The following is a 57,671-nucleotide window of genomic DNA, read 5'->3' on the forward strand; positions in this document are numbered from 1 at the left end:
AGGAGCAAGCCCTTTGCGCTCGACCTGAAGCTGCGTTACCCACTTACTGACCGTTGATTTACCTACGTTCATGGCTTTGGCTGCCGCTTCTTGTGTATAGCCCTGGTCAATGACTAATTGGGCAGTTTCGAGCTTAATCGCTGCGCTATATCGTGCACGTTTACTTTTATTCATTTTGTCACCTAAATTCGCTATGAATGAGATCATAACATTTCTTATTAGGTGGCCAAATTCAGTGTGCCACTACACATTAGGCTGTTAACGAATATCAGCTTAGTGAGGGGCTTTGACTGAATGATGAAGTTTAGATGACATACAGATGACAAAAAGTGGATTAGCCTAGACTGAACTTGTCAAGATTCACATCAGGATGCAATTAGAACCGACAGGTTGATTTAACTCACTTCTGCCCCAAAGCAAGATAACTTTGTTGTCAGTTTGCAGCATGAATTGTCATTGTTTCCCCTGTGACTCGCCGCCCTTGCATTTAACAAGAAGCGTCCCTGAGGGCTCGACGACGGCATCCATGCCGCCAACGGTCACAGTTGCAACAATGCCAATCTTAATTAACACTTCTGCTGTTCGTTTAGCTAAAAAGCTATTGCCCCAAAGCTTCTCAGAACCAGCGATGGGAACATCTGCCCAGTACACCAATAGACCAAGTTAATCTAATCCGTACTTTGGTTCTTTATACGGAATCTTTCCGTAGTTCGACCCTGTAACTATATGTTGATTCACAAAAAAAGTTGATACCTGTTGAGTTTCATAATGAATGGCAGCAACATACACAGAACTCAAAGATGGAAAAAGTCCATCTATAAAGCGTTAGCAATCTTTACAAATAATGGAATTATGAATGGGAAAGTACCATAACGACCAACCGATACAGGGTGGACCCAACGATCCTGATTTACTAAATAGACTCGACTTTGCAAACCATTTAGCAAATGTACTTCTATTGAATCATGATGATGATTGTTTAACTGTTTCTTTGGAGGGTGAATGGGGTTATGGAAAAACGTCAGTAATCAACCTTGTCAAAGGCGCTTTAAATGAAAAAGAATCTGCTCCAATTATTATTGAGTATAACCCTTGGTTGGCCGGTAAGCCGGAATCGTTAATTCAAGATTTCTTACTTCAATTTTCATCACAGCTAAATATTAAAGACAGTTCTGAAGTAGCCTTAAAAGCAGCCAAGGAGCTAATTGCATATTCAAGCCTTTTTAGTGTCGCGAAGCTCGTTCCTGGTGCAGAGCCTTGGGCATCAATTGTTGAAAAAGTATTTTCTAAGTTTGGAGATTCAAGTAAGAAGATTGCAGAGCTGAAGAAGCTTGATTTGCTCGGGAAAAAGAGAAATGTTGTATCTGCAATACAAGAGATTAAAACACCAATAATTGTTGTGATAGATGATATTGATAGGTTGACCCCAGCTGAAACATTTCAAGTGTTACGTCTTGTTAAGGCCGTAGCAGACTTTTCTGGAACATCGTTTCTGTTAGCTTTTGATTCAAATTATCTTGTCTCTGTTTTAGATAAAAATGGCATAGTTAATGCTTCCGAATATATCAACAAGGTAATACAGCTCAGGGTTCCTCTACCTGTAATTTCTGAACGAGGTATGAACGAACTGGCAAATGTTGAGCTGGAAAACTTAAGCGATAAAAACGTAACTGATAGTTTTGAGAGTGACCAAGATAGATTGAGTTGGATTTATCATAATTATTTCAAATACCTAATCAAAAACCCAAGAGAGCTAAAAAGGTTTTTTAATCACTTGAGGTTTGTTCTGGAACAGATTCAAGGGCAAGTTTGTTTTTCAGACCTTTTCTCTTTATCAATAATTGCCACTAAAGCAAATTCTGTGTACGAGCATATTAAGAAATCGCCAGAAGCATACATCGGCAGAAGATTTTCAAATGACGGTCTTATGATGGATAAGCCTGAAGAATTGGTAAAATCATTTAAAAATGAACGAGATTGTATTCTGGATGTATTTAACGAAATGGATCGTAAACTACTAAAGGGGCTTCTTGGTGACACCTTTCCGCTTCTGGCTTCGGGAGGGTATTCTCATTATGGAGTTTCTGATGCTGATTCCGCAGGTCGGGTGTCTGCACCTCAAAGGCTTCATGTTGCATTTCACTACACAACACCAATTGGTTACCTTTCAGACCAAGATATTCTTGAGTTTATCTCTGGACAAATTAACAGAAAAGAATTTCTTGAAAGTGTGATTGCTGAAGACGCCGAAGGTCGATTTTTTGAAATGATGACGAATTATGCAAAGGCATGCACTGATAATGGTTCTGATATTCTGGCTAGTATTTATGATGAATTTCTTAATTCTGACAAGCTAATATTGGAACATGAAAGTAATTTGGGCTTTATGTCCAAGGATCTATATCGCCAAATGAATTGGCTGACAAATAAGGTTATCTCTGAGAGCCGCAATAAATATACATTGATCAAATATTTGATTGGCAGAGAACAAAGTACCCCTATAGCAGCCGATATTCTTTATAAAATTAGAGGCCAAGTGCATGGGAAAAGTCATGATGAGCAATGGGTCACTATCCAACAGCTAGAAGAGCTTGAAAGTGACTATCAAGAGGTTGCAATTAAGGCTCTTACTGAAAGAGCACACATCAAAAACCATCTTGAGTCACATATTTTCTACGAATTGAAAAGATCCTCAAAAGAAAGGACTTCTGATTTCATGTTAAAAGTCTTGAACAATGAAAATGGCACAATTAGAGTGGCTGAAATAATTGGAAACTCAGGTAGTGATTCAGCTAACGGGCCTTACGTTCAGATTGATGAAGATACCTTTAGTGATGTTATAGATTTAGAGGCTCTTAGAGAGCAAGCTAAGAAAATAGATATTGGAAACCAACCAATTCATATTCAGGCAATATTAAAAAGTATTCTTGATGGAAAAAAATACTATTTAAAAGATGGAGAGCTAGGTGAGCGATGGTAGCCATAATTGCTAACAAGGCGCTGTTGTCGGACTGGTTTTCCGCTGCACTCCAAACCAGCCGAAAAGCGCGGCGTTAAACCCATAGAAATATTAATCCGTACCCAATGAGTTAGAGTAAAAAATCTAACAAGGTTTTGTCCAAAAGTGAGTTGTGTGGTGTCGAGTGGAGATTGTACGATTAAGTCACGCTATATAATCAAATCAGCCAGTTCGTGTATGAGTTAGTGCAAAAAGGGGAGTCAGTTAATCTGACTCCCCTTTTTTAGAACGCTTGTTGGACTTACATTAAAACCTACGTTAGGCCCAAATTAGCGTAATGTTAGAACAATAAATGTGCTACACCTGCAATCACTGGCAAAGTCACTAAGGTACGTAGAATAAACACCACGAAAAGCTCAACGAAGTTGACGGGAATTTTACTGCCGATAAGCAGTGCACCGACTTCACTCATATAGATCAACTGAGTCACAGATAAGGCTGCAATTACAAAGCGGGTCATATCTGATTCAATTGAGCTGGCAAGGATTGACGGAATAAACATATCCGCAAAACCGACCACGATTGTTTTAGAGGCTTCAGTGGCTTCTGGAATATGCAGTAATTCGAGTAATGGAATAAACGGCATCCCCAGATAGTTAAAGATGGGCGTGTGCTCGGCAATAATCAGTGCCAGCGTACCAATGGCCATTACCACAGGGATAATGCCAAATACCATATCGACAACGTTTTTAATGCCTTCATTTAAGACCGCTTTTATGCCACCGGCACTGGCGGCTTTTTCTAAGGCTTTATCAAAGCCCCAAGATAAGGCGCCATGTCCTGCAGGGATCAGCTCATCATCTGGCATGCGTGGGGTATCATCTATGTAGTTGTCTTTCTTCCACGATAATGGTGGCAACTTAGGCACAATCACAGCGGCGGCAAAACCCGCGAGGCACACAGTCAAATAAAAGGGCACAAACATATGCTCTAACTTAACTTGTGAGATCACCACTAAGCTGAAGGTAATCGATACCGCCGAGAAGGTTGTACCAATAACTGCGGCTTCTCTCTGGGTATAAAAACGGGCTTCGTATTGTTTGCTGGTCAGCAAAATACCGACACTGCCATCACCTAACCATGAGGCCATACAATCGATAGCGCTACGACCCGGTAGATTGAACACGGGACGCATGACTTTCGTTAAGAGTGTGCCAAAGAGTTCGAGTAGGCCGAAGTTCAGCAGCAGCGGCAGTAACATACCCGCAAAGATAAATACTGAGAACAACACAGGTAATAAGTCGTTTAAGACTAATGCGCCAGTGCTCGAGGAGTTGATGATCTCTGGACCTAAACCTAAGTAAGTCAGTACGATAAACACTGCACCTAAGATCCGAGTCGTCAACCACATAGGGCTGACATTCAATAAACCATTAAGGAAGTGATTTTGCGTAACGAATGTGGGCTTAAACACTTTTGACAGTAAAGAGGCCAGCGCCGTAGTCACAACAATAATAGTCACTATGAGGGTTAGCACACCGCTCAATGCGCCTTGCAGTGCTTTAGATATGATAGCGATAGGAATTGTGATCGCATCGTTGTAGCTGATAGGGGTCATAAATAACAACAGACCAATCAGCGAAGGGACGATAAAGGTGAGTATCGTCTTAATGTTTCGGTTTTTATTTTCAGTAGCCAATGTTGTACACCTTAAAGTACGAGTCGTACATGGTAAATTTGAATAAATAGCCGCACGTAACAAGCTGTCGACGCTAATTAAGGTGCATTTAAATTCAACTCAAAAACGAGAATGGGGAAGATTACTCGCTTAGCTTCTCTATGTAAAACGATTCGCTAGTTAGTTTGATATAAGCAGCAAAACAGCATAGTTATTTTACTTCAGTTGTCGATAAATTAAGAGTGGCTATATTGGCTCACATTACTGTAAAAGCATTATTAAACATAGTATTACCATCACTTACATTAGGTGGGTTAACGACTGGTTAATTACTTGTTTACTGATGTGTGTGAAACTATCTAGATGTTATTTCTGCACAAAAAAACATCAGTAACTTTAGCCCTACCGCCATGTTGGCTGGTTTTCTGTTCTATTTGAAAGTGCAATAGAGATAACTCTGGCTATATAGCGTTGACGAGAACCTGTTGTGCATATCGCGGTAATGTTAAGGAGTCTTGGGCACTAGGACACATTTTTATGCGATAAGCCTTTAAATCGACTTATCTCTAAAAGTGACCTTCTCCACTATCTTGATGCTTTTGTGATTGACTAAAAAGTCGCAAATAACGATGAAAGTAAAAATATTATTCATAAAGCGGATACCCGCCGCTTTAAATCTTCTCATTTCCATGTAAGTTAGTATTACTCCCATCCAGCTCTAGTATTCATGATCGCAAAAGTACAGAAGGTTACGATTAAAGGCGGCTCAACACTGGCCATTAAGTTTGGTTTTTTGGGGATCTTTGGGCTTTTAATTGGCATTGTTATTACTGTTTTGGGGTTCGATGATTCTGAATTCCATCGCTTCAATTTTTTGAATCATACCCTAAGTGAATTAGGGACTTATGGTCATTCGTCTTTCGCTGTCATTCTTAACGGTGGATTGTTTTTTGGCAGTTTAAGCCTCGTTTTCTATTGTTTGTCTTCTTTGCAGCAGGTGACTTCTTGCTGGGGATACCCTTTCTTTATCAGTTTGGCTCTCACTTTTCTGGCTTTAGCGAGCGTGGGATTATTTCCGGTGAACGTGTATCACTTGCATGTTCTTGGGCTGAAATGGTTTTTCTATCTGGGGAGTTTGAGTGCGCTCTTCTATTTAGCCTTGGTTTGTTTCGGCAAGTCTAACTTTGGCCGTTGGACTGGGTTGTTGGCGTTAATCGTCTTATGTAGCATGTTGACGTTTCTGTATGCGCCACAGCTCAATTTAGGTTTGACCGAAGGCGATAGACCGTTTTATCAGGAGATGGTATTGCAACTGCCGCGTCCTACTTTGTGGTGGCCAGCCCTACTAGAATGGATTGGACTGGGAAGTTTATTGTGTTGGACAAGTGTGCTGCTTTTTAGCCAGTTAAGCTTCAGCCAAGATCCCAAAATCATTGGCTGAGTTATCTTTGAATTTAGACTTATCTTCAGCTCTAGGCTATGGATTCACATGCACAGCAAGGCCCGCTTCACCAAACCAATAACCGTTGCACTGGGTTATATCAAGGTTGCTATTCATTGAGAAATCCTGAGTATTTTTAGTCGCTTGAATCGTATCAACCAAAGTATTGGCTTTAGTGATGCAGTCAAGACTACTGGGTGATACTCGAAACACATCGACCCCCATCTGTGTCATTGCCGCTATTTCACTGCGTAAATCTAAACAGCTAGCGGATTGGGTTTGAATTCCATTGAGCCTGAGTAAAGGTTGCTGCTCTTGGGTTTGCGCGAGTAGTCCTTTACTGTATTCACGGCATACCGTTTCGCAATGATCTTTCGTGAGCTGTTTGTGTCTAGCGGTAAAGCAGCGCGCTGAATGGGCGAGAGGTAAATAGCCGTGGCCGAGCACTTCCACCTCAAATGATGGCTGCTCTTGAATTACTTGTTGTAACCAAGCTTTAGATAGCTCCACTGGCATCACAAATCTTTGCATTCCAAACCGCTGCAAGATGTCTAAACTGGCGCGATTGTAGTTATTGATACTCGCGCCGCAGACAAAGGGCAACTTACGCTCTTTGGCAAGATACACTGCCGCCATATCGTTTGCTTCGACGATAAATTCACCGTTATCGACCTGGCGTTTGAGCTCAGTATATTCAGATGGCGCTTCTATTAAGGCCAGCGTTGAAAGCACGACTTCTTTACCCGCCTGCTTGAGCATTTGCGCCAGCTCTAGATAATCGCCCCACTTGAGTTCGCGTCTGCGGCTACAAACCGCCTCACCTAAATACACTAAGGGAATTTGACTGGCGGCGACTTGCTGGTAAAAGTCAGCGACTTGCTGTTTCTGCCAGCAATACAACAGTGGTCCTAGGGAAATCTTCATAAGGTGTCCTTTGTCAATCTTGCTCTCTATTTACCTTTTATTGCCAATCGCGCTCGTAGGCGCCAAGCGTAGTGATCTGACCCTCGGATACTTTCGCTAGGGCTTGTTCCCAATGGGGGTGATTTTGGCTTTGTGAGTACAGCGCTGGATTATTTAGATAGGTGTCTATGGCTTGACGCCATACTCGAGTGACTTGTTCAACATAGGCGGGGCTGCGTTGACGTCCTTCGATTTTCAGCGACACTATGCCAGCTTTGGCTAGCTCTGGAAGTAAGCTTAAGGTATTCAAACTGGTTGGTGATTCGAGTAAATATTGCGGCGAATCTTGATCTGCTGTGATGTAACGGCCTTTGCATACCACGGGATAACCCATTTGTTCGTCGAGGGCCGATTTATCAATTAACACATCGTTGAGCCGGGTTAATCTGTTCTGTCCTTCTTCTTGCCAGCGTACGTGTTTTGCCGGTGAACAAGATCCACCTGTGTTGGGCGATTCGCCCGTTACATAGGATGACAGCTGGCAACGCCCTTCGGCCATAATGCACAGACTACCAAAGGCGAATACTTCCAAATCCACTGGGCTGACTTTAGCAAGATCCCGTACTTGTTTCATGGATAACACCCGTGGCAATACTACTCGGGCGATGTTAAAGGCTTCCTTATAAAAGCTCAGCGCACCCAGATTGGTTGCACTGGCCTGCACCGATAAATGCAGTGGCAGGTTTGGATAGTGCCTATGGGCATAATCGAGTAAAGAAAGATCGGCGACAATTAATGCATCCATACCCAGTTTTGCCGCTAAATCGATAGCCTGATACCAACGATGCTCTTCACCGGGCTTTGGAAAAGTATTTAAGGTCAAAAAGATTTTTTTGCCGTGCTTTTGCGTCAGCTCAGTGGCTTCTTGCAATTTTGTGGGGGTGAAGTTTAATCCTGCAAACGAGCGCGCGTTGGTGTCGTCTTTTAACCCTAGATACACAGCGTCGGCTCCGGCATGTAATGCCGACTTTAGCGAGGCCAGATTTCCTGCTGGACACAACAGCTCCATAGTGATGCTCCCGATAAAATGATAGCCGCTGAGTGTAGGTAAGATTGAATGGCGATGAATTGATTTAAAACAGGTTTAAGATCATAAAATCCCGATAAACTGGGATATATCATGTTTTATTCTTGTAGGGTTCCCGCTATGTCCGCTGTTTTTTTCGCAAAATTTGCTCAGCAACTTTTAGAGTTCACCCCAAAAGCCATCGGCTTTCCCCTTGCTAAGATGCCGTTTAGCCTCAAAGCAAAAGCCATCAGCCAATTGCTTGAACTCTTACTTGCCGAGCAAGCTGCTGAAGATGAGCTTGGATTTTTGACGGATAAATGGGTCGCGATTCGAGTGGAAGATATAAACTTAGCCTTCGAAGTTAGTTTTAATGGAAAATGGCAAGTCAGAGAGCTCATCGATGCGCAGGTGACCTTCAGTGCCAACTCTGCTGAGCTAGTGTTAGTGGCGGCGGCGAAGGAAGATCCCGACACGCTATTCTTCCAGCGTAAGCTGAGTATTCAAGGTGATACTGAATTAGGGCTCGAAGTGAAAAACCTGCTGCTAAGTATCGAATTTGCCAGTATGCCAGCCCCAATTCGTCTTAGTGTTGAAAAGCTTGCCGCTGTGATTGAGCGTCTGCAAATTGAAGCGAAACCGACAATTATTCTCGCCAAATCCCCAAGCTTTTAACGTTATTTAGTGAGACTACACACTGCTAATTCCATAAAGAAGCCCGCTAAGTTGTTATCTTAGTGGGCTTATTTTTATTTAAACTTTATTGTATGGTTTGGTCAATGAGTTAGTAGCTTGCACTCAGTTGTAGTCCCGAGTAGATCGAATAAGCGCGTAACATCACATGGTAAGTTCCCGCTTGAGTCACGGTAATCGAACAGCTTTCATTGTTTCCGTTTTTATAGGGACGGCAATCATAGCTGGTGGTCGTTGGGGTAGTGCCTGCTTTAACATACAGGTCTACATCTCCAGTTCCGCCACTGGTGGCAATGTTGAGTTGGCTATTGGCTGGAACCACTATCTTATACAGTTTCTCTGTTGCCGTTGCCCCGCTTAAATTCGTGACAGGTACGCCATTGGTTAAGCAGTTTGCATCGGTGCAGTTTCCGCCACCATTCAGGTTATAGCTGGCTGTCAACTGGGCATTGGCGTAATTATTATAGCCTTGCACCATCACATACCACCGACCCGCCGTAGGTGTGGTGAAGTTACAGCTCTCGTTGTTGCCATTTTGATAGGGGCGGCATTGGTAGCTAGTTGTCGTCGGTTTTTGCCCTTGGCTGACATAAATATCCGCATCACCAGAACCACCCGCTAGATTGATCCCTAAACTTGCCGCATTGACTGGGACATCTATGTAGTAATACGTCGCAGAACCTGTGGCACCACTGATTGCGACACCCACATTATTTTGCAGCGGTGTTTCATCGACGGGACAATTATTGCCACAGCCACCATCATCGCCTGCGAGTGAAAAGAGTAATTTATTGGGTGAACCTGTTTTCGCGTCTGTAACTTTATTTGACGTGGCGCGCGTCGTAAGTAAGTTTGTCACCTGTGCGGGAGAGAGATTTGGATTTTCATCTAAGTATAATGCGGCAACGCCTGCCACATGTGGGGCTGCCATTGAGGTACCACTTATGGTATTAGTCGCTGAATTCGAGTTATACCAAGCGGACGTAATGCTCGAACCAGGCGCATAGATATCAAGGCAAGTCCCGAAGTTAGAAAAACTCGAGCGGGAATCGTTACTGGTGGTTGAACCAACTGTGATGGCGTTTACCGCACGGGCGGGTGAGTAGTTACAAGCGCTGCTGTTGTCGTTACCCGCCGCCACTACGAAAGTGACCCCTGCGGCAACTGCGGCATTGACTGCATCATCAGTTGCTTGGGAGGCGCCGCCTCCTAAACTCATGTTTGCGACGGCCGGGCCGGAAGCATTGTTTTTCACCCAGTTTATCCCTGCAATCACGCCAGAGTTACTGCCTGAACCTGAACAGTTGAGTACTCTGACGCCCACAAGATTGACGTTTTTAGCCACACCGTAAGTAGCACCGCCAACAGTTCCTGCCACATGGGTACCATGGCCGTTACAGTCAGTTGCATCGTAATCATTATCCACAAAATCATAGCCACTGCTGGCGCGACCACCAAACTCATTGTGAGTATTAAGCACGCCAGTATCGATCACAAAGGCGGTGACACCAGAGCCGTCGAAATCCGTGTGATAGTTACTATCCAATGGCAAGTTTCGTTGATCGATTCTGTCTATGCCCCAGGTCGGACTCGGTTGATTGGCATTGGCTTCAACCATAGGCGTTACTGACATGATTTGATCTTGTTCTATGTATTTCACATTTGGATCTTTACGCAGTGCTTTAATCTGTTGGGCGCTGGCCTTGATGAGTACACCATTGAGCACATTGCCAAAGTTTTTCATCACAGTGACATCATATTGGTTGACTAAACTCTCGGCTTGTTTCGTCGCGAATTCAGCTATGGTGTTGTTATTACTTAGATTAAGAACGCTTGGGGTATTGAATACAACAATGTAAGTATCTTTGATGGCTTTAGATTGTGGGACACTTACCATACTCGCTTGGTATTCATTAGCGTTAACAGGGAAGTAAGCAAGTCCAGTTGCGACCGCGACTGCAATTAAATGTTTCTTATGCATGTTGAACTCCATTTTCTTTTTATGTCTCCACGGACTTCGAGACATAATTTAATGTAGAAGGTATTTTCAACCTGCCCAGTTCTGTGCTTAAGGTATATCTAATTTACAAGGTTAAAATGTAACACTTGATTTACAATTTGACCGCAAGTGACTTTTTACTTAGCTAAAGAGTGAGGTGTACAAATAAGCGTCAAAATAATAACTATTAGTCTATTAAAACAACCTAGTCTGTAAAAGTGGTGATTTATCAAGCGACATTTTGTCCGAATCACAAACTGTGAAGCAGTGATAAATTCCGTCTGCTACTTTTTTGACATTCACCGCTGAAAAGAAGTCAGTCTAAAGTAGTGTTTTGACTAATGCTGAAATAAAGGCTTGGATTTAAGCGATTTAAAGGTTTTTCATACTGTTAAATGCATCTTTATTGTGATTTTTTATGCGGGTTGTTTTGCGCAGGTTATTGCAGGTATTAGAGCAGATTTGACCGAGAGGCATTATAGCCACTCGGTCAGGTGACGTGATTAAGCTTTTTGCGTTAACACGGCAAATTTCACTAACAATTCGTCGTTAGATTCGACACGGTTTGGATCTGGGTCGATGCAATCAATGGGGCAGACAGACACGCAAGTCGGTTTGTCGTAGTGACCCACACATTCGGTGCAACGGTCTGGATCGATTTCATAGATCTCTTCGCCCATAGTGATGGCCTGATTAGGACATTCAGGTTCACACATGTCGCAATTGATGCAGCTATCGTCGATCAGTAGTGCCATGGTCTTAACCTAGTTCATGCGGGTTGCGAGTATCCTGACCTTGGGGCAAGTTACGCAGCAAAATACCGTGGCTCAAATCGACTTCTTTCGGCACGGGCAGATATACAGTGTGCCCCGAACCTAAACCGGCTTCAACCGCTTCAGCTTTGCGATTTTCGAGTTGTTCAATCGTCAAACTGATATTGCCCTGCGGCGTCATCAGTTCAACACTGTCGCCAACGGAGAACTTGTTTTTTACTTCAATTTCGGCCAATCCTGCAAGATTACGTTTTCCCGTCAATTCACCTACAAATTGTTGGGTGTCACTAACTGAGTAGCCATAGTCATAATTTTGGTATTCATCATGCACATGGCGACGTAAAAAGCCTTCGGTATAACCACGGTGGGCTAGGCCTTCTAATTGATTCATTAGACTGCGGTCGAAATCTTTACCCGATGAAGCATCTTCAATCGCGCGGCGATACAGTTGTGCTGTACGGGCAACGTAATAGAAGGACTTAGTGCGGCCTTCAATTTTGAGCGAGTCTATGCCCATTTTAGTCAGGCGCTCAACGTGCTGAATGGCCCGTAAGTCTTTAGAGTTCATGATATAAGTGCCGTGCTCATCTTCGAAGGCGGGCATGTATTCGCCTGGGCGATTGGCTTCCTGTAGTAGGTAAATTTGATCTGTGGGAGCGCCTGCACCTAAGGTCGTTGGCGTTTCAATTTGCACCGCATTTGGCATGGCAATGATGTCACCGCTGTCATTTTGCTGCGCTTCGTGTACATCGTATTTCCAGCGACAAGCATTAGTGCAGGTGCCTTGGTTAGGATCGCGTTTGTTGATATAACCCGAGAGTAAACAACGGCCTGAATACGCCATACACAGGGCGCCATGCACAAACACTTCAAGCTCGATATCGGGGCAGCGCTGACGAATTTCTTCGATTTCATCTAAGGACAATTCGCGTGACAGGATCACGCGTTTGATGCCTTGGGTTTGCCAAAACTTTACCGAGGCCCAGTTGATGGCATTCGCTTGCACGGATAAATGCACCACTTGATCAGGAAACGCTTCACGCACCATCATGATTAAACCTGGATCGGACATGATCAGTGCGTCAGGCTTCATCGCCACTACGGGTTCCATGTCCTTGATATAGGTTTTTAGCTTGGCATTGTGGGGCGCGATATTGCTCACCACATACAGCTTTTTACCGAGTGCATGGGCTTCTTTAATCCCAGTGGCAAGGTTTTCCATTTTAAAGTCATTGTTACGTACCCTTAGACTATATCTTGGCTGACCGGCATACACTGCATCTGCGCCATAAGCAAAGGCGTAGCGCATGTTCTTTAAGGTTCCAGCTGGAGACAGCAGCTCAGGTTTAAACATAATCACTCTCAAATGGGTTAATAAATGACGCGGTGCGCGGGGGCGGCATTTTACACAATGAAAGTAGGGGTATGCAAATTGCCTTAGTTAACTTTAGCAGTACTTCACATTTTACGAATATAGTGAGTTTGGCTTAGATCAACTGGAGCGGAATATTTCAACTTGAGTGATGATTGAGGTCGATGATCAAGACAGATAAATAAGGCAAAATTGATAACGCAATCATACAAATTATTAACGTCTGTAGTTTTTTCTACGCATCTAATGACAGCCAACTGATATACTCCAACAATCCAATGTTCATGTTTACAGATTGATGGGAGCTAAGATGTCTACCGAACATCTACTGTTAGTCAGTTTATTAAAAAAACTAAAAGATGATGCCTTAGTGCTACCGACCTTGCCTGAAGTGGCGATGCGGGTGCAAGAAGTGGTCGGACGCTCCGATGCGAGCCTTAAACAAGTGGCAGAAGTGATCGGCCAAGATGCAGCGATTTCTGCGCGTATTATAAAGGTCGCCAACAGCGCGCTATATAGCCGAGGCGTGCCAGCTGAAAGTATCAACAGTGCGGTTTCTCGTATTGGGTTAATCCAGATTAAAAGCATTGCCACTTCGGTGGCGATGGAGCAATTATTCATTTCCACCAATGAAATGGTGTGGGAAGTCATGGACGAAGTGTGGCGTACCTCAATCGATGTAACCGCTGCGTCTTGTGCCATGCTGCAGATGTACAATAAGCGCCATTCAACCAGTCGGTTAAATTTTGATACCTTAACCTTAGCTGGACTCGTGCATAACATTGGCGCCTTACCTGTATTAACAGAAGCGGAGGCGCATCCCCATTTATTCACTAGCATTGATCAATTACGCGCGCTCGTACGTAAAATGCAAGGGCCTTTGGGTCGTGCTGTTTTGAAAAGTTGGGATTTCTCTACCGAAGTGATGGAAGTGGTTGAGCGTTGGGCTGATTTACCTTATCTACCCGATCATGTCACCTATCTCGACTTTATTCGTGCAGCGGCCTTTTATACCGGTGAATTGCGAGCGGGCACTGAACTAGAGCAACGTCTCGGTGTATTTGTCGCCCGTGGATTACCTGTGACGACCGATGATTTAGCCAGTGATGAGTTTATGGAAAAATTCCATTCAATTAGAGAAAGTTACCAATAATCGTTAGGCCTAAATGGAATTCAAATGGCGCTGATATCTTTTATCGTGTCATTTGAGAACAAGCTTACGTGGTATGGCAGAGGCCAAGGTATGTTCGTAATCGGGTTAGTTGTCGCTTCTCTCGCTTTATTGATATTTTCATTGTATATCCTGCAGTCAAAGTACAGATCTTTACGGTCGCAGCAAAAATTTCTAGCACAGCTTTGTACCCAGCTAGAGCTGCAAAAGGTTGAACGCCAAGCTTTAGACATTGGCATTGTCCCCCAAGCGTTTGCTCCTCTCTACCATACTTTAAATGAATTATTGAAGGCGTTACCGGCAAGTGTGGGTAAGGATAAGCTAACAGGACTTGTTAATCGTGTCGGCTTGAAACGTACTCTTACCGGCATGATGCCGCTGACTCAAGGGACATTAGTGCTAATTGATATTTATCGATTTCGCTATGTGAATGATCTCTTTGGTTTTGTGTTTGGCGATATCCTGCTGAAGCAATTTGCCGAACGCTTAAACAGCTTAAGTTTATCCCCGAGATTAATCGCACGCCTCAATGGTGATGAATTCTGTTTATATTACGAGCAAGCGTTGACTGAGGAGCAATTAGTCCACTTAAGAGGGCGGTTGCAAGTGCCTTTTAGCATTAAGAACACACCTGTCAGCGTTAAGCTTCAAATCGGTTGTCTGCATTTACAAGAACACCATGCAGACACGAGTCAGATGCTACGTCGAGTCGATTTGGCGCTGAAGAAAGCCCGCCATTCTCGTAGCGCGATTGCATACTATGCCCAAAATGATGATATTCGTCAGTTAAGAGAACTGAAAATTATCGATAGCTTGCCTAAAGGTTTGCAACGTAATCAAGTATATATGGTGTATCAAGCTAAACAGGATATTGCCACGGGTCGATGTTTTCAGGTTGAAGCCTTAATGCGTTGGGAGCATGACGAACTCGGGATTATTTCTCCTGGAGAATTTATTCCCTTAGCTGAATATGCTGGCATGATTGATTTAGTCAGCCAATGGGCACTCGATCAGGTTTTAGCACAGCAGGCAAAATGGCGCGCGGCGGGGATACAATTGTGTGTTGCAGTTAACCTGTCGACACGGGACCTTGACAGTGAAACCTTACCCCAAGAAATTGCTGCAAGATTAGCCTATTACCAGCTCCCACCCGAATCCTTGATGATCGAAATTACTGAAAGCACTTTAATGGCGGATTTAACTAAGGCGGTCGAGACGTTAGGAAAGATACGTGCCTTAGGGGTTAGACTTGCAATTGATGATTTTGGTACGGGTCATTCTTCCTTAGCTTATTTAAAGCATTTACCCGTTAATGAAGTCAAAATTGATAAAGCCTTTTTAAAGGATCTGGAGCAGGATAAACCATCGGAATACATCCTCGAAGCCAGTATTAATATTGCCAAAAAACTCGGTTATGAGGTAACTGTTGAAGGAATTGAAACGCTTGAGATTAGAGATAGGTTAGTGGCTATGGGGGTTGATACTATACAAGGTATGTATTACGCGAAGCCCATGAGTGCCGCCGAACTCGAAATGAACTGGGCCCAACTACATAATACAATCTAAACCTTGTGCTCATTAAATTAAGCGCTCGTTAAATCAAATGCTCGTTAAATCAAATGCTCGTCAAATCAAGAGTACTAAGGCTTGCAGTCGAGCCTTAATACTGTCCAGTTATCGATATTTGAGTTGTACTCCTTGAGTGATTTTTGTTGCCTTTGCTGATGTCAAAATAATCTCAGGAAATCGCGCGTACTTGTATGTAAGAGTATTAGCTTTGTTCGCTTGATGTGAAACCAAGACTTAATATGGCGATTAACTCTGCCGGCATAGGCGCTAATTGACGGGCTTGATTCATACACACCATTTCTATGGTTGCAGTGACAGCAGGTTTTTTGCCCTGAGGGCGCCAAATTTCCTGTAGCCACACAGTGCGATACTTGCTCTCAAAGTAAAATTTAGTCCGTACATCGATAATATCGGCAAATTCCACCCCCTCATGGCACAACATATCGCTACGATACACAGCAAAACCCAGTTGGTTTTGTTGCCATAATGCACTTAAACGCTCAGCACCAATCACATGCTCACGGGCTCGCTCGAAGTATTTCAAAAAGTTGGGGTGATACACCACGCCAGAAAAATCAGTATCTTCATAGTAGATTTGCACTGGGAAAGAAAAGGTCGGGCTAAATTGCGGCATGGGGTACGGCTATTCTAGATAGTTTTATTGCGCAATAGTTTAGCGGCTTATCTCTTAAAACAAAACCTCTAATGCGGAGAGACAAAAGCGCTGTTAAGGGAAATGTGCAGGCTACTTTAGGTCGGCAACGGCGATGCTTAATCTGGACATGATTGACAATGTGACGACTGAAATAGTTATTAGATTCGATTATGTGACGTTTTTCTGCTTATAGATAAAATGCTTGTTACCCAAAAAATATCACGCTAATCAGGCAGTAAAATCACACTATCGTGCCTAATTCATTAATCCCTTCCTATACTGATAACTGCAATCCCTTTCTTACGTTGATTTGCTAGGTTGAGAGCTTTATATGAGCGAAATTAAAAAATCAGAAATATTGACAGAGAGTGGCACAAATGAACTCGAAATTATTGAGTTTCATCTACATAAGACACTTCCCAATGGTGGCCATAAAGTGTGCCATTACGGTATTAATGTCGCCAAAGTGAGAGAAGTAATTAGGGTGCCAGAAACGTCAGATTATCCCAATGCCCAGCGGCACATGGTTGGGGTGTTCTCGCTGCGAGAAAAGTTGATCCCTTTGGTCGATCTAGCCGGTTGGCTCGGAATATCGACACCTGAGGATTTAACCCACAAAGTGGTCATAGTGACTGATTTTAATAAGATGATTAATGGGTTCTTAATCGATAGTGTTCGTAGCATCCATAGAGTGTCGTGGGAGCAAGTTGAATCGCCGAGTCAATTTTTAGAAGCGGGTGAAAATGATTGTGTCGTTGCCGTAGTGCGCCGTGATGGCATGCTCATTATGATATTGGATTTTGAGAAGATTATTGCCGATATCAATCCTGAACTGAGTATGGATAAGTACGATGTCACGCTCGATAGAAGTGTACTGATCAATGATAAAATGCTGGCGAAACGTGAAGCGAAAACGATTTTAATTGTCGATGATTCCGCTTTTATTCGTAAGATGATCGAAAATACCCTTCGTAGCGCAGGTTACAACATTATCACAGCCAAAGATGGTGGTGATGCCCTTGAAATGCTGATGGAATTTGAGAATCTTGCTGACCAAGATAATGCTTCTATTTCTGATTTTGTCAGCGCCATTATTACGGATGTTGAGATGCCTCGCATGGATGGCATGCATTTGGTGAAACGCTTAAGAGAATCCAAGGCGTATCGACAAATGCCAATTGTGATGTTTTCCTCTTTAATGAGTGAAGATAACCGCGCAAAGGCGATGGCATTAGGTGCTAACGATACCATTACTAAACCAGAAATTGGTCGTATGGTCGGTATGATAGATAAATACGTATTCGAAGAGTAATGCTATTTCATTTAGCGGCGATATTTGAATATGGGGTATTCGAGTCATCGCTATCAACGTCTTGAGTGATTCTTCAATGACAAACCATATCAAAGTAAAAAGCCATATTCACCGAGGCGAATATGGCTTTTTTGTAGGGTAAACGTTGTTTACTAGCGAATGATCATTTGATCGCGCTCTGGTCCAACAGAAACCATGCTAACGCGTACACCCATTAGGGCTTCAATACGTTCAACATATTGTTGTGCGGCGACTGGCAGGCTTTCGAAGGTGCGACAACCAGTAATATCTTCGCTCCAGCTTGGCATTTGCTCATACACTGGGCTTAACGCAGCAGTTTGTGGCCAAATTGGGTTCTCAGTGTGTTCACCAGCATAGGCAACACAGATTTTCAGATCTTTCATGCCAGAAAGACAATCAATCTTAGTCAGGGCAATTTCGGTTGCCGCTTGTAGCTCAACACCATTACGGGTGGCAACAGCGTCGAAGTAACCCATGTCACGTGGACGGCCTGTCGTTGCACCAAACTCGTTGGCATTTTCGCGGAAGGCGTCTTGCTCTTCCATTGCGGTCACTAACGTACCTGTGCCGACTGATGAGCTAAAGGCTTTCGCGACAGCAATTACGCGCTCTGGACGCAGAGCTGGTAAACCGCTGCCGATACCCGCGTAAGCCGCAGTCACGTTTGAAGATGTGGTATAAGGATATTCGCCGTAGACTAAGTCGCGGCCAGCACCTAATTGCGCTTCAAACAGTAAGCTCGCATCTTGTTTTTGTAATGCTTTTAATGGCTCTGTCACGTTACAAATAAACGGACGCCAAGGTGCCGTCACTTCTAATAACCATGCGGTCATTTCGGCGGCGGTTTGATTAAAATCGCAACTTGGATAAAGTGCTTTTAACTGCGGTAATTTCCAGTCGAGCATAAATTGAATGCGCTCTTGCAGCACTTCAGGTTGGTTTAACCAGCCGACTAAAATACCTTTTTTCATCACGCGATCGCCATAGGCTGGTGCAATCCCTTGACGGGTTGAACCATAGGCGAGGTCGCCAAGACGTTGTTCTTCTAAGGTATCTTCTAATGCATGTAGAGGTAAGCACAAGGTAGCACGGTCAGAAATGCATAATTTGACTTCAATGCCAGCCGCTTGCACTTCAGCAATTTCTACACTGAGTTTTTCAGGGCTGATCACCATACCAGGGCCTAAAACTGCAACGCAGTTAGGGTTGAAAATGCCACTTGGTAATTGGTGTAATTTAAAGGTGCCATAGTCGTTGACGACGGTATGGCCAGCGTTGTTACCACCTTGAAAGCGAATACTGGCAGCGGCATCCGCGGCTAAATAATCTACGATGCGGCCTTTGCCTTCATCACCCCAATTTGCACCCACAACCACGATCGACGGCATAACAACATCTCCTCATTGATTAAGACGCTATGCTAGACCCGTCATTTGAATAAGAGAAATTAATTATGGTTATCATCCCAATAAGAATTTCATATATCATTGGCTATCATTAACTCTAATACTTTGCAAAAGGTGACGTTATGCTCGATATCCATTGGTTAAAGACCTTCGTGACTTTGGCTGAATACAAGCATTTTGGGAAAGCGGCCACAGCGCTGCACATGACGCAGCCCAATGTTAGCTTGCATATTAAGCAGTTAGAGCAAAGCACTCGAGTCAAGTTGATTGACCGTAATCCCTTTCGATTAACGCAAGCGGGATTTCGCCTGTTAGAGAGCAGTCAGAAGACGTTAATGGAGCTGCAAATTTGTCAGGCGGATCTCAATGCGATTAATGACCTTAGTCAAGGCACATTGACCATTGCCGCCAGCGACATTATCTCGCGGTTATTGTTGATCCAGCCGTTTCAGCTTTTTAAGGCGGAGTTTCCGGGAATAGATTTCTCACTGCTCAACACTACCTCATCACAAGCCTCTGAATTGGTGAAAAATGCCGAGGCCGATTTAGGGTTTGTGATTGCGCAGAAGGAAAGTCAGCCACTGCATTTTACTGAGCTACAACAGATTAAATGGTGTGCAATCGGAGATAATTTACAGCAATGGCAGCAGGCAAAACCCTCTGTGGATACGCCCTTAGCCGAGCAACCGACGTTGATTTTATTAGGACACGATACGCGAACCCGCGAATTGTTAGATCCCGCATTACCGTCGCTGAACTTATCGAATTACAGAATAATGGAAGTCGGCAGTGTTGACGCGCAAATTGATTGGGCAGAGGCGGGATTTGGTGTGGCTATCGTACCGGAGTTTTCGGTTTACACTAAGGCGAATCTCACCACTAAAGTCACTCCTCTACCGCAATTCCCTACTACGAGTTTAGGTTATATTGTGCGCCAGAATCAGATCCTGTCGAAGGCTATTAAGCAGCTGTTATATTGGGTGAATCAAGAGATCATTCGCTCGCAGCGGTAATCTATCATTCGCTCGTAGTAATAGGCGATTAGTCAGCTACTAAGAGCAGTTTGTCGTATTGGCCTGTGGCTTTTAGCTGTGATAAGCCAGCGTCGAGTTGGGTCGCTAAGGTTTGTGCTTGCGGATTTCCTTTCGAGAAGGCCAAAAAAATATCGCTGCTGTGGTTAGCAAATGCAGGAATAATCTCATCATCTACCCCCATTTTTTTCAGGTTTTCCTTCGCGACTAAGTCGAACATCAAGGCGGCATCTATGCGACCAATCAATAATAAATTGATGAGCTGTTGTTGGTTGGCGACGGTGACGATATTGAGCTGTTGCTGTTTAACTAATGTGGGAAATTCATCGCCATATTCATAGCTTTTAATCACGCCGATAACGGTGCCTTTAGGTAGCGCCCATTTATTGTCTGCAAGAATAGGTTTTTGTTTCTTTTGATAAAAAGAAGCCGTGGCGATAAATAATGGGGTGTTTCCAAAGATGAAGCGTTGCTCAGTACTGTTTTCGCGGGTGACGTTAAACACCCCATCAACTGCACCTTTTTCCGCCATCATCAAGGCGCGAGAATAGGGCACGACTAAGCTATTCACTTCAATATGCGACTGTTTAAAGGCGGCTTGGATTAAACGATGGGAAATGCCTTGGCCGAATTGATTGGCAAAGGGCGGCCAACTGTCTTCTGCGGCTAAGGTTATCGCCTGAGGCTGTGATTCTGCGGGCACTGCATTGCTTTCTTGGGCGAATGCCATGTTGCAAATAATGGATACGAGCAGTAAAACGATGCTAAGTATCAATGCTGATGGCAAATTTAATGCCTGCTGCATCCTGAGCCTCACTCGGTTCCCTACACGCATTTTGCTTCCATCTCCCTGCTTAATATATGGCTTTTATAGCATAAAGAATTATATCTAGACTAATGATTTGAATATTAATTATTGATAGCGAGTACTTTTGTGATGTTTATAGGATCTTTCAACAGCCTCAGTTCACTGTGTGCGGGTCTATTACTTTTGTTTACTGTGTTTAAGTGGTTTTTTGCGCTGGGCAACGAATATTCTGGCTTAGCTTTTCTGCTGATTAGAAGAAATTGAAACGGATAAGTTTCAATGCTGTCATCAAACGAACCGCTAACGTGCTTAGTGAGGTTCGTTTGATGCTGATGTGTGTTGATGTTAGCAATGCTATTTGACCTTAGTGGCTGGCATAGTAAACCAAGTCTTGTAGGGCTGATACTTGTCATAGCACCAATGGAATAGGGTGCTGTAGAAGAAGAAAAAGATCAAAAAAACCGCTTCTAAGCCCATGGCTGCCAACCAACCTATCTGTAGAAACCAGGCGATGGTCGGTATGCTAATGAAAATAAGTCCCCCTTCAAATCCAAAGGTATGCAGTATTCTGGTTTTCAAAGTACGTTGCTCTCGATTTGCCCCAAATACCCTGTCGAATCCTAGGTTGTAGAAGTAGTTCCATACCACGGTATAAAGACTCAAAGCGATACCAACTATGACGAGTTCACTGGTTCCCTTGCCTGATATAAGGGTAGAAACGGGGATAATAATAGCGAGTGCAATCGCTTCAAAGAGTAAGGCGTTAAAGATACGTTCTGTCGTTTTCATGGCTATTTCCCATTCATTTAATGTGACTATGGCCATAATTTTATCTAGTATAGGGATAAGTTATAGTTAGATAGTATCGGTAAAAGCGATATGTTTAGTCTCGAACAACTCGAAGCCTTTATGGAAACCGTAGAATCGGGTTCATTTTCGAATGCTGCAAGGCAACTTAAGAAAGCACAATCCGTGATTAGCCAGCATGTGATGAATCTTGAAATTGACTGTGGGGTTGAGTTATTTGACCGTTCGGGTCGTTATCCAGTATTAACGGCCGAAGGCAGTAAATTACTGCCCTACGCAAGAGCGACGATTCTTCAACATCGTAGGCTCAAACATACCGCCTTATCACTCTTCAGCAGTCAATCTTCAGAAGTGTGCCTTGCGATGGATGAAGGCATTCCGATACAGAGAATATCTGAAATTATTCGGTTGTTAGAAGGTGATTTCCCTAATATCGAACTCGAGTTTCTCAGTGCCTCAAGCATAGATATTATCGACATGGTGCATTCGGGAAGAGCATCTACAGGATTGATTTTTAGTGAATTATCTATGCCAAGTAGTATAGATTTTGAGAGCATTGGGGTGATTCAATTCGATCTTTATGTGGCGAGTTCGCATCCCTTAGCAAAATCAGTTGCACCGAACATGGACTCATTGCGATTGTATCGACAATTACTCATCCGCTCACGGAATACTAAAACCAGTAGTTTTCAGCAGGCGTTCAGTCCTGATGTTTGGTATGCCGATAACTATTACGTGTTATTGGAGCTCGCATTACAGGGCCATGGTTGGTGTCTATTGCCCGAGCATATGGCGTCCAATTTAGTTTCATCGGGTAACTTAACTCGCATCCCCATAGAATTTGAGCAGATAGGCTGGCATGCAAACGTCGATGTGATCCAGCATCAAGATAAAAGCAGCCTGCCATTATTGAAACGACTCAGACAACTGTTTAGAGAACTCTTGGTTGGACAGAAATAAATGGTTGGACAGAAATAAAGCAAAGCATAAATAAAACCCCAGTTAAGTGAGTACTCTACTGGGGTTTAGTTTTTGTGGATCAGGATTGGTGAATCAGGATTAATTATTACGCGGAAAGTTAGCCAGCACTAGTTCGGCCACTTTGCGCAGTTCATTCGGGCAAATTCCACTGGTCGCTTGTACGGCCATACCTTGTAATACAGTGCCTATATAACGGGCAAGCAGCAAGGGATCGGCATCAGCGGGCAAATCACCTTCATCTTTGGCGCGTTGCAATCTTTCGCACAGAGCGATTTCACCATCGCGGCGACGATTAATCAAAGTGTCTTTAATCGCTTGTCCTGCTTCACTACAGGTGAGTGCCCCTTGAACAATCAAACATCCCTGTGGATGGCTTTTATCCACCAAAGAGCTTGCCGCACCGAGCAGCATTGACTCGATAACCTGATAGGCGGTTTTTTGTTCCAGTGCCGGGTAGAAAAACGCACAGGGGCGCTGTTCATACAATTCTATCGCTTTGAGAAATAACTGTTCTTTATTACCGAAAGCGGCATAAAGGCTAGGTTTATTAATGCCCATAGCTTGGGTGAGATCGGTTAACGATGTACCTTCAAAACCTTTGAGCCAGAAGACTTCTAAGGCTTTTGCTAATGCATCGTCAGTGTCAAAAGCTCGTGGGCGACCAACACAGGGCGTCTGGGTGACGGTTGACATCATTAGGCTCCTCAATTCTCAATTGCCCCTAGGATAGACATGGGTTTAGTCCCTGTCCAGCCACACTTGCCACCGATGACGGACTTAGGGGGATATGTCTACTTAGTCATTCAAGTTGTCACCTAAGTTCAGCATGTTATCTGCGTTAGTCAGTATTTGCTTCAATATTCATCAAAATGCTTTGCCGTTCAAACTCGTAGCTTTTTGCCTCCGGACGCATTGTATGCCTAGGGTAAGTGCACACTTTTAATTAAATACCGTTCGGTACATAAATTTGTTGACAGCATCATTTTACGCTATATATTACCGTCCAGTACAGAATATTTTTTACCAGTCGGTATTTAATTGGTTTGGTTTGTAACACAGCTGCATGTGTGTGGTTCGAACAGCGTGAAATGCCCGCCACTTTGAGGATAGTAATATGATGAGTAACAAACCTTTACGAATAATGATGTTAACGGCAGTGGCTGCTTTCGTCCTTTCAGCTTGTGGTGAGCAAACAGCGCAGCAGGGACCTGCACCGAGTGCGCCTAAGGTGGATGTAGCTCAGGTATTACATGAGCGAGTCACCGAATGGGATGAGTTTACCGGTCGTTTACAGGCGCCAGAAAGTGTCACCCTTATCCCGCGGGTGTCGGGCTATATCGACTCCGTAAATTTTAAAGAAGGCGCCTTAGTGAAAAAAGGCGAGGTGTTATTTCGCATCGATCCAAGCGTGTTTGAAGTGGAAGTGGCACGGTTAAAAGCAGATCTTGCTAGCGCACTCTCTGCAGAGCAACTGGCCACTAATGATTTTGAACGGGCACATAAGTTATTTGACCAAAAGGCGGTCTCGGCCGAATTACTCGATACCCGTGAGTCGAACAAACGTCAGACTGCAGCCGCAGTCGCTTCGGTGAAAGCAGCACTCATGCGCGCCGAGCTTGATTTAGCTTATACCCAAGTACAAGCGCCGATTGATGGCCGAGTATCCTACGCCAACGTCACTGCGGGTAACTATGTCACCGCAGGGCAGAGTGTGCTGACCAGCTTAGTCTCTACCGCCAGCATGTATGCCTATTTCGATGTGGACGAGCAAACCTACCTTAAATACGTGAAGTTGACTGCGCAGAACAAACGTAACGATCCCCGTGCTGGCGATAATCCTGTGTACATGGCTTTAGCCAATGAGCGCGATTATCACCATATTGGCATGGTCGACTTTGTGGATAATGCGATGGATAAGCAGACGGGTACTATTCGAGTGAGGGCCACTTTTAACAATGAAGACAATAATCTATTGCCAGGCTTGTTTGCGCGTCTTCGTACTGCGGGCAGTGGCGTCTATGAGGGGATCTTGATTGACGATAAAGCGGTTGGCACAGATCTCAATAATAAGTTTGTGCTGGTCGTCGGTCATGATGGCACGGTCGAATATCGCGGCGTGACCTTAGGCGAAAAAGTCCAAGGACTGCGCATCGTGACCCAAGGCTTGATGGCCGATGACAAGATCGTCATTAATGGTATGCAACGCGTACGTCCTAAGATGCAAATTGAGCCAAACATAGTGGACATGGTCGACAGCGACAAGCTCGAGGCGCTACGCCAAGCCCAGTTAATACTCGATAAAAACCAAGAGCATTTGACTGCGCAAGCGGTCGAAACGGCGAGCCGCGGTTAAGGAATAACACACTATGTTGTCGCAATTTTTCATTAAAAGACCGATATTTGCAGCCGTACTGTCATTGCTGTTTCTTATCACGGGGGCGATTGCCGTTTGGCAGTTGCCTATTACCGAATATCCAGAGGTAGTGCCACCTACGGTAGTGGTCACCGCTAATTATCCTGGCGCAAATCCTAAAGTGATTGCTGAGACAGTGGCTTCACCACTCGAGCAGGAAATTAACGGCGTCGAAGACATGTTATATATGTCATCGCAGGCGACGTCCGATGGACGCATGACCTTGACCATCACCTTTGCGATTGGCACGGATGTGGATAAGGCTCAAACCCAAGTGCAGAGCCGTGTCGATCGCGCTATGCCCCGTCTGCCGCAGGAAGTGCAACGCTTAGGTATTGTTACTGAAAAATCATCGCCGGATCTCACCATGGTGGTGCATTTGTTATCGCCGGATAACCGTTACGACATGTTGTATCTGTCTAACTATGCGGCGTTAAACGTTAAAGACGAGCTCGCACGGATTAACGGTGTGGGCGCGGTACGTTTGTTTGGCGCCGGCGAATACAGCCTGCGAATTTGGCTCGACCCGAATAAAGTCTCGGCTCTGGGTTTATCGCCAGCGGACATTATTGCCGCCGTACGTGAGCAAAACCAACAGGCAGCAGCGGGCAGTTTAGGCGCGCAGCCCAGTGGCAGTGCTGACTTTCAACTTTTGATTAACGTTAAAGGTCGTTTAACTGAACTGTCTGAATTTGAAGATATCATTATCAAAGTTGGTCAGAATGCTGAGGTGATCCGCCTTAAAGATGTCGCGCGGGTCGAACTCGGGGCAACGAGTTATGCGCTGCGCTCTTTACTCGATAATAAGGATGCGGTCGCTATTCCTGTATTCCAAGCATCGGGCTCTAATGCGATTCAGATTTCCGACGATGTGCGCGCCAAAATGGCTGAGCTGTCTAAAGGATTCCCTGAAGGACTCGAATACGAAATCGTTTACGACCCAACAGTGTTCGTGCGTGGCTCGATTGAAGCTGTGGTAAAAACCTTGCTTGAAGCCGTGTTGCTGGTGGTGTTAGTGGTGGTACTGTTCCTGCAAACTTGGCGCGCATCGATTATTCCGCTGGTGGCCGTGCCTGTGTCTTTGGTCGGTACCTTTGCCTTTATGCATCTGCTCGGTTTCTCGTTAAATGCCTTGTCGCTATTCGGGCTGGTGCTCGCCATCGGGATTGTGGTTGACGATGCCATCGTCGTGGTCGAAAACGTCGAGCGTAATATTGCCGCAGGATTAAGCCCTGTTGCGGCAACACAAAAGGCGATGAAGGAAGTGACTGGCCCGATTGTGGCAACCACCTTAGTGCTGGCGGCGGTGTTTATTCCAACGGCCTTTATGAGCGGTTTAACCGGGCAGTTCTATAAACAGTTTGCCTTGACTATTACTATCTCGACCTTTATCTCGGCGATTAACTCACTCACTTTGAGTCCGGCATTATCGGCGCTGTTACTCAAGAGCCATGATGCACCTAAGGACGGCTTAACGCGTCTAATGGATAAGTTGTTTGGTGCTTGGTTATTTGTGCCTTTTAATCGTTTATTTAACCGTGCATCCGATGGTTATGGCTGGTTAGTGCGTAAGGTGATCCGTTTTGGCGGCATTATCGGCCTAGTGTATTTAGGCATGGTGGCGTTAACGGGAGTGCAATTTGCCAATACACCAACGGGTTATGTGCCCGGCCAAGATAAACAGTATTTAGTGGCCTTTGCCCAGTTGCCCGATGCGGCATCCCTTGAACGTACGGATAGTGTGATCAAGAAGATGTCTGAGATTGCGCTAAATCACCCCGGAGTCGCGCACTCAATTGCCTTCCCTGGCCTTAGCATCAACGGTTTTACCAATAGTCCTAACTCAGGCGTGGTGTTTGTTGCGCTCGATGATTTTGACTCGCGTACCAGTCCTGAACTGTCGGCGAATGCCATTGCCGGCCAATTAAATCAGCAATTTGCTGCTATTCAGGATGCGTTTATTGCCATCTTCCCGCCGCCACCTGTGCAAGGCCTCGGCACTATAGGAGGGTTCCGTCTGCAAATTCAAGACAGAGCTAACCTTGGTTATGAGGCCTTGTATCAGGTGACCCAACAAGTGATGTACAAGGCGTGGGCCGATCCTCAGTTAGCTGGCGTTTTCTCTAGCTATCAAGTGAACGTGCCACAACTTGAACTGGATATTGATCGGACTAAAGCGAAACAGCAGGCAGTGTCGCTCGATCAAATTTTCCAGACATTACAAACCTATATGGGCTCGACCTATGTCAACGACTTCAATCGTTTCGGTCGAACCTATCAGGTGAATATGCAAGCCGACGAGGCGTTCCGTCAAAGTCCGCAGCAGATAAGTCAGCTAAAGGTGCCGAATCTGAATGGTGACATGATCCCGCTAGGTTCGTTCATCAACGTCAGCCAAAGTTCAGGCCCAGACAGAGTGATGCACTATAACGGTTTCACGACCGCTGAAATCAACGGTGGTCCAGCGCTCGGAGTGAGTACAGGCCAAGCGCAGGCGGCGATTGAGAAAATTTTGGCTGAAACGTTACCTAATGGTATGACTTATGAGTGGACCGAGCTGACCTATCAGCAAATTCTCGCGGGCAATACGGGTCTTTTGGTTTTCCCGCTGGTGATCATCTTAGTGTTTATGGTGCTAGCCGCCCAGTACGAGAGCTTAAGCTTGCCATTGGCGATTATCTTAATCATCCCAATGACCTTACTTTCAGCCCTCAGTGGTGTGCTGATTTACGGTGGGGATAATAATATCTTCACCCAAATTGGCCTGATAGTGCTGGTGGGGCTGGCGACTAAGAACGCTATTTTGATTGTCGAGTTTGCAAAGGAGAAACAAGACCATGGTATGGCACCTATGGAGGCGATATTAGAGGCAGCAAGATTACGTTTACGTCCTATCTTGATGACATCTATCGCCTTTATCATGGGAGTGGTGCCTATGGTGTTCTCCACTGGCGCGGGCGCCGAGATGCGCCAAGCCATGGGCGTGGCAGTATTCGCCGGTATGATTGGGGTGACTGTATTTGGTCTTATCCTAACGCCGCTGTTTTACTATGCCTTAGCAAAGAGAGGCGGTAAAAAAGCCGATGAGCATAAAGAGATAACAATCGGTTAAGCTTGTTTTCTAGTTGAAAAATACATGAAAGGTCTACATTGAGTAGGCCTTTTTTGTTTATTCACAGCGAGAGCGATTAGATTTGACTATCTTTAGCTGGAGTTAATTAACATTAGGTCAATTGATGCTTAGTGATGGTATTGCTCGCTAGGTTAAAACTAAAACCAGAAATGAGGAATATCGTTGGTATTTTCTGGATCATCAATAAGAAACAATGAATAACTATTACCAGACCATTCTGTTAGCTTATAACTTATTGCCACTTGAGTGCGTCATTATCACAGTATGATTAGAATGGTTACTGTTTTACGACTTTTCTATATAATTTGATGATTATTCAATGTATTAGTAATGTACAATGCTAGATGAATCTAGATCGTTTTTTTACGCAGAACTCAGCTAAGGTACTTGTTGACCTTGCATCACTATGCCCGAGGTAACGGATGATCCTATATCGCGTTTTATATGCGTTAGTACTTTGCGTTTTGATCTATTTCACGCCTCAAGTCATGGCTGCTGAACTCAATATTAATGTAGTAGATCTGCAACAACAGGCCATTGCCGATACTGTCGTGGAGCTGATCCCTGCAGTGATGCCCGATAATGCGATACCTGTCGAACATTATGAAATGTCGCAAAAAAATCGAACCTTTATCCCCTTTGTACTGGCGGTGCCTAAAGGTGCAAAGGTGGATTTCCCCAACTTAGATCGTACTCGCCACCATGTATATTCTTTTTCAGAAGCTAAACCTTTCGAACTTAAACTGTATGTGGGTCAAGCCGAAGCGCCGATTCAGTTCGATAAACCCGGCTTAGTTGCACTTGGCTGTAATATTCACGATTATATGCAGGCATTTATCTATGTGGCAGATAGCCCTATTGTCGCAGTGACGGACGAGAAAGGTGAGATCCAGTTTAAGGGACTTATCGCTGGTCAATATAAAGTTAAGCGCTGGCATCCATGGCAGAAGGCGGCATCAGAGCCAACGGATTTACTGATAGTTAATGGTCCTAATCAACTCAGTCTGTCCTTAGACATTGAGCGTCAAGCTAAACCGTCGGCTCCGCCGTCGGGATTTGGTCACTACGATTCTGAAGGTAAGCCATTACATGCTAAATAGTTTTCGCGCTCGGCTGATTTTAGTTTTCTTTATTGTGCTGACGTTAGTGCAATTTGCCACGGCATTTTCCGTGTTGACAGCGACCGAAAAAGATAACTTTTTACAGCAACAGAAAAGCCTCGATATTGGCGCGAATGTGTTTCTCGAAGTGTTATCGAATCGCGGTATTCAGCTCAGTCAAAGTTTGTCCGTACTCAGTGCCGATTTTGGTTTTAAGCGCGCGATTGCTACTGGTGAGCAAGAAACCATTGAGTCAGTGTTATCTAATCACGGCTCTCGTATTGGTGCCGATGCCGCTGTATTGTTATCACCTAAAGGGGAGCTCTTGACCTCGAGTTTGCCCGGACTCACTCAGGATGATATTCAATCCTTATTTAATATGACCACCAGCAATCATAATGCTTTAGCTATCCTTAATTTTGATCATGCTAGCTATCAGTTTGTGCTGCAGCCGGTGAAGGCGCCGACCTTAATCGCTTGGGTTGGCATGGGTTTTTTATTGGATGAGAAGGTCGCCCAACAAGCTAAAGCCATTACGGGCATCGATGTGAGTTTTGTCAATCAGGCAACGGGCCGCACTGAAATTGCTTCAACCTTATCAGATAATGAAAAGTTAAGCGTAATTGAGCAGGCGAGCTTATTGCCTAGCTTGCTGAAAATGCCTAGTGAAAGTATTCCCGTAGATCATCTGTCTATGGGCATCAAACTTTATGATCACAACGGCAGCCAATTAGCGCTACTACACCAATCAAACCTCAAGTGGCAGCAAAGTTATCAGCAACTACGCAATAATATGTTGCTGATCTTTGCTTTGACCTTAGCGCTGGCGATTGCGATTGCGATTTGGTTGTCGGGCAGTTTGACTGAACCTGTGCATCAACTAGTGAATTATGCCCGCAAAATCGGTCAAGGTAAGCAGCCTGCCAATATTCAAGGTGCGCCAGCAGAGCTTAGGGTGTTGGCCAAGAGTTTATCCTTAATGCGCGATGATATTGAAGCGCGGGAAAAGGATTTAGTCTACCAATCTCGCCACGATAGCTTGACAGGTTTACTCAATCGTTTTGCGGCAAAACAGCATTTGGCGGATCTTAACGATAAATTATCCGGTGCTATGGTGTTGTTAGATATTAAACATTTCCGCCATATCAACGATATTATTGGTTTTGCCAACGCCGATACTTTATTACTGCTTTTTGCTCGTCGCCTAGAGCAATTAGCACCGACACCGGATTTGCTGGCACGATTAGACGGTGACTCATTTTTACTTCTGTATAGTCAAGGTATTCGCCCCGAACATTTACTGAAGTCATTGGATATGCTGGAGTCTCCCTTTCCAATCCAAGGCTCAAATATTTCTCTTACCGTGCGTGCGGGATTACTTGAAATCGATGGTAATGGTGCTGATATCGATGTGTTAGTGCGCCGCGCCGAAATTGCTCTCAATCAAGCCTGTCTCGAAGAGCAACGTATTGTCAGTTATCGTCAAGGCGCCGATGAAAAGTATCAGCGTGAGCTGACGATTATCCGTGATTTGCCTATAGGTTTAGCGCAAAACCAATTGTATTTAGTGTTCCAACCTAAAGTGGATTTACGCCTAAACCAGTGCACTGGTGCCGAGGCATTGATCCGTTGGCAACATCCTACGCTAGGGTTTATTCCGCCCGATGAATTTATCCAACTGGCTGAAAATTCAGGCAACATTGATATTGTTAGCCAGTGGGTATTGAAGCAGGCAATTCAGCAATTAGTGACATGGCAGCGGCGGGGTATAGTGCTAAAACTGGCTATTAACCTGTCGGCCCATGATTTAGTCGATACTCGCTTACCGAATCAAATCGCCATTTTACTGAAAGATAATAATCTGCCAAGCGGTGCACTCTGTATCGAAGTCACTGAAGGCGCCGTGATGAAAGATGCACTGACAGTGGTGAGTGTATTACAGCGATTCCGTGACATGGGCGTGTCTGTTGCCATTGATGATTTTGGTACAGGTCATTCATCATTAGCCTATTTGAAAATTTTACCTGTTAATGAAGTGAAAATTGATCGCAGCTTTATCAAAGACATGCTCACGGATAGCCAAGATGTGATGATAGTCGATACGAGTATTAAATTGATCCACGGCTTAGGTTTTACCGTAGTAGCCGAAGGCGTTGAAGAACAAGAAGGTGTTGAGATATTGCGTAATCTCGATTGCGATATCATTCAAGGTTACGTGTTTTCGAAACCCTTAAAAGCGGCTGAATTTGATCTGTGGTTCGAGGCGTTTAACCATCCAAATACTTCTGATGCATAAGCGCGTTTACTCAAGTCAATATGCAAAGACGTTAGACTAACGGTTCATCGTCGAAAGAATTAGAGCGGAGCATCCAGTGAACATTTCCATAAATGCATTGAAGTTGAATTCATTAACTTGGAATTATGTTAAGGCTTTGTTTTGCCTATTTTTACTATTGGGCACTGTTCCTACGTTTGCTGAAGGTAGCCGTGTGGTCGGGACTGGCGGCGGGACGATGATTGAAGGCAGTGCTGGCGGTGGCATAGTGCCATGGGCCGTGATCAACGGTTATGGTAGTAGCGGTGAATGGTCGGCAACGGCGATGGCGACGGGTGTCTATGTCGATGATTTTACGCTGAAAGTGATCGGTGCTTCTTTGAGTTTTGATAATCGATTCGAGCTGAGCGTTGCGCGGCAAACCTTTGATTTGGATACTATGGGCGGCGAGTTAGGCCAAGATATCTTCGGCGTAAAATACAAGCTTGCCGGAGAGCTGCTTTATACGGCTATGCCGCAAATTACCTTAGGTGCCCAGTATAAAAGAGTCGATGACTTTACGATTCCTCAGGCGGTTGGGGCGCGGGATGATTGGGGTTTAGATGTGTATGTTGCTGCCAGCAAAGTATTTTTTGATGCGATAGCGGGACGAAATGTATTACTCAATGGGACCGTGCGCGCGACCAAAGCGAATCAAACGGGTTTATTGGGTTTTGGTACTCAAGCTAATCATGATTACCAGTTTGTGCTCGAAGCCTCTGCCGCGGTATTGCTGACGGATAATGTGGCACTGGGTATCGAATATCGCCAGAAACCCGATGAGTTAGCTTTTGCCCAGGAGGATGATTGGCAAGATGTGTTTTTAGCGTGGTTTATCAATAAGCATTTTTCCGTGGTGACGGCCTATGCGAATTTGGGCAGCATTGCAGGGTTTGAAGAGCAACGGGGTTGGTACCTGTCGGTGGAGGGGGCGTTATGAGGCGTTTACGGATGAAGCTATTACCTTTCGTCGTAGTATTTTTTTTCACTGGCTGTGCGGTGCCAACGACCGAAACCTCAGCATCACAAACTAACTCGAGTCATCAAACCGCAAGCCATCAAACCTTATACCAAGATTTAGGTGGTAACGCAGGCGTATCGGCGATAGTCGATGGTTTGCTGGCACGTATTGCCACAGATCCACGCATAGTACATCACTTTCAAGAGACAGATATTGCGTTATTTCGTGAGCGTGCCATTGAACATTTCTGTCTGGTTGCCGATGGCGGCTGCGTGTATCACGGCGAAAGTATGCAGCACAGTCATAGAGGCTTGAATATTACTCAAGCGGATTTCGATGCCTTAGTCGGCCATTTGATTGAATCGATGAAAGAGCAACATATTCCGCTATCGACCCGTAATGCCTTTCTAAAACGTTTCGCCCCTATGTATACGGACATTACCTATCAGTGACTTGCTTCATCTTTAAAGTAGAAGCTCAACATAGTGTCTCGACATTGTGGGGCGAAAGAGTGAATGAGTCAGATACGGTTAGCGTGATGGATAGGCGCATTCTGTCTTTTGATTAGAGCAATAACGCCTCATCTATGGGATGAAATTGAGAGGCTGCATCCCTTAAGGATTTAGCCGTCAGGGTAGGGACGCCATACACTTGGGTTTCAACGCCATACTTTTGATGAATTTTTTGCAGCAATAAATCGAAATCGCCATCACCAGACAATAAGATCACTGTATCCACTTCACTCGCCGCTTCCATAATATCTATGGTGATCCCCACGTCCCAATCGCCTTTGGCCGAGCCATCGCTACGCTGAATAAACGGTTTTAACTTCACCTCAAAACCTATGTGCTTTAGTGCGTCTTGGAATTTCAATTGCCCATCGTCGCCCTTATGGATGGCATAAGCCACGGCCAACGCTATGTCTCCTTCATAACCTAAGTGCTGCCACAGTTTACGATAATTAAATTGGCGACCATAGGCTTCGCGGCAGGTGTAATAGATGTTTTGTACATCGACAAATAAAGCGATTTTTTTCAAGGCGTTTTCCAACTGCTAGGGGAGTAAGGGCACTATAGCATATTGAAGCAATGGGGTTTTCAAGGATGTTAGAGTGTTGGGTTCAGCCGTCGAGATGGTGAACCCAAAGCGTATGTTAGCTTCTATGGTATTTTTGATATTCGCCCGGTGACATGCCGTTGAGTTTTTTAAAGTAACGCCCCATATGACTTTGATTGGCAAAGCCATTATTGAGGGCGATATCGGTCAATGATTGCGTTGAATGACTCAAGCTTTGTTTGACCTTTTCAATGCGCACTTGCAGCAAATACTCCTGCGGCGTCATCGCAAATTGGCATTTAAACATGCGACAAAAATGGTACTCGCTCAGTTGGGCAAGCTCGGCCAACTCAGACAAGTAAATTTGCCGATGGGAATGGCAATGAATAAACTCTTTGATCGCTTTAGCCACTTTAGGTGCGAGCCCACCCTTAATTGGCCCCACCGACAAATTAAAGCCTGAGCTTTGCAGCAAAGTCACCAGCACAGTGTCGGTTACCTGTTCCATCATCAGATGGTGATCACTCGTCTGCCAATCGAGCCCGGCAACTTGATGTCGAAACAGTGCCTCTAATCTCGGATTATCGACAAAGGTCAACTCAGGTAAACGCACTTGGCGTGGATCTTTATCAAAGACTCGCACCGCCAATTTTTTAAGATGTTCATCGCTAAAATACAAATGCATAAACTGCTGCGGTTGCCCCAGTTGCCAATGGCTTTGGCAGCCTTGGGGCATAAGACAAAACTTACTGGGCGCGCCATAGTCGGCCTTGATATCGGTTCTGTGGGTTTCGTAGCCGCCATCCAGATACATGCTCAGCGTATGTTGTGCATCGTTTTGGTAATACAGACGCTCGCTCGCATTTTGATAATGAGCCCAAGATAAATCCTCCGTAATCGCTTGTTTACGAATACAGGTTTTGGCGGATTTATCAAAACTGATGTATTTGGGCTCCATGGGTTCCTAGTGATCTCACTGGCTAAGCATTTTGTCTTTCCAAATTATCGCACTTATGGGCGTGGCTCAACGTCCGCTCGCGATTAAAACCGCAATATCGTGTTATGGCCAACAAGATGGTGACATAAGGACGAAAGCCATCGCTGTATAGTTTGCCTCATTAAGCATTTTATGAAGGTGTAGGGGACTCATTATGGCTGCTGTGATGTATTTGCTGATGATTTTTGTGTGGGGTTTTTCGTGGATTGCCATTAAGTGGCAGCACGGTGAGGTGGCGACGGAAGTCTCGATTTTCTATCGGTTTGCGATTGCGAGTCTCTTGATGTTCGCCATTGGCTTTGCCTTTAACAAGCTGCAAGCGGTAAAGCTTAGGCAGCATCCTTGGTTTGCGCTACAAGGCGTGTGTCTATTTTGTTTGAACTTTATCGCGTTTTATACCGCAACCCATTATATTGCGAGCGGTTTAACGGCAGTAATTATGGCCACTGCCCCCATTTTTAATGCGATACATGGCCGCATTTTTTACGGTACGCCCACCAGTCGTAATTTTTGGTTAGGCGTCGGTGTCGGTCTGGGGGGCATTAGCTTACTCTTTGGTGCTGACTTGCTCGCGACTCAGTGGTCACAAAATTTAGTGTGGGGCTTATTGTTTTCGCTGCTAGGTACGTGGTTTTTCTCGATTGGTAACATGATCAGTATGCGCAACTCGCGCGATAATGTGTCGCCCTTTACTTCAACAGCGTATGCCATGTGCTATGGCAGTGCGGCGTTACTGCTGATCATCTGGTTTAAAGATTTAAGCTTTAGTTTACCGCTGACAACCAGCTATCTTGGCAGCTTGTTCTACTTAGCCGTTATCGCCTCTGTGGTTGGCTTTACCGCTTATTTGATCTTGGTTGAGCGAATTGGCGCTAATGCCGCTGCGTATCTGTTGGTGATTACCCCTGTGGTGGCGTTAAGTGTATCGAGCGTGTTTGAGGATTATCAGTGGACTTGGTATTCAAGCGTGGGACTCTTGCTGGTCGCGCTCGGAAACATGTTAACGCGCCGTCAAAAACCGCTTGTTTGGTTTAAGTCTTCTGCCACGCCAGCGGTGAAAGCTTAACGTCGCAGCTAGCGTCATGAAAGTGCATATGAGACAAGGCTCGATTCGACGATTGTAAGTCAGTCGAGCCAGTACTTATTTGAAATATTGTGCCGGTGTGGTGCCAGTATATTGCTTAAAAAAGCTGATAAAGGCACTGTCGCTGGAAAATTGTAAATTAAAGCCCACCTGCGCCACCGAGATTCCCGTTGCTAATTGTTCTATGGACGCGAGTAAGCGCCATTGCTGGCGCCAGGCTTGATAAGCCATGCCCGTCTGCGCGCTAAAAATGCGGCTAATTGTGCGTTCACTGGCACCGATTTCTACTGCCATATCCTTAAGATTGGCTGGCGGTTTTTGATCTTGCTGTAGTTGCGCTAGCCAGGTTGTTAAACGTTTATCCTGTGGGAGGGGTAAAGCCAGATTTTCTTCCGTGGCATTGCCCAATTCTTCGCAGAGCAGCAAAAAGGCATTGTATTGAGTGCTTCTTGGTTTGTCCCAAGGCCAAAACGACATAGTGTCGATTAAGGCTTTGAGTAGCGGATTTACATGGAAAATAGTGACTTTATCGGGCAATAAAGTGACGGTTTCTGGTTCAAAGTAGAGTGAGCGATAGGCAACCACATTACGCATGGTGACGCTGTGCTTAACGCCAGCTGGCAACCAAGCCGCACGCGTTGGCGGTAACACCATTTGAGTATCGGCTAGGGTGAATCTCATCACGCCTGTGGGGGCGTACAGCAGTTGCGCCTTCCTGTGGTGATGCATTCCCGAGTCGTGTTCGCCCATATCGGCGGCAATGCCAATAACCAGATTATCCAGCAGATCTGGATTAAATAGTTGTTCGGGTTGAATAAAGGCCATCTTGTCCTATTTTTGATGTTTTTTGTCTAAGTGTTGTTAGTTGTCACATTTGGATTTTATCTATACTGCGCCATCTTTTACAAGTATGGAGTGACATTTCGGTAAACCAACTCATTTGTTGGAGTGCTGAAATGGACTAAAAATCATGAATATAAAACTCCCTTTAGGGCTCGCTGTGCTGCTAATGATGTTTCCGCAAATTATGGAAACAATCTATAGCCCAGCGTTGCCTAATATTGCAGAACACTTTGCAGTGTCGATTGCTGGCGCATCGCAAACCTTATCTGTGTACTTTATTGCTTTTGCTATCGGCGTATTTTGCTGGGGCCGCTTAGCCGACATTATTGGTCGCCGTAAAGCTATGCTCGCGGGATTAGTATGTTATGCCATTGGCTCTGCGTTAGCCTTGATGGTGAGCGATTTTAGCCTGTTGTTGCTGGCCCGCATATTGTCGGCTTTTGGCGCGGCAGTGGGTTCTGTGATTACCCAAACTATGATGCGTGACAGTTATAGCGGCGAAGAATTAGCCAAAGTCTTTTCTGTGATGGGAATGTCACTTGGGATAAGCCCTGTCATCGGATTGCTATTGGGCAGTATCCTCAGTGCGTATTGGGGATATCAAGGTGTGTTTGCCGCACTCATGGTCTCTGCAATTGTGCTGCTGTTTTTGTCGGTAAAATCTTTACCCGAAACCAAACCCACACATACCCAGAAAATCGCGATAGGCGAGTTAGCGATTAAGATGCTTACCGACAGCGAGATTATTAAGAGCAGCTTGTTGGTGGCGGCGTTTAACCTAATGTGGTTTAGCTACTTTTCACTGGCGCCATTTATGTTTGAGGCGCAAGGCTTATCGACACTCGCGTTTGGTACTAGTGGCTTACTGTTAGGCTTTGGTGCTTTCCTTGGTAGTTATGTTAATAAAATAATGCTGGGTCGAGGCCACACCAGCGCACAACTCGTTCGCTTAGCCAGTGCTATTGCACTTGTCGGTGGACTGGGCATTTGGCTCCTTCAATCGACCTTTATTGGGCTGAATAATGTTTACTTTCTAGCCCCTATGCTATTGATTGTGATGGCTTACGGTATCGCAATTCCGAACATACTAAGCTCTGCTCTGGCAAACTACCGCACCTATGCGGGCTCTGCTGGCGCACTCTTTGGACTATTTTATTATATTCTGTTGGGATTAGGTTTAGGCGGCGCGGGAATCATCCACCATTTAGGTATTGTGATTACGTTAAGTGCACTGCTTTGCGTTGGCTTAGGTTTACTTTTAGGCTTCGCCAATAAAGCAAAAAACGCTTAAGACGCAAATGAAAAGCCAAGATACTAAGTACCTTGGCTTTTCTATGTAATTTCTACATTTTGTATAGACGTGAAAAGCTAGGTTTTAGGTGCGAGTTCCTGCTGCTTTGCTGCCTCTTGGGTGCTGTCGAAATCAATCGAGGCATGGCAGGAAGTAAAATTAACTTCATCATTGAGTAGACCACAGTCTATTCATAAGCAGAGAGTTATGAATGGTGACGTTTACGCATCTATTCTTCCGCTAAATCCCATCATCTCAAAGCTTCTATTGAATATTGTTACTACTGAGTAGTACGAAAAACGAGCATCCGAACAAAGGGAATCAATGTCTTTTCAAACAAACACTTTTCATTAGGCTTTCCTTAAGTAATTGTGATTCCATCATTTTAGATGTACTCAAAGTAACTTTCTGATTTTACGATGTGCGATTGTAGCGTTTTTATATCGACGACAGCCTAAGTGAGTTCTTGTCCTCACAAATCATATGTGGTTCTATCACACTAAATGTTATCTCTATGTTATTCGTTGTATGGGGAGATACGGATGCGTCGACTTTTTTCAGAAGATAGTGAAGTCTTATTATTCAAAAGTTTAAATTATATACCTATCCCAGTTCTATTATCTGAGGCCTTGGACGTTGAAGGACGTCGCCCAAGCACTCATAGGGTGCATAGATTTATGAATCATGCATTTATTGAGCAATTGGGTTATACCATGTCGGACATACCCGATATTGAATCTTGGTTTAATACTGTTTATCCCGAGCCAATCCTTCGAGATAAAGCGATGTTTGATTGGGATAGGGCTGTGTATGTAAGTGAAAAACAGGGGCTGAGTACCGCAGGTTTTCAAACTTACCTTCGCTGTGGCAATGGTGAATATCGTTGGTTTTTAATCACAGCTCAAATTACCACAGAAAATCAATCAAACTTAAACATAGTCACTATGAGAGATGTTCATCAGTTGCAGTTACTGATTGAGGATAACAAGCGACAGTCTAATACCGATTTACTGACGGGACTTGCCAATCGTCGTCAAGTGGAACAGCTCCTCGCTTTAGCCATAGAACACAGTGCTGATGCACAAGGTTCACTCTGTTTAGTGATGTGTGATATCGATTTTTTTAAGAGTATCAATGATAACTTTGGTCATTTGTGTGGGGATGATGTGCTTAAATTAGTAGCGGATCAGCTTAAGCGCTATGTCCCCTCTGCCTCCTGTGTCGCACGTTGGGGAGGGGAAGAGTTTCTGATCGTGCTGGAAAACACTGAACTTGAAGTCGCTATAGAGCTTGCCGAGAAGTTGCGTTGTGATATTGAATCCACGGATTACCAATCCTATGGCCAGCATATGCATTTGACCATGAGTTTTGGGTGTGTCGGGCATCAAGTTGCTGAAAGCTTGCATAGTCTATTATTTCGGGTTGATAGCGTTTTATATAAAGCTAAAAATGATGGCCGTAACCGTGTTGTATTTGATTGAATTCTGAATAAATTCAAACGTTAAATTATATTTTATCTATCATCTTTTAGCCCCAATTAGGTTTGGGATGTGATAACAGATCTTTGTCTGGAATTTGAGCGGAGAAGGTTAATGACAGCACGCAATACCAGTGAGGTAATTCTCTTTAAAAGCTTAGATTTCATTCCTATTCCAATCCTGCTTTCAGAATCACGCATGAATGAGATGTCTGGCCGTATACAGCGGATCCATCGTTTTGTTAATCATGCCTTTATCGAACAGATTGGCTACACATTAGTCGATATTCCCGATATGGATGCTTGGTTTAATACTGTGTATCCAGATCCTTTAGTGCGCCAAGCTATGGTTGAAGGATGGGCAAAAATTGTTGAAAGCAGTATCAATGCAGGAATCGATACGGCTGAAATGCAGGCTCGCATTCTTTGTCGTAACGGTGAGTACCGTTGGTTTTTGATCACGGCACAAATTACCACAGAGAATCAATCGGACTTGCATATAGTAACGATGAGAGATATCCATGATTTACAATTGCTTATTGATGAAAATCAAACTTTGTCTAATACCGATGTGTTGACTGGCCTCGCTAATCGCCGTAAAGCGGAAGCAGTGTTGGAGAATGCCTTAAGTACCACAAATGGCTCTGACCTTTGCTTATTAATGTGCGATGTCGATTATTTCAAAGCCATTAATGACACGTTTGGTCATTTATGTGGGGATGATGTCTTAGTACAAGTTGCAAGGTTACTTGAAGGGCTACAGCAATCCGCTGCTTGTATTGCACGTTGGGGAGGTGAAGAATTCTTGATTGTTTTACAAGGTTACTCCTTAGATGAAACATATCAAATTGCAGAGCAATTACGTTTAGATTTAGCGTCGACGGATTTTTTCTATCAAGATAAACAACTGAATTTGACTATGAGTTTTGGCTGTATCTGTGTTCAAGATAATGAGAGTCTGCGCAGCGCACTTTTCCGGGTAGACAGTGCGTTGTATAGCGCTAAATCCGCTGGCCGAAATTGTGTTGTGATTGGATAGATAAATTCCCAATATCCTATGTAGGGCAAGGAAACTTGATTAAGACGCCAATAAAAAAGCCAAGACACTGAGTGTCTTGGCTTTTTGTTCTGTGATCTTCTGCAGTTATTATTAGCGCTAGGCTTTAGGTGCGAGTTCCTGCTGCTTTGCGGCCGCCTCTTGTGCCGCTAACTCTTGTGCTTTAATCGCCGCTTCGAGCTTAGCTTCAACATAACCAGGAGAGTGCGTTGTGGCCGAGATTAATCGATACATGGCGGGGATCACCAGTAAGGTCACAAAGGTAGCAAACGCCATTCCGAAGAACACTACAGTACCTACAGCGATACGGCTTTCTGAGCCCGCGCCCGTTGAGAAAATTAACGGTACAGCACCCACTAAGGTGGTGAAGGCTGTCATTAGGATTGGCCGTAAACGACGGGATGACGCATCGATAATGGCTTTATCGAGTTCAAAGCCGCGGTCGCGCAATTGGTTGGCAAATTCCACGATGAGGATACCGTTTTTAGTCACCATACCAATTAACATGATCATGCCTATCTGGCTGTAGATGTTGATCCCTTGGCTGGTGATCAGTAGTCCTAAGAAACCACCGAATACGCCCATAGGCACAGTAAACATCACCACTAATGGGTTGATAAAGCTCTCAAACTGTGCGGCTAATACTAAGTAGGCAACCAGTAAAGCTAAACCAAATACGATAAAGATACTGCTTTGGTTTTCTTTAAAGTCTTTGGATTCGCCCGTGTAACCAATCGAAATATCCTTAGGTAATAATTCAATGGCTTTAGCGTCAAGGAACTTTAAGCCTTCACCTAAGGTGTAACCTTCACTGACGTTAGCCTTGAGGGTGATCGATTTTTGCTTATTGGTGTGGCTTAATCTTTGTGCCGAGGCAATTTCTTCTATATGGGTGACAGTATCGAGAGTGACCAATTCGCCCTTAGCTGACCGCATGTAGATTTGGCTCAGGTCACCGACATTGTTGAAACTGTTTTCATCACCGCGTAAATACACATCGTATTCTTCGCCTCGATCAACAAAGGTCGTTTCGGTGCGGCCACCCAGCATGACTTCTAAGGTTTCCGATACTTGGTCGACACTGATCCCCAGTTCTGCGGCGCGCTCTTTATCGACAGTAACAATGAGTTCTGGCGTTGTTTCTGCGTAGTCTAAGTCAGCCCCTTCCATCATAGGGCTAGCGTTAGCCTCTTCTTTCAATATCTGCGCCCACTTAAACAGTTCGGCATAGTCCGAACCACCAAGTACAAATTGCACGGGTTCGCTCGATTGCCCTCTAAAGCCTGGCATCATAGGGCGAACCATTACATCTGGAATATCCTTTAAGGCATTGCTAATAATTCCAAGGGCTTGCTGCGCTGTCACATCGCGGTGTTCCCAATCTTCTAGCTGCATGATGACAAAGCCAGTTTGATCGCCAGCACGGCCACCAAAGGCGGGAGCTTGTACGCTGAAGGATCGCAGCACACCTTTACCTAGCAAGGGCATGAGCCTGTCTTCGACTATGTCCATGTTGGCTGTCATACGGTTATAACTGGTGCCTTCGGCGCCTTTAATAAAGGCGAACAACACGCCGCGGTCTTCCTGCGGCGCGAGCTGTGTCGGTACTTGTTGCATTAACCAAGCACTGCCGCCGATACAAGCGAGGATGACTAGCGGTGCGAGTAGACGAAATTTAATCGCTCGTGTCACGGCGACACGATAAACGCTTTCCATGCGAGCAAAGCCGCTGTCGACCCAACGATTAAAGCGATTCGGTTTGACGTTGGCTTTGAGTAATTTACTGCTCAGTACAGGCGTAAGTGTGAGTGCCACTAAGGAGGAGAACAGCACTGACACCGCCAGCATCACGGAGAACTCGGTAAATAGTAGCCCGACCATGCCCTCCATAAATGAAATTGGGAGGAATACCATCACCAGTACCGCCGTAGTGGCGATAACGGCAAAGCCCACTTCGCGAGTACCTTTGTAGGCGGCGAGTAAGGGCTCTTCGCCTTTTTCGATATGGTGGAAAATGTTCTCGACCACCACAATCGCATCATCGACCACTAGACCGATGGAGAGGATTAATGCCATCAATGTCAGTAGATTAATCGAATAACCTAGCATGTTGGCGGCGATAAATGCCGAGATCAAAGATACTGGAACCGTCACCGCTGGGATTAACGTTGCTCGCGCTTGTCCAATGAAGATATACAGCACGAGTACGACCAAGGCGCCCGTGACATAAAGGGTGCTATACACTTCGTTAATCGAGCGGTCGATAAATACGGTCGAGTCGAAGTCGACCACTAGGCTAGTGCCTTCGGGCAGGAAGTCTTGTACGCGATCAACTTCTTTATGTACTTCTTTGGCAACGAGCAGAGGGTTGGCATCGGACTGGGCAATAATGCCTAAACTGATGTTAACTATGCCGTCGCTTTTGAAGGTCGAGTTTTCGTTTTGTGCTCCAACAGCCACATCGGCGACATCTTTTAAGTAGATAGCCGTGCCATCGCTGGCGGTACGCACCACAAGATAGTCGAAATCCTTCGGCGTGTAGTACAAGCGTTTGGTACGCACCGACATCACAGTGGTGTCGTTACGCACTTGGCCGCCGGGTGTTTCGATGTTCTCTTTACGCAGGGCGTTGATAATATCCGTGGCGGTTACATTACGTCCTGCCATTTGTTCGGGTCTGAGCTTGACGTACATGACCTTATACAAGCCGCCGGAAATGCTGATAGAACTCACGCCGCTGATTAAGCTGAATTTGTCCTCGAGTACTCGCTGGGCGTAGTCCGTTAATTGAGTACGGTCCATCACACTCGAGCTTAAGTTCACATAGACTGAGGGTTCGCCGGAGCCGTTGTCTTTTGAGACGACGGGGTCTTTTGCATCTTCTGGGAGTCTGCGTTGGGCGCGGGCCACTGCATCACGCACATCGCTGACCCCTTCGGTTAAGTTCCAACCGAGGAGGAATTTAACTGTGATACGCGAGCTACCGTTACGTGTGGTCGAGGTGATTTCGTCAATACCACTGATCCCTGTTAGCTCATCTTCTAAAGTCTTAGTGATCTGGCTTTCCATAATCGCCGCCGACGCACCCGAGTAACTGGTGCTGATGGTGACCACAGGGCTTTCGACGTCGGGCATTTCCCGTATCGACAGTTTAGTGAACGACACTATGCCGAATACACACAGCAGTAAGCTTAAAACGATGGCAACGACAGGGCGTTTAACCGAAACATCGGATAACCACATTATTTCGTCTCCGTTGCTTTAGGACCTGAAAGCTCTGTCGCACGGGCTGAGGCTTTACCATCGAGCGTGACTTCATTGATTTGCAGGCCATCGCGCATATTGACTAAGCCCTGTACCACGACTTTGTCACCTATGTTTAAACCGCTTTCGATTAAGACTTGGTTATCGATACGTGCCCCGAGTGTCACTTCTGTGCGGTGGGCAATGTGGTCGGCACTAACTACGTATACGTAACGTTTAGTTCCTGAATATTCAAGAGCTTGTACTGGCACCATAGGTGCTGAAATCGCTGGGAAGGTGATGGTTGACGACATCATCATGCCCGGTTTTAAGCGTTTCTTCGGATTATCGAATAGCACCCGTACTTTGAGGTTTAAGGTTTCCTCATTGACGCGGGGATCGATAGCCACCATTTTGCCAGTAAAGATTTCATTCGGCCAAGCGCGACTGGTGGCTGACACTTGCATGCCAATACTCAGTTGCGATAGGAAATGCTCAGGCACTTGTAAGTCGAGGCGCATGCTGGACAAATCATCTAGCGACATCAACTCAGTGCCCATGCTGACCATCTTGCCTTCGCTGAAATTAATCAGGCCAGTATTACCCGCAAACGGCGCTATCAGCGAGTGGTAATGTAAATCTGCTTGGGCAGAGGATAAGCGTGCTTGGGCGATATCAACACTGGCTTTTTGTGCGTCAATCTCGGTTTGGGTAATGGCGTTACGGCTGATCAGTTTTTCAAATTCTTTGAGTTTACGTTTTTCATCATTGAGGAAAGCATTGGCCTCGGCGACGGCGGCTTGGGCTTTCATATCATCGAGTTCGATCAGTAACTGGCCTTTTTTTACCGCTTGGTTTGAGGTCACTGCGACTTGTTTAATCTTACCTGTGACTTGCGGTGCAATGATCACTGCACGTTCAGCCGCGAGTTTGCCGATAAGAGAGATAGATTGCGCTAATGGATATTCAATCACTTCACCCGTGACCACAGGAACGGTACGCATAAGATGTGGCGCGTTTTCGGGTTTAGCCGCTTGAAGGACATCACTAAAACTCACCGCTGTGGCGATAATCGCAAGCAGGGCAATGGCAATAATGGTTTTTTTCATTGTAATTATTATCTCGCGCAAAGGCAGTTTAAAAAGGTAATCGCTCTAATGGCGCTATTCTAGTGAATAACGTACGCCAGTTGGGTAAAAGTTTGTAAAGGTAAGCGAACGAAAATGAAAGAAATTGTGTTTTTTGAGCATTGAGCACAATTCAACGAGAGTTTTGCTGTTTTTTTGTGCTGTTATTGCTTTTTAAAAGCTGGACGGACTTTAGGGATGGACTTCAGTTCGCGTTTTTTCAATCGGCGCTTGAGTCGTTTCAACCTGAGGATATTGGCTTAAAATTGCCGCTAATCGTCCATCGCGGCGCATACTCTCTAAACCTTGATTAAAATCCGTCACTAACTGCGGATGATCCGCTACAGCCAAAGAGATCCCTAAATGAAATACCTCAGTCGCTATGGGTGGGCCGACTTGCTCAAAGGCACCCTCATATTCACTTGGTCCTTTTTTAATTAAATACCTCGCTAAGTTATGGCCAATCAAGACTAAGTCAATACGCTTTAAAAACAGCTTTTTGAGATTCATCTCATCCGAATTTCCTTCCTCTGTGGTGAGCCCCGCGGCGAAGATTTCTGGTGGATTAGCGTAACCGCGACCTATACCGATAGTGAAAGGTTTAAGATCTGAAAGTTGACTGAAACTCAGCGGTGAATCTTTACGTTTGTAAAACACAATTTGTACGGGTTGGATAGGCGCAGAATATTGGGCCCATTGCTCGCGCTCTTTACGATACCAGAGCCCAATGATGCCATCAGCTTGGCCTGTTTTAACGAGTAAAGCCGCGCGGGCGAAGGGATAAAACTTGAGGCTGGCAGTGTAACCTTTGCGTTTAAAAGCTTCTTTGACGACTTGCGCAACGCCGCCCTGTTCAGGTAAAGCATCGGCATAAAAAGGAGGATAGTTAGTGGCGACTAATTGGAGTTCCCTGCCCGCAAATGCAGGGGGATAGAAGCTGAATAGAAACAAGCAAAAGCTAGATAATGTGAGTAATTTCTTCCCCATTTCTACTCCAGCACTTAGGTGAGTCGCACTTGGCTTGAGTATAGTCAGAGTTAATTAGAACAGGCGAACTTATGGATATAAAGATGAGTGCATAATGAGCGCCATACGATTGAGAGTTATGCCGATTGAGTACCATGGTGGGCGTCCATTTTACCCTTGCTCATTCATGCCTTATTGCCCCAGCGCATTCATGGATTAAGGCGCTAGCTCATTCACGTATTGGGGCAAAAGATATTAGTGAGGCAGGTTATAGCGAAACCTGCTCACCCTGATACAAACCTCGGCGGAGTTTTCCTGCGTCGATAAGTAACAGCTCACCGGACTTGCCATTCTTAATACTGCTATCTATCGCAATGATTTTATTATGATAAAGCCCAAGCACTTGTTCCTGCGATGTGTGCCCTACGACGATATGATCGACCTTGAAATAGTTCAGTATGCTATCGATATCCGACTCTTTCAGTTCATCTTTAAAGTAGCCACGATACCAAGTTGGACCATTGGTAAAAAACAAAAAGTTGAGTAAATCGTCTTGCTTCAAATCGGCTTTTTTATCATCTAAATGCTGACGAAATAATTGGTTAGCATCGCTGATATGTAATTTACGCTCGACCCATTCAAGGCTGATGCCGCCGTGCATAAACAAGATATTATTGATTTTGACTAAAGTATGTTTGCTGCGAAGCCATTGGCCTATTTCGGTGTCTTTGTTGTAGAGCGCATCGTAGCTGCGTTTGAGTAAATCTGCCGAAACTTGGTAGCGTTCGTTGACGTAGCGTAAGTCGCCGCGAAACACCATTTGCTCGTGATTGCCCATGAGTAGATGTAAGCGTCCGCCCGCAGCTTGGGCTTCTTGGTCTAAGGTATATAAAAACCACAATACTTCATTGACTTGATGACCACGGTCAAACATGTCGCCCGTCATCACCATATGACCGTCACCAAAGGCCCAGTGGTTATCTTTGTCGATAATCTGATGGGCTTTTAGCAAGTTAATCATTACATCAAACTGGCCGTGTACATCGCTAAGGGCGACAATTTTGCTGACATGGGTGAAGGTGTCTGGCTCAACCGTGACAGCTTGTGTATGAAGGTGCGGTTGGGGTAATTCACCGCAACTGGCAGGGCGAGTTAACTGCGCCTTCGCAATCCTTGTTTGTTTTAGTTCACTCTGGCAAATCCAATAGGCTATGTCTTTTTGAGCATCATCTAAAAATACATAAGGGCCATCGGTGACGCTGTTTTCTTGAATTTTTAGCTCTAGCTCGGCTTCACTTGCATTGGCCGCTAATGAGGTCAACGCCAGTGAGGTAAAGGGGAGTGCGGTGACAAGCCATAACAGGGGCGTGAATTTTCTCTGTTGCTTGAGTATCCATTGGCTGGCTCGGCTAAGTCGCGTCATAGATAGCGTGATTGGGTGAGCCCCGACTGGCATCGAATTGATTCGCATTAGACCGCATCCTTGTTCTTGTTTTAGTTATTCATTCTGTCATTTTAGACACTTGAGTTGATGAGTCTTCGAATGTGTAACTTTACGAAGTTAATCTCAAGTGTTCAATTTTAAACGCTTAATCTTAAGTACTTAATGTCAAGTGCTCAACATATTGAAAACACTAAATCATACGGATAAGGCTTAGGGTCGACAAGTCACGAGGCGGGCTAAATTAAACTTGCCCACCTCACTATTCAGTTATTTCATGTCTCAATATCATGACTTCAGTTACATGATATTGACCGTTACATGGCATTGACGACGGTATGACTATCGACAAACTGTTCGAAACTGACGATTTTGCCGCTGTGTATCTTCCATAAATGGGCGACTCGGGCGCTAAAATACTTGCCCGTTTTGACATAGGTACCTGAATAAGTGCCGAAGGCAAAAACCTTATCGTCTTGGGCGACATAGTCTTCGATATCGACGCGATAGTTATCCCATTCAGTTTCGAGGCGGGCGAACACCTTGGCGGCTATCGCGCTAAAGCCTACGTAAGTGCCCGCATAGGGAAATCCCGCGGCCTCTGTCCAGCGTGCGTCATTTGCCAGTGCATGCTCAAGATTTTTGGCATTTTCGGCAGAGCTGTGTCCTGCGTAAGTACTTTTGACAAGTGCAAGATTCGCATCAGTTTGTCTTGCTGTTTCGATAAGATTTAACTGAGCAGACTCACTCACTAAAGAGCTTGTTGGAACACCATTAAGCGTTGGCATGATTATGACTCAAATTGCGCTTCAAGATGGCTTAACCACTGGGCGGGTTGGCCGTAGAAGCGGTTGATATTAATGGCGGTGATGTTGCCGTTATTATCCTCTATAGCCATCGAAGGGAAACCTTGGGCACCTATCAGATTCAGTAATGCTCTGGATTCAACAATATGCTCATATAGCTTGTCTTCACCTTGGGCATAATGCTGCGCAAAGCTCATAGGGTCGAGCCCAAGTTCAGCGGCTAAGCTTGCGAGATTACCTTCATCACTGGCGCTGTGACCATCACGGTAATGGGCCAGTTGTACTGAGTGTAGATAGGCCAAACTGTCGCCACCCATAGCATCGACTGCGAGCATGGCTTTAATAGGAGGCGCCGAGTCGAGTACGATTGTGGTATCGCGCAGCAGACCATCAAAATAGTTTTCCCCAAAAGGTTGTCCGGTTAGCTCGGCAATACGCAGATCGTGGGGCATAACATAGTCGCGCCAGTTAGCATCGATTTGTTTACGTCTTGGGCCTGTGAGCATACCGCCGCCGTGGAGCTTAATGGTAAAGCCTGCTTTTGCGGCGGCATCGAGTAAAGGCGCTGCGGCATAACACCAACCACATAAAGGGTCGATAATGGCGTGCAGAGTGCGCTCTTTGGCCGTTGCTGTGCTGCTGGTTGTGCTAGTTGGATGAGCTGTTGGCTGAGTCATAGTGTTAAACCTTTTGGCTTAAGTTCGTCGCGACATTAGCGACTTAAGCCCTTTGAGAACATCGATTAAAATAGTTAGGTTGGTACCGTTATTTAGCTAAAAAATGGCACGCAATCGCTCACGTGCCTGTCTTTAACTATTTGCACTTAAATGCTTGTATCTAATCGCCTAGATAGGTATGACTAGGCTTACATAGGCCAGGTCATTTCGCCCATGTAAACTTTGGCGCTGATCTCAAGCCCTGCATCGGCTGGCATTTGTGGGTATAGCGCCAGCATCTTTTGGATTAATTCGGCTGAATCTTTCGAGGCTTTTGCAGCGATTTCAAAGGCTTTTACATATTCACGGGTAAAACCGATGGCGTGGGTATTAAATCGCGCTTCGCCTAAATAGTGCCCTGGGATCACTGTGGTCGGCAGCAGTTTTTCCATTGCATCTAAATGGGTTAACCATTCCTGACGCTCAGAGGCAGTTTGAGTGTCAGCCATCCAAACATGCGTGTTATCAAATACTTCCACGCCACCTGTAATGGTTTTTGCCGATGGCACCCACAGGAAAGTGTGTTTAGGGTGTTTATCATTAAAACCTTTGATAATCACTTGCTCACCGTCGATGGTGAAAGTGTCACTGTGAATCGCCTTAGGTAACACTAATTCGCTTGGCGCATTATCTTTTAAAATCGGCCCCCAGTAGGCGAGTTTGCCTTCCATTGAGGCTTTAATCGCATCGACAGTGGTTTGAGTCGCGACGATTTGTGCATCGGGGAAATTCTTTTTAATCACGGCTAAGCCGAAATAGAAATCAGGATCGCTATGGCTGATATACACCTGAGTCAGCTTTTTACCGCTGGCTTTGATGGTGTCGACCAATGTTTGGGCATCGTTATTTTGAAATTGCGCATCGACGAGCATCATTTCGTGTTTGCCGCTGATAAAGCTCGATGACACGGCAAAGATGCTGTTTTCGCCCGGATTAAAATGGCTCACTTGCAATGGCGCTGCATTGACCGCGCTAAGTCCTGCCAGCAACAAGGTGGCGGCTAGGCTTATTTTAGACGAGGCCTTCAATGTGGCGTTAACTGTGTTACGTATTGCATAGGTCGATGTGTTCATTTTGGGGCTCACTTATAGTCACAGGGTGAAAGAGTAAAAGGTTCGATTTAGCATTCATTGATTTGCAGCTGCTGCAAAAGTGAGTTAAGTATAGGTTGCAAAAATCAATAGATAAATGCGAGTATCTGCCCATGTTTGTTGCATAAATCGGACGAATAGCCGCGTGCACTCTTAGTTATTATTCATGTGGTGACGTGAGTATGTGAGTGAACCTTCGAGTGATTTGAAAGTGAGTGATTAAACGTTATTGATTGAACGCGAGTGGAGATAAATCATGGATAGACTCGAAGCGGCTAAGGTGTTTGTGACTATTGTTGAGCGCGGCAGCATGATCAGCGCCGCCAATGCCTTAGATATGTCGCGTTCTATGGTGACCCGTTACTTGAGCGAAATGGAGGAATGGTCTGGTGCTAGGTTATTGCATCGCTCGACGCGCAGCCTCAGCTTAACGCCAGCGGGCGAGCAAGTGCTGGACTATTGCCATCGGCTGCTCGAACTGGCTAACGAAGTGCCGGCGGTCAGTCATGCCGCTGTGGCGATTCCGCGAGGCTTATTGCGTATTAGCTGCTCCCAGTTTTTGGCGCATCAGATTTTAGCGCCCGTGGTACAGCAATATTTAGCCAGTTATCCGCAGGCGAGCGTGAATTTCCACGTGAGCAGCCAAACCGTCGATTTAGTCGCCGAGCGTATTGATCTGGCTATTCGCATCACCAATGAACTCGATCCCAATCTTATCGCTAGGCGCTTAGGGGAGTGTGAGTCTGTGGTATGCGCCGCACCGAGTTACCTTGCCGCGCGCGCCGCCGTGCTGCATCCCGAGGATTTAACTCAGCATAACTGTTTAACCTATTCCTATTTTGGCGATGTGATGTGGCGCTTTTATAAAACCGATGTAGGGGCGAAACAGGCTCAAGCGCTGAACTCCGATCCTAAGGTAAACCAAGGTCAGGCGTTTAATGTGCCTGTGAATGGCAATTTTAGCGCCAATGATTCCATGGTGGTGCTCAATGCTACACTGGCAGGCGAGGGGATTGCTATGCAGCCTGTTTGGGCGGCGAAACCCTATTTAGACTCGGGTCAGTTAGTGCCTTTGTTAACTGAGTTCATGCCTCAGTCCCTCGGTGTGTATGGCGTGTATCAATCCCGCAAACATATGCAGCCTGCACTTAGGGTGATGATGGACATGCTGGTGGCCTACTTTGCCAGCTTGAATTGAAATCGTGCCAGTTTGAAATAGCGCCAAAGTCTACGGCACTCATAGCGTAACTGAATACCATAAAAAAGGAGCTTAACCCTTTCGAGCTAAACTCCTCAGATTTACACTTGTCTAGATTCTAGATTCTAGATTCTAGATTCTAGATTCTAGATTTACTTAATCATGCGCTTGTATTTCAAGCGGTGTGGCTCAACCACATCGGCGCCATAGGTGTTTTTCAACCATGCCGAGTATTCTGTGTAGTTACCTTCGTAGAAGTTCACTTGGCCTTCGTCACGGTAATCCAGAATGTGGGTCGCGATACGGTCGAGGAACCAACGGTCATGCGAAATCACCATAGCGCAACCTGGGAATTCCAGAATCGCTTCTTCCAGTGCGCGCAGGGTTTCAACGTCTAAATCGTTGGTGGGTTCGTCGAGTAATAATACGTTACCACCCGCTTGCAGCAGTTTGGCTAAATGTACTCGGTTACGCTCACCGCCCGACAGAGTGCCGATGATTTTTTGCTGATCGCCACCACGGAAGTTGAAGCGGCCTACATAGGCACGGCTCGGGATTTCCATGTTGTTGATACGCATGATGTCTTGACCACCGGAGATTTCTTCCCAAATGGTGTTCTTATCATTCATCGAATCGCGGAACTGCTCAACCGATGCCAATTGCACTGTTTCACCCAGCTCAATGCTGCCGCTGTCAGGCGTTTCAGTGCCGGATAACATGCGGAACAGCGTCGATTTACCCGCGCCGTTGGCACCGATAATGCCGACGATCGCGCCCTTAGGCACAGAGAACGACAGGTTGTCGATCAATACGCGGTCACCGTAAGACTTGGTCAGGTTATTCACTTCAATAACCTTGTCGCCTAAACGTGGTCCGGGCGGAATAAACAGCTCGTTGGTTTCGTTACGTTTTTGGTAATCGTTAGTGTTCAGCTCTTCAAAGCGCGCCATACGGGCTTTGCCCTTAGACTGACGGCCTTTCGCACCTTGGCGTACCCATTCCAATTCCTTTGCAATGGTTTTTTGACGGGCGCTTTCGGTAGCCGATTCTTGCTTCAGACGGGCATCTTTCTGCTCAAGCCATGAAGAATAGTTACCTTCCCACGGAATACCTTCACCGCGGTCGAGTTCTAAAATCCAGCCAGCAGCATTGTCGAGGAAGTAACGGTCATGGGTAATCGCGACCACAGTACCAGCATATTCCTGCAGGAAGTGCTCAAGCCACGCCACAGATTCAGCATCCAAGTGGTTGGTCGGTTCGTCCAGTAACAGCATTTCTGGTTTTTCAAGCAGCAAGCGACAAATCGCCACGCGGCGACGTTCACCACCGGATAATACTTCGATTTTCTCATCCCAATCTGGCAGACGCAGGGCGTTGGCGGCGCGCTCAAGGACGTACTCTAAGTTATGGGCATCTTGGGCTTGGATAATGGCTTCGAGTTCGCCTTGCTCTTTTGCAAGGGCGTCGAAATCGGCATCCGGCTCGGCGTAGGCGGCATAAACGGCATCGAGGCGAGTCAGGGCATTTTTTGCCTCTGCTACCGCTTCTTCAATCGCTTCACGCACGGTTTGATTCGGATCGAGTTTAGGTTCCTGCGGCAGGTAACCGATTTTCAATCCCGGCATTGGGCGCGCTTCGCCTTCAATTTCGGTGTCGATACCCGCCATAATGCGCAGTAGTGTCGACTTACCTGAACCGTTGAGGCCGAGTACGCCAATTTTGGCGCCGGGGAAAAAGCTTAAAGAAATATCTTTAAGGATCTGCTTCTTAGGCGGAACAATTTTACCCACCCGCAGCATGCTGTAAACAAACTGAGCCATTTTTCTCTATCTTAAGTGACTAATGATGCGGCTAATTCTACTCGATTGCGCGCCGAACTCAACTCGACAATGAGCCAAGTTCAAGCACTCTCTGCAGGAATTTCATGTTTCAAATACTGGGATTGTGACCGCGTTCCGAGTAGAATACCGCGCAACCCTACCTATAAGAATTGGCAGCTGGAGTAAGCAATGCTGAAAAAAGATATGAATATCGCAGATTATGATCCGGAACTGTTTAACGCAATTCAGAATGAAACTCTGCGTCAAGAAGAGCATATTGAGCTGATTGCTTCTGAAAACTACACCAGTCCACGCGTGATGGAAGCGCAAGGTTCACAGTTAACCAATAAGTACGCTGAAGGCTATCCAGGCAAGCGTTACTACGGTGGTTGTGAGTATGTGGACGTAGTTGAAACCTTAGCGATTGAACGTGCTAAACAACTGTTTGGCGCAACTTACGCTAACGTACAACCTCATTCAGGTTCACAGGCAAACAGCGCGGTTTACATGGCATTGTTAAAACCTGGCGATACCGTACTGGGCATGAACTTAGCCCACGGTGGTCACTTGACCCACGGTTCACCCGTTAACTTCTCTGGCAAACTGTACAACATCATTCCTTACGGTATCGACGAGTCTGGCAAAATCGACTACGACGAAATGGAACGTATTGCCTTAGAACATAAGCCTAAGATGATGATCGGTGGTTTCTCCGCCTATTCAGGTATCGTTGATTGGGCAAAAATGCGTGAAATCGCAGACAAAATCGGTGCTTATTTATTTGTCGACATGGCGCATGTTGCCGGTCTTATTGCTGCGGGCGTTTATCCAAACCCAGTACCACACGCGCATGTTGTGACATCTACGACCCACAAAACCTTAGCGGGTCCCCGTGGTGGCGTGATCCTATCTGCTGCTGACGATGAAGACTTGTACAAAAAGTTGAACTCTGCGGTATTCCCAGGCGGTCAAGGTGGCCCATTGATGCACGTTATCGCCGGTAAAGCGGTGGCGTTCAAAGAAGCCCTAGAGCCAGAATTTAAAGTTTACCAACAGCAAGTGGTTAACAACGCTAAAGCTATGGTTGAAGTGTTCCTTGAGCGCGGTTACAAAATCGTCTCTGGCGGAACCAGCAACCACTTAATGCTAGTTGACCTGATTGGTCGTGACTTAACGGGTAAAGAAGCCGATGCCGCCTTAGGTAGCGCTAACATTACCGTGAACAAAAACTCAGTGCCAAATGATCCACGTTCACCCTTTGTGACCTCAGGTGTGCGTATCGGTACGCCAGCGATTACGCGCCGCGGCTTTAAAGAAGCGGAATCGAAAGAGCTGACTGGCTGGATTTGTGACATCCTTGATGATGCGAACAATCCTGCTGTGATTGAACGTGTGAAGGGCCAAGTATTGGCACTTTGCGCACGTTTCCCTGTTTACGGCTAATTTGCCTATGCATCTACGCTTAGTAGATGAAGGGCCGAGATTGACCGCCGACTGACTTGATACTTATCACATCAGGTATTTAGCATCAGGCACTTAACATCAAGTAGTTAACATTAGGTTGTTAAGCTCAGGTAGTTAACCTCAGCCCATAAATAGGATAAAATCCCATGGCCGCATCTTGCGGCCATTTTTATTGGTAAAATCTTAGGCTTAAATCCATTGCGTTTGACTGAGATTTAACAGGTAAAGCCATTAACGCTTTACCACCATTCACTGGCAGGAGGCTCAATGCATTGTCCATTTTGTAGCGCGACAGATACTAAAGTCATCGATTCCCGATTAGTGGCAGAAGGCCACCAAGTGCGCCGTCGCCGAGAATGCACCGAATGTCATGAAAGATTTACCACCTTCGAAGGCGCCGAATTAGTTATGCCTAGGGTGATTAAGCGCGATGGTTCACGCCAACCCTTTGATGAAGAAAAACTCCAAGGTGGCATGTTGCGCGCCGTTGAAAAACGCCCCGTATCTATGGATGAAATAGAGCAAGCACTCAGCAAAATCAAGTCTACTCTGCGCGCCACTGGCGAGCGGGAAGTGCCGTCAGAAATGGTGGGTAACTTAATGATGGAGCAATTGATGAGCCTAGATAAAGTCGCCTACATTCGTTTCGCTTCTGTGTACCGCGCCTTTGAAGACGTGTCTGAATTTGGCGAAGCCATCGCCAAGCTGCAAAAGTAGTCATTGAGTTTTGTCGCCGACAAGGCAGACGTGTACGAGCGATTGGCGTGAAAGCACAAATTTAAAAGACAGGTTTGTAAGACTGGTGAAAGCCGAAACCTTTAACAACAGGGTTGAACATGAGCTTGAACATAAGTTGGTCCGTACTCGATACCCAAATGATGAGCCGCGCGATTCAATTGGCGCGCAAAGGCTTTTACACCACGAGGCCCAATCCCAGTGTGGGCTGCGTTATCGTTAAAGATAATCAAATCATCGGTGAAGGTTATCATCAAAAAGCGGGTGAACCCCACGCCGAAGTGCATGCGCTACGTATGGCTGGCGAACGCGCCCGTGGCGCAACGGCCTATGTCACTTTAGAGCCCTGCAGCCATTATGGGCGCACGCCGCCCTGCGCCTTGGCACTGATCAATATTGGCGTTAAACGTGTAGTAGTGGCGGTGGAAGATCCTAATCCGCAAGTGGGTGGTCGTGGCATTCAAATGTTGCGTGACGCCGGCATTGAAGTGGATGTGGGATTACACCGCGATGAAGCCTATGCCTTGAATTTAGGCTTTATGAAGCGCATGGAATCGGGTTTACCCAGAGTTACGGTAAAATTAGCCGCGAGTCTCGATGGTAAAACCGCGCTGTCTAACGGTGTGTCTAAATGGATAACTGGTCCAGAATCTCGCCGCGACGTGCAGCGATTACGTTTACGTTCTTGTGCACTGGTCACGGGAATTGAAACCATACTGGCGGACGATCCCTCACTCAATGTGCGTTATCAGGAACTTGGCAGCTTAAAAGACCGTCTAACCGAAGCGCAATTACTGCAGCCATTAAGAGTGATACTCGACAGCCGCGCCCGTTTGCCGTTATCGGCCGCCTGCTTGGCTATCGTATCGCCCATACTCTTGGTCTCTACCGTGGCTTATCCCGCAGAGTTTCAAGCACATTTGCCCTCCCATGTGAGTTGCCTCGTGTTACCTGCAATTGCAGGTCGCGTCTCATTGCCTGAACTATTAAGCTATTTAGGCCAAAGCTGTAATCACGTGTTGGTGGAAGCGGGTGCAACCTTAGCAGGCGCTTTTTTAGCAGAGGGGCTGGCCGATGAGTTAGTGCTATATCAAGCGATGAAAATCCTCGGTGGGCATGGGCGTAATCTGCTGCAATTGCCCGATTATCAAACCATGGCACACATTCCTGCACTCACGTTGGTCGATGAGCGCAAAATAGGGCCAGATACCCGTTTAATCTTGAGCGTTAAGCTTGATACTTCTTTATTTAATTAAGTGAGTTAACCATGTTTACTGGGATTATTGAAGCCGTTGGCACCCTGCGCAAACTGGAGCGTAAAGGCGATGATATTCGTCTTACCGTGGCGAGCGGCAAACTGGATTTAAACGATGTACGTCTAGGCGACAGTATTGCTACCAACGGTGTGTGCTTAACGGTTGTGCAGCAATTAGCCGACGGTTATGTGGCTGATGTCTCTGCCGAAACCGTGAGTCTAACCGGCTTTGCTAATTATAAAGTGGGCACTAAGGTGAATCTTGAAAAGGCCGTTACCCCAACCACACGCTTAGGCGGCCATATGGTCAGCGGTCATGTTGACGGTATTGCAACGGTTGAGCAACGCCTAGTGCGTGGTCAAGCTATCGAGTTTTGGTTAGCCGCCCCCGCAGAGCTTGGGCGTTATATTGCCCATAAAGGTTCCATCACCATTGATGGCGTGAGTCTGACGGTTAACGAAGTGGACGGCAGTCGATTCCGCTTGACCATAGTGCCGCATACCGCAGGTGAAACCACGTTAATCGACCTGCAAGCGGGCGATAAGGTGAATATCGAAGTGGATTTAATCGCCCGTTATCTTGAACGCTTGATGAATTATGATGGCAAAGACAGCAAGAGCGGTGGTGTCACCATGGAAATGTTAGCCCGTGCCGGCTTTGTGCGTTAGTGCACAGGAGCAGATTATTTAACTTAAGCTTATCGGCAGCTTAGGTTATTTAGGTATAGAATTTCATAATAACAGCAAAATCATAAGGTCCTACAATGGCGCTGCACAGTATAGAAGAGATCATCGAAGATATTCGTCAAGGCAAAATGGTTATTTTGATGGATGACGAAGACAGAGAAAACGAAGGTGATTTGATCATGGCGGCCGAAATGGTCACGCCAGAAGCGATTAACTTTATGGCGAAATATGGCCGTGGGCTCATTTGCCAGACCATGACTAAAGCCCGTTGCCAGCAGTTAAATCTCCCCTTAATGGTGACGAATAATAACGCCCAGTTCTCGACTAACTTTACGGTTTCTATTGAAGCGGCGGAGGGTGTGACTACCGGTATATCGGCCCACGATCGCGCTGTAACGGTGAAAGCGGCTGTGGCTAAAGAGGCTAAAGCGTCTGATTTAGTGCAACCAGGGCACATCTTCCCGTTAATGGCACAGGACGGCGGCGTATTAACCCGCGCAGGCCACACTGAAGCTGGCTGTGATTTAGCCCGTCTTGCGGGACTTGAGCCATCGGGCGTTATCGTTGAAATTTTGAACGAAGACGGCACTATGGCACGTCGCCCAGATTTGGAGATTTTCTCCGAGTTGCATGGCATCAAAATCGGCACTATCGCGGCTTTAATCGAGTATCGCAACACCAAAGAAACCACGGTTGTGCGTGAAGCTAAATGCAAATTACCGACCCGTTTCGGTGAGTTCGACATGGTGAC

The 57,671-nt window shown here is 45.6% G+C and carries 48 protein-coding genes (1 of these 48 running past the window's edge); 24 read left to right on the plus strand and 24 right to left on the minus strand.

Going from position 1 to position 57,671, the window contains the following annotated elements; genetic code table 11:
* Together L5M40_RS15850 and L5M40_RS15855 are read right to left on the minus strand one after the other, a co-directional pair.
* Nucleotides 1-174 (minus strand): transposase (locus L5M40_RS15850; RefSeq protein ID WP_263178571.1); only part of this gene is annotated, 174 nt, incomplete at its 3' end.
* A 279-nt stretch (nt 175-453) separates the two neighbouring features.
* The gene (locus tag L5M40_RS15855; protein WP_263256928.1) at nt 454-651 is read right to left on the minus strand and encodes a hypothetical protein; all 198 of its coding nucleotides are present in this window, start codon (nt 649-651) and stop codon (nt 454-456) included.
* Between the two features lie 205 nt (nt 652-856).
* Here L5M40_RS15855 and L5M40_RS15860 point away from each other — a divergent pair, with 205 nt between their 5' ends.
* Nucleotides 857-2,980 (plus strand): KAP family NTPase, encoded by a 2,124-nt coding sequence (locus tag L5M40_RS15860; protein WP_259512096.1) that lies wholly within the window; start codon nt 857-859, stop codon nt 2,978-2,980.
* A 319-nt stretch (nt 2,981-3,299) separates the two neighbouring features.
* Here the strand turns inward: L5M40_RS15860 and L5M40_RS15865 are convergent, their stop codons facing one another.
* On the minus strand, nt 3,300-4,658 hold the full coding sequence (locus L5M40_RS15865) for a YjiH family protein (RefSeq protein WP_173243401.1): 1,359 nt from the start codon (nt 4,656-4,658) through the stop codon (nt 3,300-3,302).
* A 706-nt stretch (nt 4,659-5,364) separates the two neighbouring features.
* Here L5M40_RS15865 and L5M40_RS15870 point away from each other — a divergent pair.
* Nucleotides 5,365-6,078, plus strand: a complete 714-nt coding sequence (locus tag L5M40_RS15870) for a hypothetical protein (protein ID WP_263256930.1) — start codon at nt 5,365-5,367, stop codon at nt 6,076-6,078.
* Nucleotides 6,079-6,114: 36 nt separating this feature from the next.
* On the opposite strand, the gene L5M40_RS15875 is transcribed toward L5M40_RS15870, so the two are convergent.
* Together L5M40_RS15875 and L5M40_RS15880 are read right to left on the minus strand one after the other, a co-directional pair.
* A complete protein-coding gene (locus L5M40_RS15875) occupies nt 6,115-7,002 on the minus strand; it encodes a U32 family peptidase (protein WP_173243404.1) in 888 nt (295 codons plus the stop codon).
* A gap of 37 nt (nt 7,003-7,039) precedes the next feature.
* Complete coding sequence (locus L5M40_RS15880; protein ID WP_263176289.1) at nt 7,040-8,050, minus strand: peptidase U32 family protein; 1,011 nt, start codon at nt 8,048-8,050, stop codon at nt 7,040-7,042.
* 138 nt (nt 8,051-8,188) lie between these two features.
* On the opposite strand from L5M40_RS15880, the gene L5M40_RS15885 reads away from it, so the two are divergent.
* Nucleotides 8,189-8,722, plus strand: a complete 534-nt coding sequence (locus tag L5M40_RS15885; RefSeq protein WP_263176290.1) for an SCP2 domain-containing protein — start codon at nt 8,189-8,191, stop codon at nt 8,720-8,722.
* A gap of 109 nt (nt 8,723-8,831) precedes the next feature.
* On the opposite strand, the gene L5M40_RS15890 is transcribed toward L5M40_RS15885, so the two are convergent.
* The 3 genes from L5M40_RS15890 to yegQ all read right to left on the minus strand — a co-directional run bounded on the left by L5M40_RS15890 (nt 8,832) and on the right by yegQ (nt 12,866).
* Nucleotides 8,832-10,721 carry a S8 family peptidase gene (locus L5M40_RS15890; protein ID WP_263176293.1) on the minus strand — a complete coding sequence of 630 codons (1,890 nt, stop codon included), beginning with the start codon at nt 10,719-10,721 and terminating at the stop codon, nt 8,832-8,834.
* 521 nt (nt 10,722-11,242) lie between these two features.
* Nucleotides 11,243-11,494, minus strand: coding sequence for a YfhL family 4Fe-4S dicluster ferredoxin (locus tag L5M40_RS15895; RefSeq protein WP_006082676.1), 252 nt, complete (start codon nt 11,492-11,494; stop codon nt 11,243-11,245).
* A gap of 4 nt (nt 11,495-11,498) precedes the next feature.
* Nucleotides 11,499-12,866, minus strand: coding sequence for a tRNA 5-hydroxyuridine modification protein YegQ (gene yegQ, locus L5M40_RS15900; RefSeq protein WP_263176295.1), 1,368 nt, complete (start codon nt 12,864-12,866; stop codon nt 11,499-11,501).
* Nucleotides 12,867-13,194: 328 nt separating this feature from the next.
* Between yegQ and L5M40_RS15905 the strand changes: the two genes are divergently transcribed.
* On the plus strand, nt 13,195-14,037 hold the full coding sequence (locus L5M40_RS15905; protein WP_028761421.1) for an HDOD domain-containing protein: 843 nt from the start codon (nt 13,195-13,197) through the stop codon (nt 14,035-14,037).
* 90 nt (nt 14,038-14,127) lie between these two features.
* The gene (locus tag L5M40_RS15910; RefSeq protein ID WP_263176322.1) at nt 14,128-15,621 is read left to right on the plus strand and encodes a putative bifunctional diguanylate cyclase/phosphodiesterase; all 1,494 of its coding nucleotides are present in this window, start codon (nt 14,128-14,130) and stop codon (nt 15,619-15,621) included.
* Nucleotides 15,622-15,826: 205 nt separating this feature from the next.
* Here the strand turns inward: L5M40_RS15910 and L5M40_RS15915 are convergent, their stop codons facing one another.
* Nucleotides 15,827-16,258, minus strand: coding sequence for a thioesterase family protein (locus L5M40_RS15915; protein WP_168822859.1), 432 nt, complete (start codon nt 16,256-16,258; stop codon nt 15,827-15,829).
* A 352-nt stretch (nt 16,259-16,610) separates the two neighbouring features.
* On the opposite strand from L5M40_RS15915, the gene L5M40_RS15920 reads away from it, so the two are divergent.
* Entirely contained in the window at nt 16,611-17,591 is a 981-nt protein-coding gene (locus L5M40_RS15920) for a chemotaxis protein (protein WP_028761419.1), read from the plus strand.
* A 152-nt stretch (nt 17,592-17,743) separates the two neighbouring features.
* Here L5M40_RS15920 and L5M40_RS15925 read toward each other — a convergent pair whose 3' ends face one another.
* Nucleotides 17,744-19,000 (minus strand): adenylosuccinate synthase, encoded by a 1,257-nt coding sequence (locus L5M40_RS15925; protein WP_173497522.1) that lies wholly within the window; start codon nt 18,998-19,000, stop codon nt 17,744-17,746.
* A gap of 140 nt (nt 19,001-19,140) precedes the next feature.
* On the opposite strand from L5M40_RS15925, the gene L5M40_RS15930 reads away from it, so the two are divergent.
* Nucleotides 19,141-20,031, plus strand: a complete 891-nt coding sequence (locus tag L5M40_RS15930; protein WP_028761417.1) for a LysR family transcriptional regulator — start codon at nt 19,141-19,143, stop codon at nt 20,029-20,031.
* A gap of 28 nt (nt 20,032-20,059) precedes the next feature.
* On the opposite strand, the gene L5M40_RS15935 is transcribed toward L5M40_RS15930, so the two are convergent.
* Complete coding sequence (locus tag L5M40_RS15935; RefSeq protein ID WP_263176300.1) at nt 20,060-20,884, minus strand: substrate-binding periplasmic protein; 825 nt, start codon at nt 20,882-20,884, stop codon at nt 20,060-20,062.
* 327 nt (nt 20,885-21,211) lie between these two features.
* On the minus strand, nt 21,212-21,646 hold the full coding sequence (locus L5M40_RS15940; protein ID WP_106651872.1) for a PACE efflux transporter: 435 nt from the start codon (nt 21,644-21,646) through the stop codon (nt 21,212-21,214).
* Between the two features lie 90 nt (nt 21,647-21,736).
* On the opposite strand from L5M40_RS15940, the gene L5M40_RS15945 reads away from it, so the two are divergent.
* Nucleotides 21,737-22,624 carry a LysR family transcriptional regulator gene (locus L5M40_RS15945; RefSeq protein WP_263176301.1) on the plus strand — a complete coding sequence of 296 codons (888 nt, stop codon included), beginning with the start codon at nt 21,737-21,739 and terminating at the stop codon, nt 22,622-22,624.
* Between the two features lie 99 nt (nt 22,625-22,723).
* Here the strand turns inward: L5M40_RS15945 and L5M40_RS15950 are convergent, their stop codons facing one another.
* Nucleotides 22,724-23,341, minus strand: coding sequence for a TetR/AcrR family transcriptional regulator (locus L5M40_RS15950; RefSeq protein ID WP_198572928.1), 618 nt, complete (start codon nt 23,339-23,341; stop codon nt 22,724-22,726).
* A gap of 418 nt (nt 23,342-23,759) precedes the next feature.
* On the opposite strand from L5M40_RS15950, the gene L5M40_RS15955 reads away from it, so the two are divergent.
* From L5M40_RS15955 to L5M40_RS15980, 6 genes are all read left to right on the plus strand, one after another.
* The gene (locus tag L5M40_RS15955) at nt 23,760-24,998 is read left to right on the plus strand and encodes an efflux RND transporter periplasmic adaptor subunit (RefSeq protein WP_263176304.1); all 1,239 of its coding nucleotides are present in this window, start codon (nt 23,760-23,762) and stop codon (nt 24,996-24,998) included.
* 13 nt (nt 24,999-25,011) lie between these two features.
* Complete coding sequence (locus L5M40_RS15960; RefSeq protein WP_263176305.1) at nt 25,012-28,170, plus strand: efflux RND transporter permease subunit; 3,159 nt, start codon at nt 25,012-25,014, stop codon at nt 28,168-28,170.
* Nucleotides 28,171-28,613: 443 nt separating this feature from the next.
* Entirely contained in the window at nt 28,614-29,291 is a 678-nt protein-coding gene (locus L5M40_RS15965; protein WP_263176307.1) for a methylamine utilization protein, read from the plus strand.
* Nucleotides 29,281-31,587, plus strand: coding sequence for a GGDEF domain-containing phosphodiesterase (locus L5M40_RS15970; protein ID WP_263176308.1), 2,307 nt, complete (start codon nt 29,281-29,283; stop codon nt 31,585-31,587). The genes L5M40_RS15965 and L5M40_RS15970 overlap by 11 nt, the downstream gene beginning before the upstream one ends.
* Nucleotides 31,588-31,663: 76 nt before the next feature.
* The gene (locus L5M40_RS15975) at nt 31,664-32,545 is read left to right on the plus strand and encodes a DUF3034 family protein (RefSeq protein WP_263176309.1); all 882 of its coding nucleotides are present in this window, start codon (nt 31,664-31,666) and stop codon (nt 32,543-32,545) included.
* On the plus strand, nt 32,542-33,018 hold the full coding sequence (locus L5M40_RS15980; protein ID WP_263176311.1) for a group I truncated hemoglobin: 477 nt from the start codon (nt 32,542-32,544) through the stop codon (nt 33,016-33,018). Before L5M40_RS15975 ends, L5M40_RS15980 begins: the two co-directional genes overlap by 4 nt.
* 112 nt (nt 33,019-33,130) lie before the next feature.
* Here L5M40_RS15980 and L5M40_RS15985 read toward each other — a convergent pair whose 3' ends face one another.
* Together L5M40_RS15985 and L5M40_RS15990 are read right to left on the minus strand one after the other, a co-directional pair.
* Nucleotides 33,131-33,604 (minus strand): NYN domain-containing protein, encoded by a 474-nt coding sequence (locus L5M40_RS15985; protein ID WP_006082658.1) that lies wholly within the window; start codon nt 33,602-33,604, stop codon nt 33,131-33,133.
* A gap of 115 nt (nt 33,605-33,719) precedes the next feature.
* Complete coding sequence (locus L5M40_RS15990) at nt 33,720-34,580, minus strand: AraC family transcriptional regulator (protein ID WP_263176313.1); 861 nt, start codon at nt 34,578-34,580, stop codon at nt 33,720-33,722.
* Between the two features lie 193 nt (nt 34,581-34,773).
* Between L5M40_RS15990 and L5M40_RS15995 the strand changes: the two genes are divergently transcribed.
* Entirely contained in the window at nt 34,774-35,685 is a 912-nt protein-coding gene (locus L5M40_RS15995; RefSeq protein WP_263161987.1) for a DMT family transporter, read from the plus strand.
* Between the two features lie 75 nt (nt 35,686-35,760).
* Here L5M40_RS15995 and L5M40_RS16000 read toward each other — a convergent pair whose 3' ends face one another.
* Nucleotides 35,761-36,528: an AraC family transcriptional regulator gene (locus L5M40_RS16000; RefSeq protein WP_263176316.1), complete on the minus strand. Its 768-nt coding sequence runs from the start codon at nt 36,526-36,528 to the stop codon at nt 35,761-35,763.
* A gap of 145 nt (nt 36,529-36,673) precedes the next feature.
* Here L5M40_RS16000 and L5M40_RS16005 point away from each other — a divergent pair, with 145 nt between their 5' ends.
* From L5M40_RS16005 to L5M40_RS16015, 3 genes are all read left to right on the plus strand, one after another.
* Nucleotides 36,674-37,837 (plus strand): multidrug effflux MFS transporter, encoded by a 1,164-nt coding sequence (locus tag L5M40_RS16005; RefSeq protein WP_028761402.1) that lies wholly within the window; start codon nt 36,674-36,676, stop codon nt 37,835-37,837.
* Nucleotides 37,838-38,514: 677 nt separating this feature from the next.
* The gene (locus L5M40_RS16010; protein WP_197018086.1) at nt 38,515-39,318 is read left to right on the plus strand and encodes a sensor domain-containing diguanylate cyclase; all 804 of its coding nucleotides are present in this window, start codon (nt 38,515-38,517) and stop codon (nt 39,316-39,318) included.
* Between the two features lie 111 nt (nt 39,319-39,429).
* Nucleotides 39,430-40,353: a GGDEF domain-containing protein gene (locus L5M40_RS16015; RefSeq protein ID WP_219254128.1), complete on the plus strand. Its 924-nt coding sequence runs from the start codon at nt 39,430-39,432 to the stop codon at nt 40,351-40,353.
* A 117-nt stretch (nt 40,354-40,470) separates the two neighbouring features.
* On the opposite strand, the gene L5M40_RS16020 is transcribed toward L5M40_RS16015, so the two are convergent.
* From L5M40_RS16020 to L5M40_RS16050, 7 genes are all read right to left on the minus strand, one after another.
* Entirely contained in the window at nt 40,471-43,614 is a 3,144-nt protein-coding gene (locus L5M40_RS16020; protein ID WP_263177375.1) for a multidrug efflux RND transporter permease subunit, read from the minus strand.
* Nucleotides 43,614-44,723: an efflux RND transporter periplasmic adaptor subunit gene (locus L5M40_RS16025; RefSeq protein WP_105251741.1), complete on the minus strand. Its 1,110-nt coding sequence runs from the start codon at nt 44,721-44,723 to the stop codon at nt 43,614-43,616. Before L5M40_RS16025 ends, L5M40_RS16020 begins: the two co-directional genes overlap by 1 nt.
* 210 nt (nt 44,724-44,933) lie before the next feature.
* Nucleotides 44,934-45,728 (minus strand): substrate-binding periplasmic protein, encoded by a 795-nt coding sequence (locus tag L5M40_RS16030; RefSeq protein ID WP_263172595.1) that lies wholly within the window; start codon nt 45,726-45,728, stop codon nt 44,934-44,936.
* A 247-nt stretch (nt 45,729-45,975) separates the two neighbouring features.
* Nucleotides 45,976-47,178 (minus strand): metallophosphoesterase, encoded by a 1,203-nt coding sequence (locus tag L5M40_RS16035; protein WP_263177374.1) that lies wholly within the window; start codon nt 47,176-47,178, stop codon nt 45,976-45,978.
* 287 nt (nt 47,179-47,465) lie between these two features.
* On the minus strand, nt 47,466-47,936 hold the full coding sequence (locus L5M40_RS16040; RefSeq protein ID WP_212599294.1) for a nuclear transport factor 2 family protein: 471 nt from the start codon (nt 47,934-47,936) through the stop codon (nt 47,466-47,468).
* 2 nt (nt 47,937-47,938) lie between these two features.
* Nucleotides 47,939-48,631, minus strand: a complete 693-nt coding sequence (locus tag L5M40_RS16045) for a DsbA family protein (RefSeq protein ID WP_173497536.1) — start codon at nt 48,629-48,631, stop codon at nt 47,939-47,941.
* Nucleotides 48,632-48,819: 188 nt separating this feature from the next.
* On the minus strand, nt 48,820-49,743 hold the full coding sequence (locus L5M40_RS16050) for an MBL fold metallo-hydrolase (protein ID WP_173243465.1): 924 nt from the start codon (nt 49,741-49,743) through the stop codon (nt 48,820-48,822).
* Nucleotides 49,744-50,017: 274 nt separating this feature from the next.
* On the opposite strand from L5M40_RS16050, the gene L5M40_RS16055 reads away from it, so the two are divergent.
* On the plus strand, nt 50,018-50,959 hold the full coding sequence (locus tag L5M40_RS16055; protein WP_263177373.1) for a LysR family transcriptional regulator: 942 nt from the start codon (nt 50,018-50,020) through the stop codon (nt 50,957-50,959).
* 152 nt (nt 50,960-51,111) lie between these two features.
* On the opposite strand, the gene ettA is transcribed toward L5M40_RS16055, so the two are convergent.
* Nucleotides 51,112-52,779 (minus strand): energy-dependent translational throttle protein EttA, encoded by a 1,668-nt coding sequence (gene ettA / locus L5M40_RS16060; protein WP_105251746.1) that lies wholly within the window; start codon nt 52,777-52,779, stop codon nt 51,112-51,114.
* A 189-nt stretch (nt 52,780-52,968) separates the two neighbouring features.
* Here ettA and glyA point away from each other — a divergent pair, with 189 nt between their 5' ends.
* The 5 genes from glyA to ribBA all read left to right on the plus strand — a co-directional run.
* On the plus strand, nt 52,969-54,222 hold the full coding sequence (gene glyA, locus L5M40_RS16065) for a serine hydroxymethyltransferase (protein ID WP_131523579.1): 1,254 nt from the start codon (nt 52,969-52,971) through the stop codon (nt 54,220-54,222).
* A gap of 288 nt (nt 54,223-54,510) precedes the next feature.
* Nucleotides 54,511-54,960 (plus strand): transcriptional regulator NrdR, encoded by a 450-nt coding sequence (gene nrdR, locus L5M40_RS16070; RefSeq protein WP_006082643.1) that lies wholly within the window; start codon nt 54,511-54,513, stop codon nt 54,958-54,960.
* 119 nt (nt 54,961-55,079) lie between these two features.
* Entirely contained in the window at nt 55,080-56,234 is a 1,155-nt protein-coding gene (ribD, locus tag L5M40_RS16075) for a bifunctional diaminohydroxyphosphoribosylaminopyrimidine deaminase/5-amino-6-(5-phosphoribosylamino)uracil reductase RibD (RefSeq protein WP_263177372.1), read from the plus strand.
* Between the two features lie 11 nt (nt 56,235-56,245).
* Complete coding sequence (locus L5M40_RS16080) at nt 56,246-56,902, plus strand: riboflavin synthase (protein ID WP_113939349.1); 657 nt, start codon at nt 56,246-56,248, stop codon at nt 56,900-56,902.
* Nucleotides 56,903-56,997: 95 nt separating this feature from the next.
* Nucleotides 56,998-57,671, plus strand: partial view of a bifunctional 3,4-dihydroxy-2-butanone-4-phosphate synthase/GTP cyclohydrolase II gene (gene ribBA / locus L5M40_RS16085; RefSeq protein WP_263177371.1) — the 5' portion only. 430 nt of this gene lie beyond the right edge of the window; the window shows 674 of its 1,104 coding nt (coding positions 1-674); its start codon is at nt 56,998-57,000; its stop codon lies off the right edge, out of view.

Origin of the sequence: Shewanella sp. SM68 (assembly GCF_025653925.1) — a bacterium.
Taxonomy (GTDB): domain Bacteria; phylum Pseudomonadota; class Gammaproteobacteria; order Enterobacterales; family Shewanellaceae; genus Shewanella; species Shewanella oncorhynchi.

Excerpts from the sequence above, each read along its gene's own strand:
- L5M40_RS15860 (WP_259512096.1), top strand. The coding sequence starts at position 857 with ATGGGAAAGTACCATAACGACCAACCGATACAGGGTGGACCCAACGAT.
- L5M40_RS15870 (WP_263256930.1), top strand. The coding sequence starts at position 5,365 with ATGATCGCAAAAGTACAGAAGGTTACGATTAAAGGCGGCTCAACACTG.
- L5M40_RS15875 (WP_173243404.1), bottom strand. The coding sequence starts at position 7,002 with ATGAAGATTTCCCTAGGACCACTGTTGTATTGCTGGCAGAAACAGCAA.
- L5M40_RS15880 (WP_263176289.1), bottom strand. The coding sequence starts at position 8,050 with ATGGAGCTGTTGTGTCCAGCAGGAAATCTGGCCTCGCTAAAGTCGGCA.
- L5M40_RS15885 (WP_263176290.1), top strand. The coding sequence starts at position 8,189 with ATGTCCGCTGTTTTTTTCGCAAAATTTGCTCAGCAACTTTTAGAGTTC.
- L5M40_RS15890 (WP_263176293.1), bottom strand. The coding sequence starts at position 10,721 with ATGCATAAGAAACATTTAATTGCAGTCGCGGTCGCAACTGGACTTGCT.
- L5M40_RS15895 (WP_006082676.1), bottom strand. The coding sequence starts at position 11,494 with ATGGCACTACTGATCGACGATAGCTGCATCAATTGCGACATGTGTGAA.
- yegQ (WP_263176295.1), bottom strand. The coding sequence starts at position 12,866 with ATGTTTAAACCTGAGCTGCTGTCTCCAGCTGGAACCTTAAAGAACATG.
- L5M40_RS15905 (WP_028761421.1), top strand. The coding sequence starts at position 13,195 with ATGTCTACCGAACATCTACTGTTAGTCAGTTTATTAAAAAAACTAAAA.
- L5M40_RS15910 (WP_263176322.1), top strand. The coding sequence starts at position 14,128 with ATGTTCGTAATCGGGTTAGTTGTCGCTTCTCTCGCTTTATTGATATTT.
- L5M40_RS15915 (WP_168822859.1), bottom strand. The coding sequence starts at position 16,258 with ATGCCGCAATTTAGCCCGACCTTTTCTTTCCCAGTGCAAATCTACTAT.
- L5M40_RS15920 (WP_028761419.1), top strand. The coding sequence starts at position 16,611 with ATGAGCGAAATTAAAAAATCAGAAATATTGACAGAGAGTGGCACAAAT.
- L5M40_RS15925 (WP_173497522.1), bottom strand. The coding sequence starts at position 19,000 with ATGCCGTCGATCGTGGTTGTGGGTGCAAATTGGGGTGATGAAGGCAAA.
- L5M40_RS15930 (WP_028761417.1), top strand. The coding sequence starts at position 19,141 with ATGCTCGATATCCATTGGTTAAAGACCTTCGTGACTTTGGCTGAATAC.
- L5M40_RS15935 (WP_263176300.1), bottom strand. The coding sequence starts at position 20,884 with ATGCGTGTAGGGAACCGAGTGAGGCTCAGGATGCAGCAGGCATTAAAT.
- L5M40_RS15940 (WP_106651872.1), bottom strand. The coding sequence starts at position 21,646 with ATGAAAACGACAGAACGTATCTTTAACGCCTTACTCTTTGAAGCGATT.
- L5M40_RS15945 (WP_263176301.1), top strand. The coding sequence starts at position 21,737 with ATGTTTAGTCTCGAACAACTCGAAGCCTTTATGGAAACCGTAGAATCG.
- L5M40_RS15950 (WP_198572928.1), bottom strand. The coding sequence starts at position 23,341 with ATGATGTCAACCGTCACCCAGACGCCCTGTGTTGGTCGCCCACGAGCT.
- L5M40_RS15955 (WP_263176304.1), top strand. The coding sequence starts at position 23,760 with ATGATGAGTAACAAACCTTTACGAATAATGATGTTAACGGCAGTGGCT.
- L5M40_RS15960 (WP_263176305.1), top strand. The coding sequence starts at position 25,012 with ATGTTGTCGCAATTTTTCATTAAAAGACCGATATTTGCAGCCGTACTG.
- L5M40_RS15965 (WP_263176307.1), top strand. The coding sequence starts at position 28,614 with ATGATCCTATATCGCGTTTTATATGCGTTAGTACTTTGCGTTTTGATC.
- L5M40_RS15970 (WP_263176308.1), top strand. The coding sequence starts at position 29,281 with ATGCTAAATAGTTTTCGCGCTCGGCTGATTTTAGTTTTCTTTATTGTG.
- L5M40_RS15980 (WP_263176311.1), top strand. The coding sequence starts at position 32,542 with ATGAGGCGTTTACGGATGAAGCTATTACCTTTCGTCGTAGTATTTTTT.
- L5M40_RS15990 (WP_263176313.1), bottom strand. The coding sequence starts at position 34,580 with ATGGAGCCCAAATACATCAGTTTTGATAAATCCGCCAAAACCTGTATT.
- L5M40_RS15995 (WP_263161987.1), top strand. The coding sequence starts at position 34,774 with ATGGCTGCTGTGATGTATTTGCTGATGATTTTTGTGTGGGGTTTTTCG.
- L5M40_RS16000 (WP_263176316.1), bottom strand. The coding sequence starts at position 36,528 with ATGGCCTTTATTCAACCCGAACAACTATTTAATCCAGATCTGCTGGAT.
- L5M40_RS16005 (WP_028761402.1), top strand. The coding sequence starts at position 36,674 with ATGAATATAAAACTCCCTTTAGGGCTCGCTGTGCTGCTAATGATGTTT.
- L5M40_RS16010 (WP_197018086.1), top strand. The coding sequence starts at position 38,515 with ATGAATCATGCATTTATTGAGCAATTGGGTTATACCATGTCGGACATA.
- L5M40_RS16015 (WP_219254128.1), top strand. The coding sequence starts at position 39,430 with ATGACAGCACGCAATACCAGTGAGGTAATTCTCTTTAAAAGCTTAGAT.
- L5M40_RS16020 (WP_263177375.1), bottom strand. The coding sequence starts at position 43,614 with ATGTGGTTATCCGATGTTTCGGTTAAACGCCCTGTCGTTGCCATCGTT.
- L5M40_RS16025 (WP_105251741.1), bottom strand. The coding sequence starts at position 44,723 with ATGAAAAAAACCATTATTGCCATTGCCCTGCTTGCGATTATCGCCACA.
- L5M40_RS16030 (WP_263172595.1), bottom strand. The coding sequence starts at position 45,728 with ATGGGGAAGAAATTACTCACATTATCTAGCTTTTGCTTGTTTCTATTC.
- L5M40_RS16035 (WP_263177374.1), bottom strand. The coding sequence starts at position 47,178 with ATGCGAATCAATTCGATGCCAGTCGGGGCTCACCCAATCACGCTATCT.
- L5M40_RS16040 (WP_212599294.1), bottom strand. The coding sequence starts at position 47,936 with ATGCCAACGCTTAATGGTGTTCCAACAAGCTCTTTAGTGAGTGAGTCT.
- L5M40_RS16045 (WP_173497536.1), bottom strand. The coding sequence starts at position 48,631 with ATGACTCAGCCAACAGCTCATCCAACTAGCACAACCAGCAGCACAGCA.
- L5M40_RS16050 (WP_173243465.1), bottom strand. The coding sequence starts at position 49,743 with ATGAACACATCGACCTATGCAATACGTAACACAGTTAACGCCACATTG.
- L5M40_RS16055 (WP_263177373.1), top strand. The coding sequence starts at position 50,018 with ATGGATAGACTCGAAGCGGCTAAGGTGTTTGTGACTATTGTTGAGCGC.
- ettA (WP_105251746.1), bottom strand. The coding sequence starts at position 52,779 with ATGGCTCAGTTTGTTTACAGCATGCTGCGGGTGGGTAAAATTGTTCCG.
- glyA (WP_131523579.1), top strand. The coding sequence starts at position 52,969 with ATGCTGAAAAAAGATATGAATATCGCAGATTATGATCCGGAACTGTTT.
- nrdR (WP_006082643.1), top strand. The coding sequence starts at position 54,511 with ATGCATTGTCCATTTTGTAGCGCGACAGATACTAAAGTCATCGATTCC.
- ribD (WP_263177372.1), top strand. The coding sequence starts at position 55,080 with ATGAGCTTGAACATAAGTTGGTCCGTACTCGATACCCAAATGATGAGC.
- L5M40_RS16080 (WP_113939349.1), top strand. The coding sequence starts at position 56,246 with ATGTTTACTGGGATTATTGAAGCCGTTGGCACCCTGCGCAAACTGGAG.